Genomic DNA, 57,671 nt, shown 5'->3' on the forward strand with positions numbered 1-57,671 from the left:
GAACCTTGCAATGCAGCCTCCAGTGACGGGTGGTGCGCGAAGGGCCTGCCGGGCCGAGTGCCTACAGAGGTATCGGCTCCCGGACGATCCGTCAATCATCGACCACAGCGGGGATTTCGCACGTCAGCGCAGGTCTGACGGAGTTTCGCGGCGGTGCTGCCCCGGCCTGCGGCGCGTCAGTGGAGTGAACCAATGAAGGTATACGGAGTGCTGCCCGGGGGCTGGGCGACGGCGGGACCGCGGCGGGTGCGTGGCCGGGACCGGCCCAGGTCGCCATGGCGGACAGCGGCCCGAACGCGCCGCGCGCCCCGTGTGATGGCACAGGGCGCGCGGCGCGGTTCTCTCTCCGCCCCAGGGGCGGACGGGCGGGCCGGACGATCCGACGGAGCCGGCCCGGGACGACGGACGGCGCGGCGGGTTTACGGACGGCCCGGCGGGCGGCGACGCGTCGGGTCACGCCTCGGGCGCGGCCGGGTGCGAGGCGGTGAGTGACTCAGCGGGTGCCGACCGCGGCGCGCACGGCCCGCCGCGCCATCGCGCAGTCGTCGTGCAGCCGCCGCAGCAGCAGCCGCTGCTCCTCGCCCGTGGCCGGTCCGCCCGGCGCGGACCCCGGCGCCGCCGCGGAGCCGGCCGAGGACGAGGGCGACGAGGCGGACGACGGCGACGGACCGGCGCCCGGCTCCGGCGCCTCACGCATCGCGCGCTGCACCGCCGTCTCGTACATCCGGATCTCCCGGGTCAGTACGAGCATCAGATTGACCAGGAACGCGTCCCGGTCCGCCGGCCCCCTGACCTGCGCGAGCTGACTGATGTGCCGCCGCGCGGCCGGTGCGTCGCCGAGCACCGCCCACAGCGTCGCCAGGTCGTACCCCGGCAGATACCAGCCCGCGTGCTCCCAGTCGACGAGCACAGGACCGGCCGACGACAGCAGGATGTTGGAGAGCAGGGCGTCGCCATGGCAGAACTGGCCCATGCCCTGCCGGCCGGCCGCCAGTCCGTGCAGCAGCTTCTGGAGATCGCCCAGATCCCGGTCCGTGAACAGGCCCAGCTCGTGGTAGCGGGCGATCCGTGCCGCGTAGTCGAGCGGCGCGTCGAAGAGCCCGGCCGGGGGCCGCCAGGTGTTGAGCCGGGCGATCGCGCCGAGTGCCGCCCGTACATCGCCCCGCGGCGGCGCCTCCACGGGATGACGGGTCAGCGCCGCCGCCCGGCCCGGCATCCGCTCCATCACCAGCGTGCAGTTGTCCGGGTCCGCCGCCACCAGCCGAGGCACCCGCACCGGTGGCCGGTGCCGGACGAACGAGCGATAAACCGCTATTTCGTGCCTGAACCTCTCGGTCCACACCGGCGAGTGGTCCAGCAGGCACTTGGCGACCGCGGTGGTGCGCCCGGTGGTTCCGACGAGCAGTACGGAACGGCCGCTGCGGCGCAGCACCTGCACCGGATTGAACTCCGGACAGATCCGGTGCACCGACGCGATGGCCATCCGCAACTGCGCGCCCTGAGGGCCGGACAAGTCGAGTCTCCCGCTGAGCGGTTGGGTGACGGCCCCCGTCCTGATCCGAGTCCGCCCGACATGGGTGGGGTCGAGATACGGTCCGCTTCCGGGCACGACCGTACGCTGCGACCGGGGCGGGGCGGACACGGAGGACGATGCTGTGTACATGGGCGATACAGATCCCTTCGTGTGCCGACGAGTTGCGTGCGCCACCCCGCCCGCCGGCCGTTCGGCACCCTGGGGAGTACGTCCTGCCGCCGGGGCGGGGTGGCGCTTTCCTACCCGACACCCGGGCGCGGGTGGCACACCATCTGGCGCACCCTGGCGAACCCTGGCGAATAGTCGCCACGCGGCCCCCGGGGGTAGTGTCAAGTCAGCCGAGAACCTGGGGGCTTGACGTGAGCGGAGAACCCAACACCCGTCTGTCGGATCTGTTCGGCCTGGCCGGCTGGTCCAAGGGCGAACTCGCACGGCTGGTGAACCGGCAGGCGGCGGCCATGGGCCACCCCCAACTGGCCACCGACACCTCGCGGGTGAGGCGCTGGATCGACATGGGGGAGACCCCGCGCGATCCCGTGCCGGGAGTGCTGGCAGCTCTGTTCACCGAGCGGCTCGGTCGTGTCGTGACCATTGAGGATCTCGGGTTCGTGCGGAGCGGACGCGCGGGGAAACGACGAGTCGCCGGGGACGCCGGGAAGAGCGGCAACCCCGACGGTCTCCCGTGGGCACCCGACCGGACGGCTGCGGTCCTCACCGAATTCACGGGAATGGACCTCATGCTCAACCGTCGCGGTTTGGTGGGCGCGGGTGCCGCGCTCACCGCAGGCTCCGCACTCACCAGTGCCATGCACGACTGGCTGCACTCCGACCCCGCACTGTCGCAGGACGCCCCCCGGATCGACGACCCCCTGCACACCGACCCCGCCGGGTTCGACCGTTACGAGGCCGCCCCCATCGGGTCGCAGGAGATCGACGCGCTGGAGCATTCCGTCGAGGTGTTCCGCGCCTGGGACGCCGCCCGTGGTGGCGGCCTCCAGCGCAAGGCGGTGGTGGGGCAGCTCAACGAGGTGGGCGGCATGCTCGCCTACCGGCACCCCGACCATCTGCAGCGGCGCCTCTGGGGCGTCGCCGCCAACCTCGCCGTACTCGCCGGGTGGATGTCCCACGACGTCGGCCTCGAACCCACCGCCCAGAAGTACTTCGTTATCGCCACCCATGCCGCGCGCGAGGGCGGCGACCGTCCCCGCGCGGGCGAGGCCCTGTCCAGAGCGGCCCGGCAGATGGTCCACCTCGGCCGGCCCGACGAGGCGCTCGATCTGATGAAGCTCGCCAAGTCCGGTTCTGGCGACGAGACTCTGCCCCGGACCCGCGCCATGCTGCGCACCATCGAGGCCTGGGCGCAGGCGTCCATGGGCCGTGGCCAGGCCATGCGCCGCACGCTCGGCGAGGCGGAGGAACTCTTCGTGTCGGACAAGGGCGATGTGCCGCCGCCCTGCTGGATGCAGATGTTCGACGAGGCCGACATGCACGGGATGCAGGCCCTGGCGTTCCGTACCCTCGCCGACCATGAACCGGCCGCGGCGACCGTGGCGCAGCGCCATGCCAAGAAGGCACTGGAACTGCGGGGCGGCGGCCGGCAGCGGTCCAAGATCTTCGACTACATCTCGATGGCGTCGGCCTGCTTCATCGCGGACGACCCGGAGCAGGCGGACCGGTACGCGCGCCTGGCGCTGGTGTCGATGGGGGAGACCTCCTCGCACCGCACCTGGGACCGGCTGCGCGAGATGTACCGGCTCACCGGGGAGTACGCGGGGTACGGGAAGATCGAGGACCTGCGCCACGAGATCCAGCTCGCACTGCCCAAGAAGGCGGCCAAGAGGACGGGCGGCGCCGACATCTAGCGCTCTCGCCGGAGGCTGCGGGAATCGGGTACGGCTGGTCTGTGCGTACGGCGGAGCTTGTGCGTACGACGGGGCGTGCGGGTACGGGGAGGGGCCCGCGGGTCCGGTCCCTCCGGGGGTCAGCCGCCGACCCTGGCCACCATCACACAGGCGTCGTCCGCGCGTTCGGTCCCTCCGAACTCCTCGACGACCGCCCCGGCGCACTCCTGTGCGCTGCGGGTCCCGGCGAGCCGGGGCGCCAGCGCCAGGAGCCGGTCCCGCTCGGTCCCCGGGCTGTCATCGGCGCTTGTCAGCCCGTCGGTGTGCAGTACGAGCAGATCTCCGGGCAGCAGCCGGACATCGGCCTGCTCATAGGCGGCCCCCGGGACCGCCCCGAGCAGGACACCGTCCGGCGGAGTCAGTACGCGCCCCGTCCCGCCGCGGAACAGCAGCGGGGCGGGGTGTCCCGCCTGCGCCCAGGAGAAGGTCCGGGTCGCCGGGCGGTAGCGGGAGCACAGCACACTGCCGAGCGCGGGCTGCTCCGAGGCGTCGACAAGCTGGTTGAGATGGCCCAGCAGCGCCCCGGGCTCGATGCCCGCCACGGCCATACCGCGCAGTGCCCCCAGGGTCATCGCCATGGACGAGGCGCCCGCCATGCCCTGGCCGGTGAGATCGCCCACGGTCAACAGGGTGTCGCCGTCCGGCAGTTCGAGCGCGTCGTACCAGTCACGGCCGCTCAGCGGGTCCGCCGCGGACGGCAGATGGCGCGCGGCCAGTTCGAGCGCGGCAGGGCCGCTCCGGGAAGTCCGTAACGCACCGCGCCAGGACGGCAGTACGGCCTCCTGCAACTCGGCCACGAGCCGCCGCTCGGTCTGCGTGATCCGCTGTTCGCGACGGAGCGAGTCACGCCTGTCCCGTACCGTCCGCTCGCTGCGCCGCAGTTCACTGATGTCGCGGAGAACCGCCCACATGGAGGCGGTGCAGCCGTCGGGGTCGAGGACCGGCTCGCCCCTCATGTGCAGCGTACGGACCCGCCCGTCGGGCCTGACGATACGGAACTCGCCGTCGATGGGGCGCCCGTCGATCAGACAGTCCGTCACCAGCGCGGTGAGCAGAGCCCGATCGTCGTCGAACACCAGCGAGGGCAGCTCGTCCAGCGTCATCGGGCCGCTCTCCGGCGCCCGTCCGAGGATCTCGTACAGCTCGTCCGACCAGCTCACCTCGTCCGTGAGGAGGTCCCACTCGGCGCTGCCGACCCGGCCGGGCGCCGGGCCCGCGGTCCCGCGGAGATCCTCCGGGGCAGCGGGGTCGTCCGGCGGTCCGTCCCTGAGCTGGTCCAAGTGCGCGCCCAGATCGTCCAGTTGATGGACCGCCAGATCGCAGAGCGCCCGCTGCCAGCGCACCCGGGTGCCACCGTCGTCGACCGCGGTGGTGTCCCGGCGTACGGCGTCCATCTCGCCGCGCAGCCGACGGGTCTGGGTGATGAGCGCGTCCACCGTCCCCGGCTCGGGAGGCTGTTGAGCAGGACGGTCCGCGAAGAGGGGGGACGGCATCTCGTACTCCGATACGCGCGCGGCGCTGTCACGTCCGACTGATGGACTGTTATGAACTCTCGCACAGGCACCCCGGGGCCGTAAGGCGTTTGGCAACACTCGATCCGGCGATGCTCGTGGCATATGTCACGGGCCGCGCGGAGCAGGGTGTACGGGCGGTACCCGTCGACAGCCCCGGTCGGCGGCCCCGGTGGCGTGCCCGGTGCCGGCCCCGGCGGTGCCCAGGTGACTCCCGGCCGAAGTTCCGGTCTCAGGGCCTGCCCTGATGGCGGTGCAGTGCCACCAGCAGCCGCCAGATCCGGGCCGCGATGCCCTCCGGAGTGTCCTCGATCAGGCCGTGCAGCCAGTCCGCCAGCACCCCGGTGAAGGCCGCGGCCACCGCGGAGGCGATCAGCTCGGGGGCGGGCACCCCGGCCAGGGCCTGTTCGGCGCGGCTGCGTTCGCGCAGTTCGCGGTGGAGCAGCTCGCCCAGCGGTCCGCCGCCGCCCGGGCGCAGCAGGGCCCGGTGGAGCGCCGCGTGCGGGACGAGACCGGTGAAGAAGACGGTCAGGGGCGGCGGCGGGACACGCGGATCCGGGACGCCCCGCCAGGCGTGCAGCGCGTCCACCGCGTCCCGTACCACCTCCGCGCAGGCGTCCACGGCCAGTGCCTGGAGGTCCGGGTAGTGGAGATAGAAGGTGGCCCGGCCGGTCCCGGCCCGGCGCACCAGGGCCGCGACACCGACCTCTTCGAACGGCCGCTCGGCGCACTCGTCGAGCAGCGCCTGCCGCAGTCTGGCCCGGGTCCTGGCCGTACGGGGATCGCCCGCCGGGCCGGCGGAAGGACGGCCCGGCGGACCGCCGGGCGGGGGCCCGGGGGGTGTCCCGGGGAACGTCCCGCTCATCCCGCCGCGAGGACGGCGGCCAGGGTGACCGCGCCCGGCAGCGCCTGGACGAGCAGGATGCGCCGGTTCGCGGTGATCCCGCCGTACACCCCGGCGACGACCACACAGATCAGGAAGAAGATCTGCGCGCGGTAGCCGGTCGGGTCGCCGGCGATCAGCCCCCAGAACAGCCCGGCGGCCAGAAACCCGTTGTAGAGGCCCTGGTTGGCGGCGAGCGGCGCGGTCGCCCGTGCCATCTCGGCGTCGAACCCGGAGAGCCCGCGGCCCGGTGCGCGCTCCCACAGGAACATCTCCAGAACCATGATGTAGACGTGGAAGGCGGCCACCAGGCCGACGAGTATGTGCGCGGCTGTCCCCATGACGTGGGTCCCCCCGAACTCGGCAGAAACAACTGGACATGTGCTCAGGAAGTATAGACACATGTCCAGGAGTGCTCGGCGCCGACCGCCGACCGCCGCAGCTTCCGCGCAAGCCGGAGCCCCCGGGGGAAGCGCGTCCCCGGGGGCTCCGGCCAGCATTCCCCGGTGGGGGCGCTTGGAGTTAACGCGGCACAGTCTGGCACCGGGCCCGGTCAGGCACGGGCATGCCGCGCCGCGCTCACCAGATGGCCTCGACCCATTCGGGGTGGTCGATGAACGGGTTGCGGTTGTGCTGGTACTGGCTGTAGATGACCTCGTTGCGGCGCTTCTCGAAGGCGTCCGGCGGGTCCTGGTCGCTCCACCGCTTCAGTACGGACAGCTTGCCCATCGCGGGCGTGGAGCCGTTGTTGACCCGCTCGTTGGGTTCGAGGTCGGGCCAGGAGTCGCCGCCCTCGTACCGTACGGCCATATAGAGGATCATCCGCGCGACATCGCCCTTGACCGCGTTGCGCGGCTCGAAGGAGTCGGAGTCGGTGTAGTTGCCCGGGGCACCGGAGACCGCGCTGCCGCCGGTGTCGAAGTCCTTGTTCCCGCGTATGCCGTTGACGCCGACGTCCTCGGGGCGCAGATGGTGGAGGTCGGTGCCGGGGCCGGCCGAGGTGCCGAAGCCGCCGTGGGACTGGGCCCAGACGTGCTCGCGGTTCCACTGGCCCGAGTTGCCGCCGTTGCTCGACTTGGATTGCGACCGGCCGGAGTACAGCAGGATCACGTTCGAGCTGTTCGCGGGGTCCTGGTCGGTGCTCTTGAGCGCGTCCCAGACCTGTGCGTACGAGATCTTCGTCTGGTTCCTGATGATCGTGTGCAGGGCCGACTTGAGCGCGGGGCCGGTCTTGCCGAGCGCGCCCTGGTAGTACGTGTCGTCGAGCGCGGCGAGGGTACGGGCCGTGCCCGGGGCGGGGGCCGGGGCCTGGGGCGGCGTGGCGGCCGGTGCCGCGGCAGCGGTGGTGGCGAGCACCGCGGTGGCGGCACCGAGCACCAGCAACGCGCGTAGAGTGGGGAGTTGACGACGGGACATGGGTGACTGTCCTCTCCGGCGGGGGGAGCCTTCCACCGGGCCTGTGGGCCCGTGGGGCTGTGCGAAAACACACACTGCCGGTCATGTGCAGGTCAAGTCAATCGTGGATCGGCTCCCGGACCGCCCGGTTCCGGAGGGTCTGCGTTCATATGGATGAGCAATGACCAAGGAGCTGGCCAACTTTGGTCCATACCAGCTCCTTGACGGCCCCTCGCGCCCTCCCTTAAATCAAGTACTGAAATAAGCGCCCGAGGTGTTCCTCCGGACAGTCCCCCCTCGGTGCTATGTCATGCGCATGACCCCCCACTTGAAGCGAAGTGATGACCTGTGCGAATCCCCCTGGGACGCCGAATCGCGCTTTCCGCGCTCGCCCTGCTCTGCTGTACCAGCGTGCTGGCGGCGGTCCCCGCCTCCGCGGCCTCCGCGCCCGAACCCCGCGCCGAGGCGGCCGCCGCGATCGCGGCGGTGACCTTCTCCGACGACTTCAACGGGCCCGCCGGATCCGGCGTCGACGGCAGCAAGTGGCAGATAGAGACCGGCGACAACGTCAACAACCACGAGCGGCAGTACTACACCGCCGGCAACAACAACGCCGCCCTCGACGGCCAGGGCAACCTGGTCATCACCGCGCGCAAGGACAACCCCGGCAACTACCAGTGCTGGTACGGCCGGTGCGAGTACACCTCCGCCCGGCTGAACACCGCCGGCAAGTTCACCGCGCAGTACGGACGGGTCGAGACCCGGATGAAGGTCCCGCGCGGCCAGGGCATGTGGCCCGCCTTCTGGATGCTCGGCAGCACCGGCGGCGGCTGGCCCGACCAGGGTGAGATCGACATCATGGAGAACGTCGGCTTCGAGCCCGGCACCGTCCATGGCACCCTGCACGGCCCCGGCTACTCCGGCTCGGGCGGCATCGGCGCCGGCTACACCCTGCCCGGCGGCCAGGCGTTCGCGGACGCCTTCCACACCTTCGCCATCGACTGGGCGCCCGACTCCATCACCTGGAGCGTCGACGGCAATGTCTACCAGCGCCGCACCCCCGCCGATCTCGGCGGCCGGGCCTGGGTGTTCAACAGGCCGTTCTTCATGATTCTGAACCTGGCGGTCGGCGGCTACTGGCCCGGCGACCCCAACAGCAGCACCCCGTTCCCCTCGCAGCTCGTCGTCGACTACGTACGCGTCACCACGAACGACAACGGCCCTGGCGGAGGCGGCGGTGCGATCACCGGCCTCGGCGGCAAGTGCGTGGACGTGGCCGGGGCCAACCCGGCCAACGGCACCCCCGTACAGCTCTACGACTGCAACGGCTCGGCCGCCCAGCAGTGGTCGGTCGGTTCCGACGGTTCGCTCCGCGCGCTCGGCAAGTGCCTGGACGTGAAGGACAACAGCACCGCCGACGGCGCCCAGCTCCAGATCTGGGACTGCGCGGGCACCGGCAATCAGCAGTGGGCCCTGCCGGCCGCCCGTGATGTCGTGAACATCCAGGCGAACAAGTGCATGGACGCCACGGGCAACAGCTCGGCGAACGGCACCCGGCTCCAGATCTGGACCTGCACCGGCACCGCGAACCAGAAGTGGACGGTGAACCGCTGATGTCCGCCGCGGGCAGTATCCGCAAGACCCTCAGATCCCTGGCCCTGCTCATCGCCCTGCCGCTCGCGGCCGGCGCCGCGCTGGTCACCGCGCCCGCCCCGGCCACCGCCGCCGTCGCTGCGGTCGGTACGATCACCGGCCTCGGCGGCAAGTGCGTGGACGTGGCGGGCGCCAACCCGGCCAACGGCACGGCCGTCCAGCTCTACGACTGCAACGGCTCCGCCGCCCAGCAGTGGGACGTCGCCTCCGACGGCTCGATCCGCGCCCTCGGCAAGTGCCTCGACGTCAAGGACAACAGCACCGCCAACGGTGCCCAGCTCCAGATCTGGGACTGCGCCGGCACGCCCAACCAGAAGTGGACCGTCTCCGCCGCGCGCGACATCGTCAACACCCAGGCGGACAAGTGCATGGACGTCACGGGCAACACTTCCGCGAACGGTACCCGGCTCCAGATCTGGACCTGCACGGGCGCCGCGAACCAGAAGTGGACCGCGCCCTCGGGCGGCGGCAACCCGCCCGCGAGCGGCCCCATGGCGGTCGCCCCGTACATCTACAACGGCTGGGGCAGCCCGCCGAACCCGGTCACCGTCATGAACGCGACCGGCGTGAAGTGGTTCACCCTGGCCTTCGTGCTCAGCAACGGCTACTGCAACCCGCAGTGGGACGGCGGGCGCCCGCTGACCGGCGGCGTGGACCAGCAGACCATCAACACCGTGCGCGGCGCGGGCGGCGACATCATCCCCTCCTTCGGCGGGTGGAGCGGCAACAAGCTGGAGAGCTCCTGCTCCAGCGCCGGTGAGCTGGCCGCCGCGTACCAGAAGGTCATCAACGCGTACGGCCTCAAGGCGATCGACATCGACATCGAGGCCGCGGCGTACGACAGCCCCACCGTCCAGCAGCGGACCGTGGACGCGCTGAAGACCATCAAGGCCAACAACCCCGGCATCAAGGTGTACATCACCTTCGGCACCGGCCAGAACGGCCCCGACACCAGCCTGATCAACCGCGCCGCCGCCGCCGGTCTGACCGTCGACAGCTGGACGATCATGCCGTTCAACTTCGGCGGCACGGGCCAGAACATGGGCACGCTCACCACCCGGGCGGCCGAGGGCCTGAAGACCGCGGTCAAGAACGCGTACGGGTACAGCGACGACCAGACGTACCGCCGCATCGGCATCTCGTCGATGAACGGCATCACCGACAACAACGAGACGGTGACCGTCGCGGACTTCCGCACCATCCTCGCCTACGCGCAGCAGCACCATCTCGCCCGGCTGACCTTCTGGTCGGTCAACCGCGACCGGCCCTGCACCGGCGGCGGAGCCGACACCTGCTCGGGCATCGGCCAGCAGGCGTGGGACTTCACCCGCGTCTTCGCGCAGTACGCCGGCTGACCGGCGGGGAGAACACATGAACACGCTCTCGTACGGTGGCGGCGCCACGCCGGGCCGCCACCGGTACCACCGGCTGTCCCCGCTCACGCTGCTGCTGACCGTAGTGGCTCTCTGCATGTCGTCGGCCGCCCTGCCCCAGCAGGAGGCCGCGGCGGGGACCGCCGTGGAGGGCGGTGTCACGGTGGGCGGTGCCGCTGCTGCGGCGCCGCCCACCGGGTGGACCACCGTCGTCAACAAGGCGAGCGGCAAGTGCGTGGACGCCCGCGCCGCCGCCACCGGCAACGGCACCGCCGTACAGCAGTACACCTGCAACGGCAGCCTCGCCCAGCACTGGAGCCTCGCCGCCACCAGCGGCGGCTTCGTCAGGGCCGGCAACCGCAACGCCGAGAACCAGGTCTGGGACGTCACCGACGTCTCGGCCGCCGACGGCGCGCCGATCCAGCTCTGGACGTACGGCGACGGCGCCAACCAGCAGTGGCAGCCGGTGGCCGAGGCCGACGGCGCGTACCACTTCGTGAACCGCGGCAGCGGCAAGTGCCTCGATGTGCCCGCCGCCTCCACCGCGGACAGCGTCCAGCTCCAGCAGTACACCTGCAACGGATCGAGCGCGCAGTCCTTCCGGGTGCAGGCCGCCGATCCGCCGGTGCCCCCGGGCACGCCCGACCTCGGACCCAATGTGGTCGTCTTCGATCCGTCGATGTCGGCCGGCACCATCCAGAGCCGGGTGGACGCCACCTTCCGCCAGCAGGAGACCAATCAGTTCGGCACCCAGCGGGCCGCCTTCCTGTTCAAGCCCGGCACCTACGACGCCAATGTGAACGTCGGCTTCTACACCCAGGTCGCCGGTCTCGGTCTGTCGCCCGACGAGGTGAACATCCGGGGCTCGGTCCATGTCGAGGCCGACTGGTTCCCGCCGCAGAACGCCACCCAGAACTTCTGGCGCAGCGCCGAGAACCTCTCCGTCACCCCCACCTCGGGCACCGACCGCTGGGCCGTCTCGCAGGCCGCGCCGTACCGCCGTATGCATGTCCGCGGCAATCTGGCACTGGACGACGGCGGCTGGTCGAGCGGTGGCTTCATGGCCGACTCCAAGGTCGACGGGCAGGTCAGGTCCGGCTCGCAGCAGCAGTGGCTCTCCCGCAACACCGAATGGGGGAGCTGGACGGGATCCAACTGGAACATGGTGTTCGTCGGCGCCCAGAACGCGCCCGCGAACAGCTTCCCCAGCCCGCCCTACACCACGGTCGACCAGACCCCGCAGGTCCGTGAGAAGCCGTTCCTGTACGTCGACCAGGCCGGCGCCTACAAGGTGTTCGTCCCGGCGCTGCGGAACAACTCCAGGGGTACGACCTGGTCGGCCGGGGCTCCGGCCGGTACGTCGATCCCGCTGGACCAGTTCTACATCGCGAAGCCCGGGGCGACCGCGGCGGATCTCAACGCCGCACTGGCACAGGGCAAGAACCTGCTGGTCACCCCCGGGGTCTACCACCTCAACCAGACCCTGAGGATCACCAGGCCGGACACCGTCGTCCTCGGGCTCGGCCTCGCCACCTTCATCCCGGACAACGGGATCACCGCGGTGTCGGTCGCCGATGTGGACGGAGTGAAGGTCGCGGGTCTGCTCATCGACGCGGGGCCCGTCAACTCCCAGCGCCTGATGGAGGTCGGCGCCGACGGCTCCACCGCGAGCCACGCGGCCAACCCGACCTCGCTGCACGACGTGTTCTTCCGCGTCGGCGGCGCGGGCGTCGGCAAGGCGACCACCAGCCTGGTCGTCAACAGCCGCAATGTGATCGGCGACCACATGTGGATCTGGCGCGCCGACCACGGCAGCGGGGTGGGCTGGAACACCAACACCGCGGACACCGGGCTGGTCGTCAACGGCGCCGATGTCACCATGTACGGCCTGTTCGTCGAGCACTACCAGAAGCACCAGACGATCTGGAACGGCAACGGCGGGAAGACGTACTTCTACCAGAATGAGATGCCGTACGACCCGCCCAACCAGGCGGCCTGGATGAACGGCGGGACCCAGGGATACGCCGCGTACAAGGTGGCCGACTCCGTGACCAGCCACCAGGCGTACGGTCTGGGCAGCTACTGCTTCTTCAACGTCAACAACAGCGTGACGGCGGAGCATGCCTTCGAGGTGCCCAACAACGTCAATGTGCGGTTCCGCAACATGGTGACGGTGTCCCTGGGCGGCACCGGGACCATCCGGCATGTGATCAACGACCGGGGAGGCCCGTCGAACTCGGCCACGAATGTGGCGAACCTCGTCGCCTACCCCTGACAGGTCCCTTCCCGAGGCCTGGGAGACGGCCGTGAGAGCGGTCCGCGGACGGAGATCCCGTCGGCGGGCCGCTCCGTCCGTTCCGGCGTGCGGCGCGGCCGCCCGTCGAGCAGGATGGCGGGGGACGGACAGCGGCCCGGGAGCAGCGGAGGCGGGACATGCCGGTCAGCACGGTTTTCGTCACGGGCGGTTCCGGCTATATCGGCCGCCGCGCCATCGCCGCCCTGCGCGACCACGGGATCGGTGTCACCGCGCTGGTCCGCAGCGACCGGTCAGCCGGGACCGTGTCCCGGCTGGGCGCCGAGCCCGTACGGGGCAGCCTCACCGATACGGATGTGCTGCGCGAGGCCGCGTCCCGGGCGGACGGTGTGATCCATCTCGGCGCCGAGGCCTCGGCCGACGCGGCCACCGTGGACCGCGGGGCCGCCGACGCCCTGCAGGACGGCGTGGGCGCCGGACCGTACGTCCATACCGGCGGGGTCTGGGTGTACGGGAACACGGGGGTCGTCGTCGATGAGGACGCGCCCAGGAACCCGCCGCCGATCACCGCGTGGCGGCTCGCCAACGAGGAGCGCGTCCTTGCCCGCGCGGCCACCGGGGGACACCCGGTCGTCGTCATGCCCGGTGTCGTCCACGGCGGGGGCGGCGGGCTCATCGAGACGTTCCTCGCCGGTCCGGCACGGGAGTCCGGGGCGGTGCCCCTGATCGGCGACGGCTCCAACCACTGGACGGTGGTCCATGTCGAGGACATCGCGGAGCTGTACGTCCTGGCGCTGGGCGCGCCCGCCGGATCGGTCTTCGCCGGGGTGACCGAGGAACACCCCACGCTGGCCGAGATCGCCGGAGCGGTCGGGCGCGCCGCAGGCTGCCCAGGCCGTACGGAACGGCTGACGCTCGCTCAGGCGGTCGACCGGATGGGGCCGGTCGCCGAGGCGTTCGCGCTCGACCAGCGGCTCACGGGGGCACGGGCCCGGTCCGTACTGGGCTGGAAACCCCGCCACACGGAAGTGCTGCGCGAGCTGGCGGAGCCCGGCTGAGCCGGTCGGTCAGGTGAGCCGGTCGGTCAGGCGATTGAGGACGGACCGGTGCGGCGGCTCAGGGGAGCGGCTCAGAAGAGCTGCTCAGGGGAGCGGCTCCACCTCCAGGAAGCGGTGGCGGCGCGGCCCCCTGTAGAGCAGCGCCTCCCAGCCCAGCCGTTCCAGCACCGCCGCGCACTCCGCCAGCGCGCGCTTCTCCTGCTGCGCGACCCCGCCCCCGGGCGGGCCCAGCCACTCCACCCGTACGCTCGCGGGCCGCTCCCCGGCGAGCACACGGAACCCGGTCACGGTCCGCCGTCCCTCTCCGTCCACCGCCGACGGCGCCAGCCCGGCCGCCTCCAGCGCCAGGGCCACCGCCCGCACCGGCCGCTGCCGCTCCCAGGGCGCCGGCACGGATGCCGGATCACCGGCGCCCGTGGACGTCAGCCGCCGGATCTGGAGCAGCCCCTCGAAGGCGACCCGGACCTCGGCCGCCCGCGCCCGCGGCTCCGCGTCGGGCGCCGGTCCGTCGCCCGTGGCCGCCTCGAAACCACCGCGCTCCGCCGCCTCGCCCGGGCCCGCCATCGTCGCCTCACCGCAGCCGCCCGGAGTCCGCGCCCGGGATGAGAGAGGCCCCGACCGGACGGGGGATTCCAGTCGGGGCCGTACAGGGGGAAGGTGTGGAACCGGGGACTCCGGCCCGCACCCTCTCACTCTTCCTCAACGGCGGACCGTCTCGGAAAGTTCCCCGCTCTCAGGATCCGTTTCAGGAAGGCAGGACCCAGATGGGGTTGGAGTAGAACCACAGGTCCTTCCACGGGTCGGCGTCACCGACGACGTCGAGCGCCGGGCCGAACGGGTCGACCGCCGCGCCGTGGACGCCCACCGCGCTGCGGTTGCCGTCGGTGCCGCGCAGCCGGACGTACAGCGGGGTGGACACCCGGCCCAGCTTGTACGTGAGGCTGACGGTGCCCGTCGACTTGTTGACCTCGAAGGACTTGACGACCTTGGCGGTCGGCGCGGTGAAGGTGTCCTTGTCGCGCACCGGGCCCGTGACATCGCCCTGGATGATGTCGACACGGGCCAGCTTCGGCACGAACTGCGCCCAGTTGGCGCCGTTCGCCAGCGAGATGTCGATGGTCAGCTCGACATTGTCGCCGCGCTTGGTGTGCAGCGCGCCACCGAGCGTCGTCCAGCGGCTGCTGCCCTTGATCCGGACGTCGAGACCGCTGATCAGCGCGCCGTGGTCGACCCAGATACGGCCCGCGCGCATGCCGTCCATGACCGCCGCGTACGAGAACCGGTCCGCGCCGACGTGCGTACGGCTGTAGTGGCCCGGCCAGTAGTCGCCCTCGGTGAGGTTGAGGCCGTCGTTGCCGTAGACGGGGTCGGAGTGCCGGCCGTTGCCCGTGAAGTTGTCGTCGGGGCCGTAGACGGAGGGGTCGGCGTAGACCCGGTGCGAGTCGGAGTTGGCGGTGATCCACCACGGCTTGCCCTCGGCCAGCAGGCTGTCCCAGAGACCGCCGACGGTGGAGGTCATCCAGTCGAAGCCGCCCCAGGTGCGGTAGCTGTCCGCCGGGTAGCCCGGGAAGGAGTTGGCGTTGGGGTTGTTGCCGTAGAAGCCACGGGCCTGGCCGCCGCCCTTGGGCTTGGGCAGACCGGCGGCCTGGTGGCCGGGGGCGCCCTCCATGCCGATGGCGATCGGGTGGTCCGCCGAGGTGGCGTCGCGCCAGTTGCGGATCTCGTGCGGCGAGTCGATGCCGTTGCGGGCCGGGTGGTTGGCCAGCATCACGGCGTCGTCGACCTTGCGGCGGCGGACCTGCTCGGCCAGGAACTGGAGGCCGGAGATGGCCAGCGCCTCGTTGACGCCGTTGTCGCTGCTCGGGTGCAGGCTGCCGTCGTAGTCGTTCTCGAACTTCTTCAGCACCTCCACCTCGTTGCGGCCCGGGTGGACGAAGACCGTGGCGTGCTCGGCGCCCGGGATGTTCCACTCGAGGCCCTGGAAGACGAGCTGGTCCTTGAACTTCTCGCGGGCTTCCTGGATGTCCGGGTTGACCTTGTCCACGCCGATCTTGGCGTGCGTCTGGCTGCCGTGGTCGGTGATGACCATCCAGTCCAGGCCGTGCGCCGTGCCCTGGCGGACCTGGTCGATGACGCGGTACTTGCCGTCGTCGCTGTACTGCGTGTGGATGTGGTGGTCGCCCGCCAGCCACAGGAAGCCGTTGCTCTTGGAACGGTCGCCCAGGGGGAGCCGCTGGAGTCGGCGGCGGCGGTCGCGGCACCGCCCAGCACGCCCGCACCGGCCAGACCGGCTCCGAGCAGACCCGCGCGGCGCAGCATCGAGCGGCGGGAGAGCTGGCTCGGGGACAGCTCGCTGTCCGGCACACCGGCGTCGAGCGCGGCGGGCAGCGGGCCGTTCTCGGCCGGGTTGTCGTGCGTGTGGTCGTGCCCGTGGTTGTGCGGGTGGTGGTGGCCGTGGCCCATCTCTGCTCCTCGCCGATACCTGTGATGCTCAGCGAGTCAGATGTTCGAGCGGCCATGTGAAGACCGGGTGACGGCAGCTCGTACGCCATATGTTGAAAGTCGTACGGAATCTGTCATCCCGTTTCCGGGGGGCCGGGAGGCGGGTATCACCCGCCTCCCGGCCGCCCGGGTCAGGACGGGAACTCGTCCGCGGGGACCTCGCTGGTGGTGGCGTTGCCGCCGATCGTCTTCGCGAGCGAGAAGGTCAGCACCGTGTACTGGGTGCCCCCGGACACCTCGACCGTGCGGAAGTCCGCCTTGTCGTCGAACTTCTCGAAGGAGCAGTCGCGGGTGAAGGACTTCTTCGACGCGTTCCAGTCCGTGCCCGACGTGAAGTAGACCGTGTACGAACCGTCCTTGACGCGCCGTACGGTCGTCTTGGAGTCCTTGCGCACATACACCGTGAAGACGGTCCGCTTGCCGCGGGTCAGCGAGATCACCGCGTCGGAGCTGGTGCCGTTCCTGATCGTGAGCTGCCCGAGGCCGCCGCGTCCGCTGTCCTTCACGAAGGAGCCGTTGCCGAGCCGCCGGTGCTTGGGCTTCTCGGTCCTCGGCAGCTTCAGATGGACGGGATAGCCGAGCTCCGAGAGGGCGGCGCCGGCGTCCCGTACGGGCTGGAGACCGTCCGCCGCGTTCAGCTCGACGCGTGGCGAGGTGGCGCAGCGCCCGCCGTCGGCCCGTGCGTCCTCCAGATCCTGGCTGAGCCCGCGCAGCGAGGCGGCGAGCGCGGCATTGCCGCTGACGGCGTCCTCGGGGGTCTCGGCGGTGTCCAGTGAGGAGGCGGCGGTGTTCGCCGCGCCGGCGGCCGTGCCGAGCGCCTTGCTCAGCGCGGCACCCTCCCGCGCCCGGTCCACCGCGCGCAGGGCCTTGTCGAGCGGGCCGAGGGTGGTGGTGAGCGCCCGACGGTACGCGGCGGGCTCGACGGTGGGCGTGGGACTCGGAGCGGGTGTGCTGACCGACGGGGCCGCCGCGCCGCCGCTGTCACCGGCCGAGTCGCAACCGGCCAGCGGGACCGCGAGCGCCAGCACCGCGCTCGCCGCCGTGGCCTTCCCCGAGAGCCCCATCCGTATACGCGCGCGCGTCTGTGTCACTCCACTACCCCCCGTACCCCGTTCGGCCCCGGCCGAGCGCCGGGTGATAAGAGTTCTCCGATGTCAGAGACGTGTCAAGTTGCTTCAGGGCGGGTACCGGCGTTCCGCTCCCGGGTCCCGCCGAGGGCTCCGCTCCCCGGGCGGTCGCGCTCTGCTGGCGGTCACGGGGGACCGGTCGTACGGTGAAGAGGCGACTGACTCGACGGGACCGGTGCGGTCGGACGGGCGGCGGCATGATGGACGAGGAAGAAGAGCGGATCGGCGGGATGATCTGCAGTCATCTCGCGGATGTGGGGCCGGTGGACCCGGATAGCCTGGACGCCTGCCCGGAGTGCGTGGCGCTCGGCGACACCTGGGTGCATCTGCGCGAGTGTCAGACCTGCGGGCACATCGGCTGCTGCGACTCCTCCAAGAACAAGCACGCGACCGGGCACTACGAGGCGACCGGCCACCCCCTCATCCGCTCCTTCGAGCCCGGCGAGGGCTGGTGGTGGTGCTACGAGGACGAGGTCGTCTTCGAGGTCGAGGGCGTTCCCCCGGAACGGCCCGCCTGACCCGGAAGGGACCCGGCGCCCCGAGGCGGCGGGGGCCCCGGGACGCCCGGACGCGCGCCGAACCGATGCCGGCCGCGCGCCCGTTCGTCCGCCCGAGGGCCGGGCCGTCAGCCCGTCGCCTCCGATGTCACCGTGAACAGCGCGCCGTCCGGATCCCGCAGCGTCGCCTCGCTCAGCTCCGGCGACGGCGCCTCGGGCGACAGCAGCGCGCCCCCGCTCTTCAGCGCCGCGTCGACCGCGCCCGGCACCTCCGGCACCCGGAAGTACACATGCCACCGCGGCCTGATCCGGGGATCCGGTACGGCCCGCACACCGCCGTCCCGGATCTTGGCCACCACGTGCTCGTCCTGCCGCAGCACCGCGTGACCGTCCTCCCGTACGAGGGTGAAACCACCCTCGGTCTCCGGCGCCCAGCCGAGGACCTGGCTGTAGAAGCGGGCCGCGTCCGTGGTGTCGCGGGTGCGCAGCTCCAGCCAGGCCGGCGCGCTCCCGCGCCCCACCGTCCAGTCCGACCGCACCGCGCCCTCCCAGATCCCGAAGGCCGCGCCGTCGGGATCCGTGGCGAGGGCCGCCCGGCCCGAGTGGAAGGCCAGCGGACCCACCGCCACGGTCGCGCCGCGCTCCCTGATCCGGGCCGCCGCCGCGTCCACATCGGCCACCGCGAAGTACGGCGTCCAGGAGACGGCGACCTGGAGGGACGAGGCCAGCGCGCCGATGCCGGCGACCGGCATCCCGTCGGCGAGGGCGACGCAGAAGTCGTCCCCGAGCCCCGCCGGCCGGTACGACCAGCCCAGCACATCACCGTAGAAGGCCTGGGCCGCGGGCAGTTCACGCGAGAGGAGTGTCACCCAGCAGGGCGCCCCCGCGACCGTCTGCGACTCCGTCTTGTTCCGGTTGTCCTGCTCCACACCGCTCACTCCGCCCTCGTCCGTCACGCCTGCCGCACCCCACTGTCCGTACGTCCCATCCGGCCCCTCTACTCTGCCAGGCGCCCGACGGGCCGGGGTCCGCCGGGCATACGGACCCCGGCGGGACGTCAGCGGACCGTGGCGGCGAGGGCCGCGTCCGCCGCGGCGCGGGTGGGCTGCCACAGCGTGGTGACCGGCTCCCAGACGAGGATGCCGCCGGGGGATCCCACCGAAGCCGCGTCGAACGACCTGCCGTAGTGCGACGGGTCGGCCGCCACCGTCAGATACGCGACCGTACGGGTTTCCGTGGCGGCCGGGTCGAGGGTGCGCACGGCGGCGTACGCGGAGCCCTTGGCGGCGAGCCGGTACGGAGCGCTCTCCACCGGGGGCACGGGCAGGGCCGCGCCGTCCAGGTCCCCGAAGGTGACGGTGGGGATGCGGTTGACGACGCAGGCGCGCCCGCTCCGGTTGGTCACGCCGATCCGGACGGCATGGGCCGTGGCACCGGGCGCGGCGCTCACCGAGACCGCGGACTCGCGGCAGGTGGGGAGGGCCGCCGGGCCGGCGGCGACGGCGGCCGGGGTACCGGTTCCGGCCAGCAGGAGAAGGGCGAAGGCGGCTGCCGCGGGTGCGGCGAGGACAGGACGGATACGCATGGAGGTTTCCCCGTTTCGGTCGATCGGTCGAGGGCGGCACGGCGCCGGACGCGTCCACGCCCGGCACGGGTCATGTTCCGCGCCGCTCGACTGAGATGACACGCGAATGGGCCGGGTGGTTGTCCCCGCCGCCCCTGTTCGACCGCTGTTCGCCGCCGTACGGGTGACGGCGGATCAGCTCCCCGCCCTGGGGTAGCTCTCCAGCACTTTGCCCGAGATGTCGGCGGCCAGATAAGCACCGCCGTAGTCGTCCGACACATAGACGAGCAGCGTGGGCTTGTCGTCGGCGAAGGTCCAGGCGCCTTCGACGACGACATAGCGGAAGGTCGGCTTGTCGACACCGAGATCCTTCTCGGCCTTGCTGAGCAGAGCGGGCAGGGCGTCCCAGTTGATCGACGTCAGGTCGACCGTGCCGTCGTCGTCGGAGAGCGTGCCGCCCGCCCTCTTGGTCGTCCGGCCGCCCCGGTAGTCATAGGTGTCGTACAGCTTCTTGTTCCCCGCGACCGGGGCGTCCGCCGACGCGTACTCGCTGTAGAGCTTGAACCCGGTCACCTCCGTGCCGCCCATGACCGGCTTGAGCTTCTGGATCACCTCTCTGGCGGCGGAGGGCGTGAGCAGCGAGTCCGTGGACCGCTGGTACGGGGTGCCCTGATCGGAGGTCTGAGCGCCGGGATCGACGGGGGCGCCGCTCACGGTCCGGTCCGTGCCGGGGGAGTTGTCGTCGACGGTGCGGTCCGGGATCAGGTTCCAGACCAGTACGCCGGTGAGACCGACCCCGACGACGGCGGTCGCGATCAGGACGACCGGGTTCCTGCGGGCGCGTACCGGGCGCGACGGGGCGGTGGTGACGGGCGCGGGCCCGCGCGGGGCGGGCGAGGCGGGCGCCGAGAAGGGCGCCGTCGGCGACCGGAAGCCGGGTGAGGGGGCGGGGTGCTGCCCGTAAACGGGCGGCGGGGTCGGCCGGTACCCGTAAGCGGGCGGCGGGGACGTCACCAGGGTCGGCGGCAGGGGCGCCGGTGCGGTGTCCGGCGCGGCCGGCCCGAAACCGGGGTTCTGCGGGATCGCGGCGAGCAGCCGGTCCAGCTCGGCCGCCTCGGGCCGCGCGTCCGGGTTCCGGTCCAGCAGCGCCATCACCACGGGCCCGAGCGGCCCGGACCGTACGGGCTGCGGTATCTCCTCGTCGAGCACGGCGGCCAGCGTGGCGAGCGGCGTGGTCCTGCGCAGCGGATGCGTGCCCTCGACCGACACGTACAGCAGCATGCCCAGCGACCACAGGTCCGAGGCGGTACGGCCCTCGTCGCCGCGGATCCGCTCGGGGGCGATGTACTCGGGGGAGCCGATGAGTTCACCGGTGGCCGTCAGACCGCTCGTTCCCTGGAGCGCCGCGATACCGAAGTCCGTGAGCACCGGCCTGCCGTCCGGGCGCAGCAGGACATTGGCGGGCTTCACATCCCGGTGGTGGATCCCGGCCGCGTGCGCCGCGCGCAGCGCCGCCAGCACTCCGCGGCCGAGCGCGGCGGCCTCGCCGGGAGTCAGCAGGCCCTCCGCGAGCCGCTCCTGGAGCGACTGGCCCTGCACCAGCTCCATGACGATCCAGGGATGCGCGATGTCCGCCGCGTCCACGATGTGATGGATCGTCACCACTCCCGGGTGATCGATCCTGGCCAGTGCCCTGGCCTCCCGCAGCACCCGTTCGCGGAGCGTCCTGGCCGCCGTCGGATCCGCGGCGAGCAGCGCGGGATCGGGCGGCCGTACCTCCTTGAGCGCCACCTCGCGGTGGAGCGCCAGATCACGGGCGCGCCACACCATTCCCATACCGCCCGCGCCGAGCCGGCCCAGCAGCTCGAACCGGCCGTCGATCACGCGTTTTTCCTGGCCCCCTGCGTTCATGGCGCTCAGGGTAGAGCCATGCGTACGGACCGGTCATACCGCGCCCGCATCCTGGTCCCGGCCAGTGCTTCCGTCCGGCGGGGCGGAGGCGGACCCGTGGCCGCCGGGGTGGCGTTCGCGCCAGATCAGGAAGACGGCCGTCGACACCAGTGCCCAGCACGCCAGGACGACAAAGGGGAACGCGTGCTGCGCGTTGCCGAAGTAGACGGCGGTGTGCTGGGCGTTGATCGAGGCGCCCGGCGGCAGCCAGCGTCCGATGTGGCCCAGCAGCGAGGGCAGCAGCGGCCAGGAGACGGCTCCGCCGGAGGAGGGGTTGCCGAGCACCACCATCAGCCCCCAGGTGGGGACCAGCGCCCACCGCCCGACAAGGGTGTTGAACATGGTGAAGACCATGCCGGTGGTGAACATCGTGAACGCCAGGATCAGCCAGGACTCGACGAACGGGAACCGGATCGCGCCCAGCCACCAGTCCACCACCGCCGCGATGGAGAATCCGCCGAGCAGCGAGTGGGCTGCGGTGCAGGCGATACGCGCCCCGGGGGTGAGCGCGCCGGCGTGGACATTGAGCTGAGTGGCGCCGACGAAGCCGATGATGACGGCCGCGATCGAGATGTAGAAGAGCGCGAGTCCGCGCGGATCGCCCTTCTGGAGGGGCTTGACATCGGTGATCCGCACCGGCACACCGAGGGACCTGCCCACCGCGGGAGCGGTCTCCGTGAGCACCTGGGCCACGGAGGCCCCGGCGGCACTCGCCACCGCGAAGTCGACGTGGTGCGGCAGAAAGGTCAGGATCGCGAACACCTGCTGCTCCTCGACTCCGTGGCGCGCGGCGGCGCCGGTGGCGTAGGGATGCAGTTCGAGCGAGGCGTTGAGCTGCTTCTCCATGCCCTCCACGAAGGCGGTGGCGGTCGCGGTGTGCGTGGGGCCGACCACCGCGGCGGGGATCCCGTGCGGTGTCGGGTTCGCCATGTTGTACGTGTACGAGCCCGCGAAGAGCCCGGCGGCCGTGGCGGCGATGACCATGATCACGACAGCGGGCAGAAAGGGCGAGGCGGCGAACGCGGCCCACCACCCGGCGACGGTCCGGAGCGCGGCGCGCGTACGGCCGGAGCGGGCACGGCCTTCATGATCGTCACGCATGAAGGCACCGTAAACCACGTGGAGCAGCGGTCAGCGGAGCAGCAACTGGAGCCCGCCGAGCACGGTCGCCGCGATCACCAGCCGCTCGAAGAGCCGCTGATCGATCCGGTCCGCGCACACCTTGCCGATATAGGCGCCCGGGAACACGAAGAGCACCAGCGCCGCGTCCAGCAGGAGCGAGCGGGCGTCGATCAGGCCGAGCCCCACACTGAACGGCACCTTGGTGAGGTTGACGATCAGGAAGAACCACGCCGAGGTGCCGAGGAAGCCGAGCTTCCGGAAGCCCGCGGAGAGCAGATACATCGACATGACCGGGCCGCCCGCGTTGGCGACCATCGTCGTGAACCCGCTGAGCACACCGTACGAACGGGCCTTGAGGCGACCGCCCGAAGGACCCGGGCCGTCCGTGGCACCGGAGTCCCGGCCGGTGCCGTCGCCCGTCTCCGGTTCGGTGCCGCCCGTCCCCTTCGCGGCGTCCGCCGCGGCGCGCCGCCGCCAGACCGTGACTCCGGCCATCAGCAGCAGGATCGCCCCGATCGAGGTACGGACGGCCTCGTCGTCGGCCCAGAGGAGGAAGACCGTCCCCACCACGACACCCGCGGCGACCGCCGGAAACAGCCGCCACAGGGTCGGCCAGTGCGCATGGCGCCGGTAGGTGAGCACCGCGAGCACATCGCCCATGATCAGCAGGGGCAGCAGCACACCGGTCGAATCCCGGGCGGGCAGCACGGCCGCGAACACGGCCAGACTGACCGTGTTCGCGCCGCTCACCGCGGTCTTCGAGAAGCCGACGAGCGCCGCGGCCGCGGCGAGCGCGGCGAATCCCCACCAAGTGATGTCCATGCCAACGTCTGATGGTATGCCCGATGGACCGGGTGTCCGGTGCGCGGACCGGGAGTGCAGCGGAGATCACACGGCCCGTCCCGGGGTTCGGCGTACGGGCGGGGCGCCCCGAAAACCCGGAGGACACCGGCGCCGGGGATTCCGTAGCCTCCTCCGTGCCCCGCGAGGACCGCGCGGCACCGACCAGACCAGGCATATGCAGGGAGTACGTCATGGGGGCTGTGGGCCGGCCGATCACCGAGGCGCTGTCGCGATACCGGACGGAGGACCCGGCCGAGGCCGCCGATGTCGGCCGCGTCCGCGCGCTGGCGGAGAGCGCCGCCGATCCCTGGCTGCGCTCGACCCCGCTGCATGTCACGGCGTCCGCGCTGATCGTCCACCCCGCGAGCGCGCGGGTGCTGCTGCGCTGGCACGGACGGCTGGAGTCCTGGCTCCAGGTGGGCGGCCACGGCGACCCGGGCGAGACCGAACCGCTCGATGTGGCGCTGCGGGAGGCCGTCGAGGAGACCGGGCTCGACGATCTGGTCCCGTATCCCCATCCCGACGGCGCCGGTCCCTCACTCGTCCAGGTGGTGATCGTCCCGGTGCCCGCGGGCGGTGGCGAACCTGCCCATGAGCACGCCGACCTGCGCTTCGTCCTGTCCACGGACCGGCCCGAGGCGGCGCGCCCGGAGCGCCCCGACGCGCCGCTGCGCTGGATGTCCGTGCCCGAGGCGATGGAGGCCACGGCCGAGGCCAATGTCCGCGAGGCACTGCGGCGGGTGGGGGCACTGCTCGGCTGACGGGCACTGCTCGGCTGATCGAGGCCGAAGCCGAAACGTGACCGGGCCACGGGGCCCCGGGCCGTCGGTCACCGGGCGGGGGCCCGGCCCGCCGGTTGCCCGTTCCGAGGACACGCATGTCAGAGTCCTGGAAGGAAGATTTCGGCAGGAAGAAACGGAACAGGGAGAACGCCGTGCCCCACGCGCCCGAAAGCCCCGCCGCCCCCGGCGAATCAGGTCAGCCCGGTGAGTCCGGTGAGGCCGCCATACCGCCGGCGGTGACGAACTGGGCGGGGAACATCACCTTCAACGCGGCCCGCACGCACACCCCTTCGTCCGAGGAGCGCCTGCGGGAGATCGTCGCCGGGAGCGGTTCGGTGCGCGTGCTGGGCAGCGGTCATTCGTTCAACACGCTCGCGGACACCCATGGCGATCTGGTCTCCGTGGCCGGGCTGCCGAAGACCGTGGACATCGACGAGAAGGCCCGTACGGTCACGGTCGGCGCGGGCCTGCGGTTCGCCGAGTTCACCGGCGCCGTGCACCGCGCGGGCCTGGCGCTGCACAACCTCGGCTCGCTCCCGCACATCTCCGTCGCGGGCGCCTGCGCCACCGGAACGCATGGCTCCGGCTCCGGCAACGGCAATCTGGCCTCCGCGGTCCGCGCCCTGGAACTCGTCACCGCCGACGGCGGAACTCTCACCCTGACCAGGGGCGACGAGGACTTCGCGGGCGCCGTCGTCGCGCTGGGCGCGGTCGGAGTCGTCACCCGGATGACGCTGGACCTCGTACCGGCGTACGACATCCGGCAGTGGGTGTACGAGGGCCTCCCGTACGAGCGGCTGCGCGAGCGGTTCGACGAGGTGCTCTGCGCCGCCTACAGCGTGAGCCTCTTCACCACCTGGCGGACCGGCCGGATCGACCAGGTCTGGCTGAAGCAGCGGACCGGCGACGGGCGTCAGGACCCCGCGCCGGACACCTGGCTGGGCGCGGTGCTCGCCGACGGACCCCGCCATCCGGTGCCGGGCATGGACGCGGGGACCTGCACCGTACAGGGCGGCGTGCCCGGGCCCTGGCACGAGCGGCTGCCGCACTTCCGGCCCGAGTTCACTCCGAGCAACGGCGATGAGCTCCAGAGCGAGTACTTCGTCGCGCGCGAGGACGGTCCCGCGGCCTTCGACGCGCTGACGGCGATCGGCGGGCGGATCGCGCCGGCCCTCCAGATCGGTGAGATCAGGACGGTCGCGGCGGACGATCTCTGGCTGAGCCCGGCGTACGGTCGCGACTCGGTCGCCTTCCACTTCACCTGGCACCCGGACATGGCGGCGGTGGTACCGGTGCTGGACGCCATCGAGGAAGCGCTGGAACCGTTCGCCGCCCGGCCGCACTGGGGAAAGGTCTTCACCATGGGCCCGGAGCGGGTCAGGGAACGGTACGAGCGGTACGCGGACTTCGAGGCGCTCATCGCGAAGCTCGACCCGCGCGGGGTGTTCCGCAATGAGCTGATCGGCCGGTATTTCCGCGAAAGCTAGCCAGGTCCGCGATATCAGACGATTCGTCCGTCAGTATCGGTCTCGGGAATTTTTGTCACCAACCTATTACCTGGAACATATCCACATCACAGAATCTGTTTCTAACCTCACGCCATGGCCCGGCACAGAATCGCTCCGAACCCCGTCACCGCCCTCCTGGTCACCGGATGGGTCGCGGCCGGCGGTCTCCTGCTGACCACCGGCGGCGACGCTCCGGTCCCGGCGCGTGCTGCCGTCGCGCCCGTCCCGCCCGGATCCGGCGCGGCTCCGCTGCCGGGGCTCCGGGCGGTGGGCGCGGTACGGGCCGGGGAGGCCGGCCGGGGCTCCGGGACCGATGGCAAACCCTCGCCGAAGCCGGACAAGCCCTCGGCAGAGCCGGACAAGCCCGCGGTGGATCCGGACGAGGCGCTGGCCACCTCGCTCGCACCGGTCGTGAAGTCCGACTCGGCCTCCCTCTCGGTGGCGGTGCTGGACACGGAGGACGGGGACACGGCGTCGTACGGGTCCGGGAAGACCTATGACACGGCGAGCATCGTCAAGGTCGACATCCTGGTGGCCCTGCTGCTGCAGGCACAGGACCAGGACCGCCATCTGACGGCGGAGGAGAAGGACTACGCGACCTCCATGATCCGCCTCAGCGACAACGCCTCGGCGGACGCGCTGTGGATTGCGATCGGCGGGTCGTCCGGCCTGGACGAGGCGAACCGAAGACTCGGGCTGAAGGCGACGACCGCCGGAGTGAACGGCCACTGGGGGCTGACCCAGACCACGGCCGCCGATCAACTGGTCCTGCTCTCCGCCGTGTTCGGCGACGACTCCGAGTCCGACCTCAGCGAGGCCTCACAGACCTTCATAAGAGGGCTGATGGGTACGGTGTCGACGGAGCAGGACTGGGGCGTGTCCGCGGCGGGGAAGCTCACCGGGCTGAAGAACGGCTGGCTGCCGCGGACAGCGACCGGCCTGTGGGACATCAACAGCATCGGGCGCGTGACGGTGGACGGGCACGGCTATCTGCTGACCGTGCTCTCGCGGGGCAGCGCCAGCAAGGAGGCGGGCGTCGCCATGGTCGAGAGGGCTTCGAAGGCGGCGGTGCGCGCCCTCAGCGCGCAGGCATGACAGTGCGGGCCACGGGCCGTCCACTGCTGCCTGATCAGGCTTGGGCCGCGAACCGGGTCAGTACGGTCATGGTGGGCCGGAGATTCCGTACGACGGGCACCCGCCGCAGCACCGGCTGGACCACGCCGTAGTACGGACCGTGTCCCCGCGGCGGCGGAACTTCGCGTACGGCCGTGATGTACGGATGCGCCCCGAACACCTTCCGCAGCTCACCCCCGTCCATGCCCCAGGGCATCGGCGGTACGGCGTAGCCCCGGCGGGTCCGCATCGCGCCACGCCTCGTACAGGCGCTGAACCACCTCGGGACGGCATCGAAGACCAGCGCCCCGCCCGCGAAGCGCCCGGCGCAGGTCGCGATCACCTCCCGTACTTCCGGCGGCCGCAGATACATGAGCAGCCCCTGTGCCGTGACGAGCACCCCGTGGGCCGTGCCGACCTGGTCGGGCCAGGCCGGGTCCAGCACGGAGCACGGGTAGGTACGGCGCCGGTCGCCGTCGGGGAGCAGCCGCCGCCGGACGGCCGCGGTCTCGGGCAGCTCCACGGTCAGCCAGCTCATCCGGCCGTTGTCCACCCGCCAGAACTGGGTCTCCAGTCCTTCGCCCAGCGCGACGACCGTGCCGTAGGGGCGCTCGGTGAGGAAGTGCCGTACGACGGTGTCGAAGGTACGGACCCGCAGGCAGTGGCCCTGTGCCAGGAACGGGTTCGGCGGGCCGAAGGTCTCGGCGAAGGGGTAGTCGATGGCGTCGACCAGCTCGACCGCCTTGGGGTCATGGAACTTCCAGGACGGCTGCCGCGCGGCGCACGCCCGTTGGTACAGATTCCACAGCAGGGTCTCGGGGACACCCGTGAGCGCGACGGTCTCCTTGCCGCTGCGCTGCCTGCCGTGGTCCTCGCCCGGGGGCCGCTGGTTCCGGTCCATGGCGGATCGCTTCCCGTGCCGCTCGACTGCCCTGTGCCTCGCGCCTGTGCCTGCTGCCCATGCCCTCCGCACTCCCCATTCAACCCCTCCTGCCTGCGGTTATCACGTCCAACGGTGGCGAATTCGTGTGACGGAAAGATGGCCGGATTTACACCGGATGATCCTTGTATCCGTGACGCGCGAACCGCGTTCATACGGCACTCTGCTCGTATGAGCGCGAACTCGGACGACACGGCGGACGGTGTATTCGACGATGCGGCCGCCCGGCGGCTGCTGGAGCTGGGGCAGCGTGAGGAGGCACTGAGACGGGCGTTCCCGGTGGACGGTCCCGATACGGACCGGATGTCAGTCGCGCATTACACGGGCTACTCCGCGATGCTTCACGAGGACCGTGGATGGCGGCAGCTCTTCCCCGCCGTTCAGGCCGAGGAGGAGGCGCGGGCGGATCTGCGCGATGTGCTGCGGCTGCGGGCCGCGAGCGCGGGCGAGCTGGCTCCGCGTTTCACCCGGGCCGCCGAGGCCGTGGCCCGGGGCGAGGACCAGGTGATCATCGGCGAGGACGTCTACCGCGTGGTGCGGATCGAGCAGACCGTCATCATGACCGCGCACGGCCCGCAGACGCCCCGGCCGCACGACCGGGAGTTCCCCGAGGTGTTCGACGAGCGGCCGGGACCGCGCGGCCCCGGCCGTCCCCTGGAGGACTGACCCGGCTGCCGGCTCAGGCGGTGCGCGCCACCACCAGCGCGCACCGGGGGCTGCCGTCGGGCCGGAGACCGAGGCCGGAGAGGGGAAGCACGGAGGTGGTGAAGCCCGCCCCGGCCAGCTCGTCCAGTACGTCCGGGAGCCGGAAGGTGCGGTAGTACATGACGAACGGCGGGCGCCACACCAGATTGCGCAGCCGCATCGCCGTGTCGAACCCCCAGAGCGCCCAGTAGAGCTTCGAGCCCACTCGGGGCGGCGCCGGGACGGGGAAGACGAACAGGCCGCCCGGCCGGAGCGCGGCCCGTGCCTGTGCGAACAGGGCAGGCCGCTCGGCCGGCAGGAAATGCCCGAACGCCCCGAAACTCACGGCCAGATCGAAGACGGGCGCCAGCGGCAGGGCGCGGGCGTCGGCCCGTACCCAGTGCACGGCCGGAGCGCCCTGAGCGCCCTGGGCGCCCGGAGCGTCCGACGCGTCATCCGGTACCTGATCCGGTACGGCGGACCCGGTGGCGTCCCTGGCGGCGGCCAGCATGCCCGCGCTGAAGTCGACCCCGACGACCCGCTCGTCACAGAGCCGCCGCAGCACCCCCACCCCGGCCCCGGTCCCGCAGCAGATGTCGAGCCCCGTACCGAAAGGGCCGAGCGGCGCGGCGGCATGTACGACCGCGTCCAACAGAGTGTCGGGCGTACGGAAAGGAGTCCGGTCGAACTTCGGGGCGAGCAGGTCGTAGCCGCGCTCGACGGACGACAGCGCCTGGACGGCGAGTTCGCGCAGGGTCGGACCTTCCGGAGTGAACATCGCCCATCAGCCTAACGAGTTCCCCGGCCCCGGCGCTCAGAGGTGCTGGTTGCGGTGGAGCCGCCACACCGTCAGCGCGAGCTGGAGACGCAGCCGGCCGTGCGGCTCCTGCACCGGCCAGCCGAGCCAGTGCTCGGCCTGCGCCAGACGGTCCTGGAGCGTCGAGTGGTGCAGCGTCAGCTCCGCCGCCGCGGCCCGCAGACTGGTGGCGAAGGCGACCTTCTGGAGTGTGACGGCGGCCCAGGGGGCGGCGGCGATCGCGCGGTCCAGCGCGCGGACATCCGGCACCGGCTCCGTGCCGGGACCGACCGCGTCGGCCAGCAGCACGAGACCGCCCAGATCGTCCGCGTACACGATCCGCGGCCCGGGATCCTGCTCACTGCCCTCCGCCGTGAACCGCAGCGCGGTCCGCGCGGCTGCCGCCGAAGCGGGCAGGTCGGGTACGGGCACCGCCGGGCCGATCCCGGCGCGCCGAGCGCCGGCGGACGGCGTACGCGCGCCCGGGGAGGGCATCGTCTCGACCACCACGGGCCCTCCCGCGGGCGCCACCGCGCGGGCGAGCGCCGCGTCCCGCAGACCGAGGCGTACGGCCGCCTGCCGCCGGGCGTGCTCCGGCGCCGAGGCGTCCAGCAGCACCTCCACCGAGGCCGGATCCGCCGCCGGGCCCTCCACCGGCGCCCGGCCCCGGGTCCGGTCGAGGACATCGCGGGCCGCCGCCGCGGCCCGCTCCAGCACCATCGCGTGCACACCGCCGGGCGGTCCGGTCCGCTCCAGCCACACCGCCGCGCCACCGCCCGGCACCAGCGCGGCCGACATCCAGCCGGGATCGACGGGGCCGCCGCCGTCCTGCCGCACCCCGTCGGCGCCCACCCGGATCCGTACCCCGCGCGCCTCGTCCACCAGCCGGGCGGCGCAGCCCGACAGCACGGCCGCGCCGCGCACCAGGGACTCCAGGCCCGCGCGGCCCTCGACCAGCCGGTCGAAGTACGCGATCACCTGGAGCGCCGCGCCCGCGTCGGGGTCGAGTGCCGCGAGCCTGCCCGCCAGCTCTTTCACCGCTTCATCCTGCGCCGTCCAACGGGCGGTGCCAACGGTCGGTTCCCGCCCGGTCAGTCCGCGAGCAGCCGGCGCAGCCAGGAGAGCTGGGCGGCCCTGGCCGCCTGGGACACCGCGGCCTGCGGCGCCAGACCGTCGAAGCCATGGAAGCCGCCCGGCCACACATGCAGTTCGGCCTGGCCGCCCGCCTGCCAGAGCCGGGTGGCGTAGATCACGTCCTCGTCCCGGAAGGTCTCCGCCGAACCGACATCGATGAACGCCGGCGGCAGCCCCGAAAGATCCTCGGCCCTGGCCGGAGCGGCATACGGGGAGACATCCGGGCCACCGCGCCGCTCGCCCAGCAGGGCGGTCCACCCGGTGTGGTTCGCCTCGTGGTCCCAGACTCCCAGGCCGGCCATCTGATGGCTGGAGGGCGTGTCGTTGCGGTCGTCCAGCATCGGGCACATCAGCATCTGCCCGGCCAGCGCCGGGCCCCCGCGGTCCCGAGCCAGCAGGGCGACCGCCGCCGAGAGCCCGCCCCCGGCACTGCCGCCCCCGACCACGATCCGCGCCGGGTCGATCCCCAGCTCGGCGGCGTGCTCGGCCGTCCAGACCAGCCCCGCGTAGGCGTCCTCCACCGGGGCGGGATGCGGGTGCTCGGGGGCCAGCCGGTACTCCACGGACACGATGACCAGGCTCAGCTCCTGCGCCCAGTCGAGCAGACGGTCGATGCCGGTCCGGTTGTCCCCGAGGACCATGCCGCCGCCATGGATGTTGTAGACGGCGGGCAGCCCCGTACCCGCGCCGGCCGGGCGGCAGATGAGCAGGGAGATGTCCGGCTCGCCGGCCGGCCCCGGCACCGTACGCTCCTCGACCTCGATGGCACCGTCCCGCCGCAGGTCCTCCTCCGGCAGCCGCGCCAGAGTCCCGGCCTGCCGTATCGCCGGAAGATCGTTCAGCTTCAGGGTGTCCCCGAGCTGCTCCCTGATCACATCGAGGGCCGCCGCCAGCTCGGGATCGAAGGGCGGCGGGGGACCGGTCCGTCCCTCGGCGGGCGGAACGTACGAGGACGAAGTGACGGTCATCGGCTCTCTCCCTCTGTGCGCGGTCACCTCTCTGTGACCCGTCCCGCCATCCTGCCTCCGGTCCGGCGCGTCCCGGCAGCGCCAAGCGGCGGAGATCACCCGCCGTCCGGCGGGTGCCGTCCCATCCGGCGCGGTGCGGCGATCCCGGCCCGGCCCGGTGTTCCACCGTGCTCAAACCTCCCGGCCCCTCCCACCGGCGGATTTCATACGATCGCAATCCTGTGATCTCGACAGACACCCCCATACGGTGTCACTCTCCCGCCATGCACCTCACCGCCCGAAGCTTCCTCCCCGCTGTTCTCGTCCTCGCCGTCGCCGCCGCCGCAGGCTGCGCTCCGCAGGATTCGCCCTCGTCGCCGGAGTCGTCGGACGCGTCCGCCGGTGGCGCCGCGCCGTCCGCCGCGGCCTCCTGCGAGGCGGGCGCGCTGGCCACGGAGACCAAGGGGAAGCTGACCGTCGGAACGGACAAGCCGGCCTACGCGCCCTGGTTCCAGGACGACGACCCCGCGAACGGCAAGGGCTTCGAGTCCGCCGTCGCGTACTCCGTCGCCACGGCACTCGGCTTCACCAAGGACCAGGTCGTCTGGCAGACCGTCCCGTTCAACAACTCCTTCTCGCCGGGCGAGAAGAACTTCGACTTCGACATCAACCAGGTCTCCATCAGCGACGAGCGCAGGCAGGCCGTCGACTTCTCCTCCGGCTACTACGACGTGCGCCAGGCCGTCGTCGCGCTCAAGAAGTCCCCGTACGCCGGAGCGACCAGCGCCGCCGCCCTCAAGGGGGCCAAGCTCGGCGCCCAGGTCGGCACCACCAGCCTGGACACCATCAACGAGATCATCAAGCCGTCGCAGCAGCCCGCCGTCTTCCAGAAGAACGACTTCGCCAAGTCCGCGCTGCGCAACGGTCAGGTCGACGCCATCGTCGTCGATCTGCCCACCGCCTTCTACATCACCTCGGCGGAGGTGCCGGACGCCGAGGTCGTCGGCCAGTTCGCCGACTCGGCGGGTACGGCGGAGCAGTTCGGGCTCGTCCTCGACAAGGGCAGCGCGCTCACCGCCTGCGTCACCCGGGCCGTCGACGGACTGCGCGAGGACGGCACGCTCGCCGCGCTGGAGAAGCAGTGGCTGTCCGACGCCGTGGACGCGCCGGTGCTCAAGTGACCTTCGGAACCACACCCCTGGCGAAGGACGGGGGGACGGGCGGGGGCGCGCGCAAGGACGACGGCGACGACGGGTACACACCGTCCGCGCGCCGGCTCGAACGCGAGCGGTACAAGCGCGCCCGCGCCCGCCGCGCCACCGCCGTCGCGGCGCTCTCCACCCTGGTGACCGGCGCCGTGCTCTATCTCGTCATCACCGGCTCGCCCGGCTGGCAGCGCACCCGCGAGACCTTCTTCAGCGCCGAGTACGCCCGGATGGCACTGCCCAAGGTGCTCGACGGACTGCTGCTCAATCTGCGGCTGCTGGCGGTCTGCGGCGTCTGCGTCCTTGTGCTGGGGCTGCTGCTGGCCGTCGCCCGCACCCTGCGCGGGCCGGTCTTCTTCCCCGTCCGGGCGCTGGCCACCGCGTACACCGACTTCTTCCGCGGACTCCCGCTGATCATCTGTCTGCTGATGGTCGTCTTCGGGGTGCCCGCGCTGCGGCTCCAGGGCGTCACCAACGACCCCGTCCTGCTCGGCGGCACCGCGCTCGTCCTGACCTACTCCGCCTATGTCGCCGAGGTCTTCCGGGCGGGCATCGAGTCTGTCCACCCCTCGCAGCGCGCAGCGGCCCGCTCACTGGGCCTGTCCAACGCCAAGACCCTGCGGTACGTGGTGCTTCCGCAGGCCGTACGGCGGGTCGTACCGCCCCTCCTCAACGATCTGGTGTCGCTCCAGAAGGACACCGGACTCGTCTCGATCGCCGGTGCCGTCGACGCCGTCTACGCGGCCCAGATCATCGCCGGAAAGTACTTCAACTACACGCCCTATGTGGTCGCGGGCCTGGTCTTCGTCGCGCTGACGATCCCCATGACCCGCTTCACCGACTGGGTCACCGCCCGGATGGACCGCCGACGCGCGCAGGGAGGAACCGTATGACGGCCGGCGACACGCCCGTGCTGCGCCTGGAGTCCGTACGCAAGACCTTCGGCCGGGACCGGGTCGTGCTGCGGGACGTCAGCCTCGATGTCGCGCCGCACACTGTGACCGCGCTGATCGGCGCGTCGGGCTCCGGCAAGTCGACCCTGCTGCGGTGCGCCAATCTGCTGGAGGAGATCGACGACGGCGCGATCTTCCTGGACGGCGAGGAGATCACCGACCCCCGGGCCGACGCGGACGCGGTACGCCGCCGGATCGGCGTCGTCTTCCAGTCGTACAACCTCTTCCCGCACATGACGGTCCTCCAGAACATCACCCTGGCGCCCCGCCGGGTCCTCGGCGTCCCGCGCGAGGAAGCGGCGGAGCGGGCCGGGGAACTGCTGGCCAGGCTCGGTCTCGGCGACAAGGCCGGGGAGTACCCGGACCGGCTCAGCGGCGGCCAGCAGCAGCGCGCCGCGATCGTCCGTGCCCTGGCCGTGCGCCCGCGGCTGCTGCTCCTCGACGAGATCACCGCGGCGCTCGACCCGGAGCTGGTCGGCGAGGTGCTCTCGGTCGTACGGGACCTCAAGGACGAGGGAATGACGATGGTGCTCGCCACCCATGAGATGGGCTTCGCCCGGGAGGTCGCGGACCAGGTCTGCTTCCTGGACGGCGGGGTCGTCCTGGAGCGCGGCACCCCGGCGGAGGTCTTCGGGGCGCCGCGCCGGGACCGTACGAAGCGGTTCCTGCGGCGGATCGTGGAGGCGGGCCGGCTCTGACACCCACGGGCCCGGCCGCACGGCGCGTCACCCCTGCCCGGGCCGGCGCGGCGCGGCGGTGAACTCCACCGGCAGCGAGACCGGTACCCGTGTCCAGGGCGAGGGCTGCCAGCTCACCTCCTCGGCCCGGATGGCCAGCCTCATGTCCGGCAGCAGATGCAGGGCGGTGTTCACCGCGGTACGGGTGATCAGCCGCGCGGGCACCTGCGCCGGGCACACATGCGGACCGGCCGAGAACGCGAGATGCGCGCGGTTGCCCGGCTCGCCCGCCTCGTCGGGACGGATCGCGGGGTCGTCGTTGGCGGCGGCGATCCCCAGGATCAGCACATCGCCGCGCCGGATCCGGCGGCCCCCCAGCTCGGTGTCGCGCAGCGCGTACCGGGCGGGCATGTTGTTCATCGGCGGATCGCGCCACAGCGCCTCGTCCAGGGCGTCGTCCACCCCGAGCCGGCCGCCGTGCAGCCGGGCGGCGAACCGGGGGTCGGTGAGCATCAGCCGCAGGGCGTGCGAGATCCAGGCGTTGACCCCCTCCGTCCCCGAGGAGATCATCACCACCATCGACTGGAGCCGCTCCGCGTCGGTGCGCAGATTCGGGTGATGGATGATCGCGGTCGTCAGATCGTCGGCCGGGTTGACCTGCCGCTCGCACAGGGTGTCGACCAGGATCTCCTGGAAGTGGCGGTTGCCGTCCTGCGAGTCGTCGGCGCTGCCGAACAGCGCGACCAGCGCCCGCCGCAGCTCCTGCCCCTCGCTCCTGTCCAGCCCGAACAGCGAGGCGATGGAGAGCAGCGGCACGATCGCCGCGTACTCGCTCACCAGATCGGCGCGGCCGTGCGGGGAGAACTCCGCGATCAGCTCCGTGCACACCTTCTCGACCTGGCGGCGCGCCTTGCGCTGGTCGATACGGGCGACTCCGTCGTCCAGGGGCTGGCGCAGCCGGCGGTGCTCGGGGCCGTCCGCACCGATGACATTGGCGCGCCACGCCATCATCGGCAGGAGTCCCGAACGAGGGGACACCGCGCCCTCGTTGAGGTCGCGCCAGTTGCGGGCGTCGCGCGAGAAGACCTGCTCCTGGCGGGTGACCGCCAGCAGTTCCCGGTAGCCCATCACCAGCCAGGCGGGGACGCCCGGCTCCAGCTCGACCCGGGCGACGGTGCCCCACTCCTCGCGCAGCGTGCGGTAGACCTCGCGGGGTTCGGCCGCGCCGGTCGCGGAGGTGAGCGGAAGCGGATCCGTACCGCCACCGCCCGTGTGTGCGGGACAGCCGGGCGGCGGTGCGGCGGGAGAACCCGGAGAAGAAGGGGCGGAGGGAGCAGAAGGAGCGGAGGGTGCGGAGGGGGCGGTCTGGGTCATGAGACGGTCTCCTTGGCGGGCACCGTACCGGCGGCGGACACATACTCGACCAGGCTGATCAGCGCGTCCACCGAGGGAGCCCGCTCGCGCGCGTCGCACATCACCACCGGTGTGTCCGGCAACAGGTCGAGCGCGCGCCGCAGTTCCCCGGTGGCGTACTCCTCGCTGTCCGGGAACTGGTTGACCGCGACCGCGAACGGCAGTCCGCGCAGCTCCAGTTGCTCCAGGACGTCGAAGCTGTCCTCCAGCCTGCGGGTGTCGACCAGGACGAGCACCCCGAGGGCGCCCTCCGCCAGCCCCTCCCACAGATCCCAGAACCGCCGCTGCCCCGGAGTGCCGAACAGATAGAGCACCAGCCGGGAGTTGAGCGTGACCCGCCCGAAGTCCATGGCGACCGTGGTGGTGGTCTTGGTGGACATCCCGGCCAGATCGTCCACGCCCACACTCGCCTCGGTCATCACCTCCTCGGTGCGCAGCGGCTCGATCTCGCTGACCGAGCCGACCAGTGTGGTCTTCCCGACGCCGAACGCGCCCACGATCAGGATCTTCACAGCCTGCTGGACAGTGTCGGGCAAATAGCGGTCAGCGGAGCCGACGGAGACCATCCAGTACCTCCTGAAGCAGTTGCGGGTCGGGCTGCACGGCCTGGGGGACGCCGGAGCGCGCGGACAGATGGCCGCTGTCGACGAGATCGGAGGCCAGCACCTTCACCAGACTCACCGGCAGTTCGAGATGGGCGGACGCCTCCACCAGGGAGAGCAGCCGCTCGCACATCCGGACGAGGGCGCGCTCCTCCCGGGTCGCGGAGACCGGCAGTTCGCAGGGCGGATCGGCCGCGATCAGCAGGGTCTCCACCCCCACGGTGTTGCGCGAGGGCCGGGACCGTCCCCTGGTGATCACGTACGGGCGTAACGCGCCGGACCCGTACTCGCCCTCGTTCCCCGGACCGGTCACCGAGCCGATTCCTGTCGCGGCGGACTGCTCAGATTCCCGGCGCCGATCTTCAGCACCTGCGCCTGCATCTGCCGGGCGACCAGCTTCGGGTCCACCACGGGTCCGGTCACCACGGCGAGATGGGCTCCGTTGGCGCTGCGCATGAAGAGAAAGCCTCCGTTGAACTCCACCATCTGCTGATGCACGGCCCCGCCGTCCTCGCCGAACTCCCGGCCCAGGCTGCGGGCGAGGGACTGGAGGCCGGAACAGTTCGCCGACAAACGGTCGGCGGAGTTCCGGTCCATGCCCTCGGAGCTGGCCAGCAGCAATCCGTCGGCGCTGAAGACGATGACTTCTCTGACCCCGGGCACCACGGCGACATCGGCGATCATCCAGCCGCGTTGCTCCGGGTTCTCCACGTAGCTCATGCTCAGTTCAGTCCTTCCGTTCGGATGTGGGGGAGGACGGGCCGTCATGGCCCTCGATCGGGAGGGAGCCGGACGCCGGCGCGGGCCGGCCGCCCTCGAAGAACTGCTCCATCCAGTTGCCGGCCTGTTCCGGTGTGCCCGGCGGCGGTGTGGCGGCGGGTGCCGCCTCGGCCGCCGGAGCGTATTCGCCGCGTCGTGAGCGGCGCTGGGGCAGTCGCCCCGATCCCCGCCGGGGGGCGGCGGGCGTCCCCTGGGCGGGGGTTTCGGAGGCCGTGGGGCCGGGTGTCACCGGGTCGGGGTTCACAGGGCTGGAAGTCACCGGGGCAGGAATCGCAGGGACAGGGGTCATGGGGGCGGGGCGCTTGGGCAGCGGGGCGATGGCGGAGACGGACGTCCGGTCCGCCGCGGGCGTGCGCACGGCAGGCGGCTCCGCCGGCGGGGTGCCGGGCACCGGGCTGTCGGCCGTCTCCGACGGAAGCGCGGGCCGGGGTACGTTCCTGACGGACCGGCGGGGCGGTGTCGTACCGGCAGGGGCGAGGGTCTCCAGCACCTCCGAGGGCACCAGCACCACCGCGCGGACACCGCCGTACGGGGACGGCCCCAGGTCGACATGGAAGCCGTGCCGGTCGGCGAACCGCCCCACCACCGCGAAACCGGTCTGCGGGATCTCGCCGACCTCGCCGACCCCGAGGAGCCTGCGTCCGGAGACGATCTCGCGCGCCTCGGCGAGCCGGTACTCGTCCAGGCCGAGCCCGCCGTCGTCCACCTCGATGACCGCGCCGCGCTGCACCGTACGCACCGTCACCGGCACATTCGTCCGCGGCGGCGAGTACTCCGTGGCATTGGCGAGCAACTCGGCCAGCAGATGCACCAGCGGCTCGACGACCGCGGGCCGCACCCCGATGTCCGGGTCGCCGGTGACCTCGATACGGCGGTACGCGACGATACGGCCGGACGCGGCCCTGACCACGTCCACCAGCGCGAGCGGCTTCTGCCACTGCTGTCCCGGCCACTCGCCGCACAGCACCTTCAGGCTCTGGGCGTGCCGGGCCTGCTGGGTGGCCGCGTGGTCGACCCGCATCGTGGTCTCCAGCAGATCGGCGTCGCCGGGATAGCGGTCGGCCAGCCCCGTCACCGCGGCCTGGATCCGGTGCGCCGAGGTCTGGACCCGGCTCGCCAGCTCCACCAGCGCGAGGCGCTGCGACTCCTCGCGGTGCTCGACCGAGTCGGCGACCTCGGCCAGCAGCCGGTCGAACCACCCGGCCACCGTGTCGCCCAGCCGTCCGCCGCCGGTACGCGGCGGCACCGGGATCTCCGTCCGGCTGAGCGCGGCGGGCAGCCGTTCCTCGACGAGGTGCTCGGCCTCCCGCCGTACCAGCTCGGCCTGTTGCTCCAGCCGGGAGCGCCAGTCGGCCTCGCGGCGTGCCGCGGCCTCCTCGGCGCGTCGGTGGAGGCCGCGCAGGTTCACCAGCGAGACGAGCACCAGCAGGGTGACCACGCCATAGGCCACGGCCGCGCCGGCGTGGACACGCGCGAGGGAGACCACCGCGGCGGCGAACGCGGTGCCGGTCATGACGAGAGTCACCGGCCAGGGCCACGGCGAGGTACGGAAAAGACGTGAGGGCGCGGGGGAACGTGCCATGGAAAACCTTCGAGTTGGCTGAAAAACGTGGTCCGGCTCGGGTCCTGTCCGCCGGACAGGACCTCATTCACCCGGCGGAAGTCACGGGCGGCGAAGGCAGCGGGAAGCCGGTATGAGCGCCGGACGGGCGGGCGTGGGGCGCTGGGCCCCTGCGGCCTCGGCACGGACATACGGCTTGATCATGGGTAGAACTACCTCTTCACCGGACGCTGTTGGGGGATCGTACAACCCCCGCCCTCACGCGTAGTCACATCCCGGCCACATGGGGTCACGGTGAGAGGGCAGCCAGGACCTGGCCGTTCACGGTGACGGCCAGGCGGAAGACCCCGCGCGCTCAGCGCTTCATACGGTCGATCTGGCGGATCTTGTTCGTCACGTCCAGGGCGGCGACCTTGTACGACTCGGCCAGCGTCGGGTAGTTGAACACTGCGTCCACCAGATAGTCGACGGTACCGCCGCACCCCATCACGGCCTGTCCGATATGGATCAGCTCGGTCGCCCCGGAGCCGAAGCAGTGCACACCGAGCAGCTTGCGGTCCTCGGGCGACACCAGCAGCTTCAGCATTCCGTGCGCGTCCCCGATGATCTGGCCGCGGGCCAGTTCCCGGTACCGCGCGACCCCGACCTCGAACGGCACCCGCTCATCGGTGAGCTGGTCCTCGGTCCGGCCGATGAAGCTGATCTCCGGAATGGTGTAGATACCGATCGGCTGAAGGTGGTGCATTGCGTTCACCGGCTCGCCGCACGCGTGGTACGCCGCCACCCGGCCCTGTTCCATCGACGTCGCGGCCAGCGCCGGGAAGCCGATGACATCGCCGACCGCGTAGATGTGCGGAACCTCGGTGCGGTAGTGCTCGTCCACCGTGATCCGGCCGCGCCGGTCGGCCGAGAGCCCCGCCTTGTCGAGGTCGAGTTCCTCGGTCATGCCCTGCCGCCCTGCGGAGTACATGACCGCGTCGGCGGCTATCTTCTTGCCGCTCTCCAGGATGGTGAGCGCGCCCTCTTCGTGCCGCTCGACCGCCGCGACCGTCTCCCCGAAGCGGAAGGTCACCGCCAGATCGCGCAGCCGGTACTTGAGCGCCTCGACCACCTCGACATCGCAGAAGCCGAGCATGCCCTCGCGCTGCTCGACCACGGTGATCTTGCTGCCGAGGGCCGCGAACATGCTCGCGTATTCCATCCCGATCACACCCGCGCCGACGATGACCATGGACCGGGGCACCCGCTCCATGCTCAGCACGCTGTCCGAGTCCAGGACCGTACGGTCGTCGAACTCCACGCTCGCCGGGCGGGCCGGGCGGGTTCCGGTGGCGATGACGATGTGCCCGGCGGTGAAGACCCGCTCCTGGCCCGACGCGTCCCGTACAGCCACGGTGTGGTCGTCCACGAACCGGCCGGTGCCCGAGAGCAGCGTCACCTGGTTCCTGGCGAGCTGGTTCCGTACGACATCGACCTCGAGGCCCATCACATGCTCGGTGCGGGCGGTGAGATCCGCGACGGTGATCTCTTCCTTGAGCCGGTAGCTCTGGCCGTACAGATCCCGCTGGGTGAGCCCTGTGAGATAGAGCACCGCCTCGCGCAGTGTCTTGGAAGGGACGGTTCCGGTATGGATGGAGACGCCGCCGACCATATTGGGCCGGTCGACGACGGCGACCCGCCGGCCGAGCTTGGCCGCCGCTATGGCGGCCTTCTGGCCGCCCGGTCCTGATCCGATGACAAGCATGTCGAAGTCGGGCACGGGAGGAGTCTGTCAGCCGCGGGTGTTTCCCGGAAGGGCGGACCAGGAGGTGATTCGCCCGCCCGGGACCTGCCGTGTTCACTTGCGGTGCGGGCCTTACGGTGAGATCTGTCCGGTCCGCCGCTGAGGCGCGCCGTATCCAGGGAGGATGACAAGTCAGTGGTTCTGAAGACGTTCAGGTGGGCTTTTCTCGTCACCGCCGCCGGCCTCGCGGCCGGGGCGCTCTACGACGGGTGGGCCGCCCTGGGGATCGTCGCGATCCTGGCCGTCCTGGAGGTCTCGCTGTCGTTCGACAACGCGGTGATCAACGCCGGGATCCTGAAGCGGATGAGCGCCTTCTGGCAGACGGTCTTCCTCACGGTGGGCGTGCTGATCGCGGTCTTCGGGATGCGGCTGGTCTTCCCCGTGGTGATCGTCGCGGTCACCGCGAAGATCGGGCCGGTCGAGGCGGTGAACCTGGCGCTGAACGACAAGGACCGCTACCAGCAGCTCGTGACCGACGCGCATCCGGCGATCGCCGCCTTCGGCGGGATCTTCCTGCTGATGATCTTCCTCAACTTCATCTTCGAGGAGCGGGACATCAAGTGGCAGGCATGGCTCGAACGGCCGCTGGCCAGGCTCGGGAAGATCGAGATGCTCTCGGTCTGCATCGCGCTGATCGCACTGGTCGTCGCCGCCATGACCGTTGCCACGCATGCCCATCAGCACGGCGGCGGGCACGCCGACAAGGCGGCGACGGTGCTGACCGCCGGGGTCGCCGGACTCATCACGTATCTGGTGGTGGCCGGGCTGTCCGGCTTCTTCGAGAACCGCATCGAGGAGGAGGAAGCGGAGGAGGAGGCCGAGGAGGAGGCGCGCGAGGAACGCGTGAAACGCGGCCTCGGGAACGGGGCGGTGGCCGCGCTCACCGGCCGGGCCGCGTTCTTCACCTTCCTCTATCTGGAGGTCATCGACGCCTCGTTCTCCTTCGACGGGGTCATCGGCGCCTTCGCCATCACGAACGACATCGTGCTGATGGCACTCGGCCTCGGGATCGGCGCGATGTACGTACGGTCGCTCACCGTCTATCTGGTCCGGCAGGGCACCCTCGACGACTACGTCTATCTGGAGCACGGCGCGCACTACGCGATCGGCGCGCTCGCCGTGATCCTGCTCGTGACGATCCAGTACCAGGTCAGCGAGATAATCACGGGTCTTGTCGGGGTGATCCTGATCGCCTGGTCCTTCTGGTCCTCGGTCCGCCGCAATGCCCGGCTCGCGCGGCTGGCCCGGCTTGCCGAGGGGACGGAGAACACCGACGCGGCCCGCGCCGAGTGAGTCAGCCGTCCACGACGCTGAAGAGCCCGCCGTCCGGGTCGCGGAGGGTGGCCTGCCGGCCGGAGTCCGCCGCGGCCGGCGGGGTGACGACGATGCCTCCGGCGGCGGACACGGCCCGGGCCGCGGCATCCGTGTCGGCCACCCGGAAGAACACATGCCAGCGCGGCCGGATCTGCGGATCGGGGGCACTCCCGATGGCTCCGCCGCGCAGCGCCGCCACCGTGTGCGTACCGTCGCGGACCAGGACCTCGTGGTTCTCGTACTGCACCTCGCAGCTCTCCCGCTCGTCCGAACCCCAGACCAGAACCTGTCCGTAGAAGATCGCGGCTGCGAACGCGTCCCGTGTCCGCAGCTCCAGCCGGGCGGGCCCGCTGCCGCACCCTACCGACCAGCCCGGCAGGGTCCTGCCCTCCCAGAGGCCGAACACCGCGCCGTCCGGGTCGGCGGCCAGGGTCGCGCGGCCGGTGGGCATGGCGAGCGGGCCGATGGCGACGGTGGCGCTCCGCTCCCGGACCCGGGCGGCGGCCGTGTCGGCGTCGTCGACGAGGAAGTACGGGGTCCAGGCCACCGCCGTCCCCAGGCTCGGGGCGAGCGCTCCGATGCCCGCGACCGGGCCCCCGCCGGCGGACGGTCCGGCGAGCGCGACGCGGAACTCCGGGCCGAGGGCCGTGGGCCGGAAGGTCCAGCCGAGGACCGCGCCGTAGAAGTCCTGCGCGGACCTGAGATCGCCGGCCATCAGACTCACCCAGCAGGGCGCTCCCACCACCGCGTGTCGTGTCGTCGGCACGGCTCAGCGCCCCATCGCACGGTCGAGATTGATCGCCGAGCTGATCAGGGCGAGATGGGTGAACGCCTGCGGGAAGTTGCCCAGGTGCTCACCGGTGAGCCCGATCTGCTCGGCGTACAGGCCCACATGGTTGGCGTACGTGAACATCTTCTCCAGCGCCAGCCGTGCCTGCTCCACCTCACCGGCGCGGGCCAGCGCCTCCACCCACCAGAACGAGCAGATGGAGAAGGTGCCCTCGGTGCCGATCAGTCCGTCGGGGGACTGCTGCGGGTCGTACCGGAACACCAGACTGTCCGCCACCAGCCGCTCGCCGATCGCGCTGATGGTCGACAGGAAGCGCGGGTCGATGGGCGAGACGAACTTGACCATGGGCATCAGCAGCAGGGAGGCGTCCAGGATGTTCTCGGGCTCATGGCCGTCCTCGCCGGCGAGCCGCTGCACGAACGCGCGCTCGCGGGGGTTCCAGCCGCGCGCCATGATCTGCCGGTAGATGCTGTCCCGTACGGCGGTCCAGTGGACCAGATTGCCGGGCAGCCCGCGCTGGCGCGCCATCCTGATCATGCGCTCGACCGCGACCCAGCACATGAGCCGTGAGTAGGTGTGGTGCTGCTGGCCGGCCCGGGTCTCCCAGATGGACTCGTCGGTGATGTCCCAGTGGTCCATCAGCCACTCCAGGATGTCGCACAGATCCGTCCAACTGTCGTGCGAGATGCCCATGCCGTACTTGTTGAACAGATAGATCGAGTCGATCAGTTCGCCGTAGATGTCGAGCTGGCGCTGACCGCTGGCGTTGTTGCCGGTACGCACCGGGCGCGAGCCCCGGTAGCCGTCGAGGTGCCCGAGCTCCTCCTCCGGGAGATGGGCGTGTCCGTCGATCGAGTACACGACACGCAGCGGGCCCTCGGCGCCGTCGGGCTCCGCGCTGCGCAGCCGGTCGGTCAGCCAGTCCATGAATCCCTGCGCCTCCTGGGTGAAGCCCAGCCGCAGCAGGGCGTACAGGGAGAACGCGGCGTCCCGGATCCACACGTACCGGTAGTCCCAGTTCCGCGCGCCGCCCACCTGTTCGGGCAGCCCCATGGTGGGCGCGGCGATGATCGCTCCGGTGGGCTCATGGGTGAGCAGCTTGAGGGTCAGCGCCGAGCGGTGGACGGTCTCGCGCCAGCGTCCGGTGTACGTGGACTGGCTCAGCCAGCGGCGCCAGAAGGCCACGGTGGACTCGAAGAGCGCCTCGGCGGCGACCGCGTCGACCGCGCAGGGATCGGGCTCCGTCACCGAGCCGTCGGCCCCGCCGGCCGTCTCCAGATCGAACAGCGCGGTCTCGCCCGCGAAGAGCTCGAACTCCGCGTGGGCGTCCATGCCGTCGAAGGCCAGGGGTACGGAGGAGCGCAGCCAGAGGGTGAGGGACTCGCCGACGAACCGCACGCCGTCGGGCATCCGCTCCAGCCGGTGGGCGTCGCGGCCGTAGTTCAGCCTCGGCGCGATCCGTACGGCGAGCCGCATCCGGCCCCGGACATTGACCACCCGCCGGACCAGACGCTGGCGGTGCTTCGGGTCCCGTTCCCGTACGACCGGCATGAAGTCCTGGACCTCGACGATGCCGTCGCCGGTGAGGATGCGCGTGATCAGGATATTGGTGTCGGGGAAGTAGAACTGGTTGCGGGTGGCGCCGTCACACATCGGTGAGATGTCCCAGAAACCGCCGCGTTCGGTGTCGAGCAGGGACGCGAAGACACTGGGGGAGTCGAAGCGGGGGGCGCAGAACCAGTCGATGCGCCCGTCGGTGCCGACCAGCGCGGCGGTCCGCAGATCCCCGATCAGACCGTGTTCGGCGATCGGCAGATAGCCCTCGTCGGGCCGGCCGGGGGCAGGGGTGTCCTGATCGGTGTTCCGATCCGTGTCCTGATCGCGTTTCACCCCGCCAAGTCTCACGGACCGGGCACGGACCCGCATGTCGGTATACGTCCGGTCGGCCGAAGACGGACTTCTCGGCCCGGCCGGAAATACCGCTGTCCCGCGCAGTGGGCAGAAAACACCACTCGTCGGCACGGAGCCGGACATGACCGCCGAGTTCCGGAGCCGGGACGGGAAGGCCGGTACAAGAAGTCCGGGATACGGCGGAGAGAGGACCGTCACCCGGATTTTCCGTCCCGAACGTGCGGTTTTCTCCTGGGCGTTGGACCGCGGTCCGGTGGATTTCCCACCGGGGCATCCCGGGGCGGCGGTGCTCGGCGTACCGTTCCGGCCGGGACCGAGGCCGAAATCATTCCTTCGGTGCGCCTGTCCGGCGGACGCCGACGGTGCGCGGCCGTACTACGGACACGCGGCACCCCTTCCGCCGGCAGACCTCTCAAATCCCCTGCTCCGACGGCGACTTGGGCGGCGGCCACCGATGTCCTACCCATCGGTAGCCAAGTCGTAACGGCGCGGTCACTTCGCTCTCATGGAAATGCGGTAGGGGCAGCGCATTTCTCAACCGCGGTCATCCCGTTTCGCATATCCGATATACGAGTGTTCGATCTGCTTCGGTCGTGACGAAATGCCCGGCGCTCAAAGAGTTTTGCGCGTCCGAGGGGGTTACGTCACGCCCCGTAGGCGCTACCTTCGAGGGGGCGAATGGGGACCCGGGATGCTGTGACCTTCGGCACAGGCATCGCCCCGAATGCAGACTCTGCATTTCATTGGCATGACAGCGTGATATCGCGCATGTGAGCCCGGGATGGCGCCCTTGAAAAACGTCCCTTTGCTGTCGGCTCATCGAAAATCTTCCGCCACTCGGAGTGATTGCATATCTACCGAGGGTGATGGGTCGCTGAGTGTGACCGGTTGACCCCGGGGAAGCCGGGCCAGTTAACTACCCGCCGGTAAACCCCCCCACTGATTCGGGAGACTTCATGCGGATGCCGGAGCCCGGCGTGTCCATTGACTTCTCGCTGACACACTCGGTCATCGTCGTCAATCCGCTGCACCGGCCGTCGCCGCGGCTGACGGCCGTCGCCGCCCGATCGGGCGCGACCGGCGTGCTGGAACTGTCCGGTGATCCCCGGGACGTCGCCGACACGCTCGACCGCACCTGCCGCTGGTCGTCGCTGCCCTTCGGGGTCCGGATCCGGCCCGGCTGCCCCACCACCGACAGTGACCTGCCCGGACCGGTGGACACCGTGCTGCTGGCGGACCCCGCGCGGTCGCCCGCCGAATTCCCCGGCCGCCGGGTCCTGGTGGAGGTGACCGATCCGGCGGGCGCCGCCCGGGCCGCCGCCGCGGGGGCCTCCGGGCTGATCGTCCGCGGTGCCGAAAACGGGGGCCGGGCGGGCGAGTTGAGCACCTTCGTGCTGTTGCAGCGAATACTGGCCGACCCGTCGCTCACCCTGCCGGTCTGGGCCTGCGGCGGGATCGGACCCCACACGGCCGCCGCCGCGGTCGCCGGAGGCGCGGCGGGTGTCGTCCTCGACACCCAGCTCGCGCTCTTCGACGAGGCGGGGCTGCCCGCCGAGATCACCGCCGCGCTCACCGGGCTCGACGGCTCGGAGACCGTGCTCCACCACGGGACGCGCGTACTGCGCCGCCGGGGCCCCGGCGCCCCCGAACTCCCCGCGGATCCGGCCGAGTTCGCGGCCCGGGTCGGCAGCGACGATCTGCGCACCCAGTTCCTGCCGGTCGGCCAGGACGCCTTCCTCGCCGCCGCTTTCGCCCGGCGCTGGGGAAGCGTGGGCGAGGCGGTCCGCGGTGTCCGGGCGGCGATGACCGCCGCCGTCGAGGACGACCGGCCCGCCGCCGCGCTCGCCGCCGGATCGGCGGGCGCCCGGACCCTGGGCACCCGGCTCCCCGTCGCACAGGGGCCGATGACCCGGGTCAGCGACGAGCCCGCGTTCGCCGCCGCCGTCGCCGCCGGGGGCGGACTGCCGTTCCTGGCGCTGGCGCTGGCGAGCGCGGAACGTACCCGCTCGATGCTGGAGCGCACCCGCGAAGCCCTCGGCGACGCGCCCTGGGGAGTCGGCATCCTCGGATTCGCCGACGAGGAGATCAAGGCCGCGCAGCTCGACGTGGTACGCGAGCTGAAGCCCACCCACGCGATCATCGCGGGCGGCAGGCCCGCCCAGGCCGCCGCGCTGGAGGCGGAGGGCATCACCACCTTCCTGCATGTCCCCTCGCCGGGCCTGCTGCGGCAGTTCCTGGCCGCCGGGGCGCGCCGGTTCATCTTCGAGGGCGCCGAGTGCGGCGGGCATGTCGGACCGCGCAACAGCTTCCCGCTCTGGGAGGCCCAGACCGACATCCTGCTCGACTTCGTCGCCGAGGCCGGAGCGGAGGCGGCCGGCGAGCTGACGGTGCTCTTCGCCGGCGGTATCCACGACGAGCGCTCCGCCGCGATGGCCGCCGCCCTGGCCGCCCCGCTGACCCGCGCCGGAGTCGCCTTCGGAGTGCTCATGGGCACCGCGTACCTCTTCACCGAAGAGGCCGTCACGGCCGGCGCGATCCAGCCGCTGTTCCAGCGCCGTATCGTCGCCGCCGAGCGCACCGACCTGCTGGAGACCGCGCCCGGACACGCCACCCGCTGTGCCCACAGCGCCATCACCGAGGACTTCGCGGGCCTCAAGGACGAACTGCGCGAGCAGGGCGTGCCCGACCGGGAGATCTGGGAGCGGCTGGAGCGGTTCAACGTCGGCCGGCTGCGGCTGGCCAGCAAGGGGATCGAGCGGGTCGGCGACGAACTGCGCCCGGTCGACGAGGCACGCCAGGACAGCGAAGGCATGTTCATGGCGGGCGAGGTCTGTGTCCTGCGCTCCGCCACCACCACCGTCGCCGCGCTGCACCACTCCGTCGCCGACGGCGCCGCCGACTGGCTGCGCGCCCGCGCCGCCGCGCTGCGCCCCGTATCCGGCACCACCGGGACCGCCGAGGAGCCCGCGCCCGCGCCGCTGCGGATCGCGGTGGTGGGCATGGCGGGCATGTTCCCCGGCGCCCCCGACACCGCCGAGTTCTGGGCCAACATCCTGGCGGGCAAGGACTGCGTGACCGAGGTACCGGCCCACCGCTGGGACGCCGAGCGGTACTACGCGCCGGACGGCGACGGCGAGCGCACCCCGTCCCGCTGGGGCGGCTTCCTGCCGGAGATCCCCTTCGACCCGCTGCGGTACGGCATCCCGCCGGCGTCCCTGGCCAGCATCGAGCCCGTACAGCTCCTCGCGCTGGAAGCGGCACGGCGGGCGCTGGCCGACGCGGGATACGACGGCGCGGGCACCGACCACGCCCGTACCTCCGTGGTGTTCGGCGCGGAGGCGGGCAGCGATCTGTCCAACGCGACCACCCTGCGCACGGTGCTGCCCGGCTACGTCGGCACCATCCCCGCCGCGCTCGACGAGCAGTTGCCCCGGCTCACCGAGGACTCCTTCCCCGGGATGCTCGCCAATGTCATCGCCGGGCGGATCGCCAACCGGCTCGACCTCGGCGGCGCCAACTACACCGTCGACGCGGCCTGCGCCTCCTCCCTCACCGCCGTCGACGTGGCCTGCAAGGAACTCGTCACCGGCACCAGCGACCTGGTCCTGTGCGGTGGTGCCGACCTGCACAACGGCATCAACGACTATCTGCTCTTCTCCTCCGTGCACGCGCTCTCCCCGACCGGCCGCTCCGCCACCTTCGACGGCGCCGCCGACGGCATCGCGCTCGGCGAGGGCGTGGCCTGCGTGGTCCTCAAGCGGCTCGCCGACGCCGAGCGCGACGGCGACCGCGTCTACGCGGTGATCGACGGTGTCGGCAGCGCCAGCGACGGGCGCGCACTCGGACTGACCGCGCCCCGCCCGGCCGGCCAGCGCGCCGCGCTCACCCGCGCCTACCGCAACGCCGGGGTCTCACCCGCCGATGTCGGTCTGATCGAGGCCCACGGCACCGGTACGGTCGTCGGCGACCGCACCGAACTCGCCACACTCACCGAGGTGTTCACCGAAGCCGGCGCACGGCCCGCCAGTTGTGCCATCGGCTCGGTCAAGTCCCAGATCGGGCACACCAAGTGCGCCGCCGGACTCGCCGGGCTGATCAAGACCACCCTGGCACTCCACCACGGGGTGAAGCCGCCGACGCTGCATGTACGGGAGCCCAACGCGGCCTGGGACGGCGACACCAGCCCCTTCGTCTTCCACACCGCCGCCCGGCCCTGGGCCGCGGAACCGGCGGAGCGCATCGCGGGCGTCAGCGCCTTCGGCTTCGGCGGTACGAACTTCCATGTCGTTCTACGCGCGTACGATCAGCCGCCGGCCGCGCACACCCTGGACACCTGGCCGGCCGAACTCCTCACCTTCCGCGGCAGGGACGCCGAGGCGGCCCGCCGGTCCGCGCGCGCCCTGCTGGACCTCGTACGGCGCGGCGGGGCATGGCGGCTGCGCGACTACGCGCGCCATGCGGCGCACCGCAGCGACCAGGCGGCCGGGCGGGGCGAGCGCGTATGGATCGCCCTGGTCGCCGACAGCCTCGACGGACTCGCGGAGCTGCTGCGCCGGGCCGCCGAGGGGGAGCAGGACCCGAAGGCCGGGCTCCACACGGCGGAAGAGCCCACCGGCGCGAGCGAGGGCCCTGCCGGTGCGGCCGGTGAACTGGCCTTCCTCTTCCCCGGGCAGGGCAGCCAGCGCCCCGGCATGCTGGCCGAACTGTTCGTCGCCTTCCCCGAGTTGCAGCGCTACCTCCAGCTCGGCGCCCGCTGGGCCGACACGCTCTACCCGCCCGCCGCCTTCGACGAGGAGGGCAGGGCCGCCCAGCTCGCCCGTATCACCGACACCGCCGTCGCCCAGCCCGCGCTCGGCATCGTCGAACTGGCCGCCGCCGATCTGCTGGCCTCCCTCGGCGTACGCCCGGCCATGGCCGCGGGCCACAGCTACGGTGAACTCGTCGCGCTCGGTGTGGCGGGCGCGCTCGCGCCGCAGGATGTCCTCACTGCCAGCGCGGCCCGAGCCGAAGCCATCCTGGCCCAGGTCGAAGGGGGCGATCCCGGCACCATGGCGGCCGTCACCGCCTCGGCCGGACAGGTCGAGGAGGTGCTGCGGGCGGCCGGTCTGGCCGGGACCGTCGTCGCCGCCAACCACAACTCGCCCGAGCAGACCGTCATCTCGGGCCCGACCGGGCCCATGGGCGAGGCGGTCGCCCGGCTGCGGGACGCCGGATACTCCGCCAAGCCGCTCCAGGTCGCCTGTGCCTTCCACAGCCCGCTGCTGGCCGGCGCGGGCGACGCCTTCGCCGAGCGCCTTGCCTCGATGACCGTGTACGCGCCGGACTTTGACGTCTGGGCGAACCGTACGGCCGATCCGTACCCGGCCGTTCCGGAGGCGGTACGGGCCGGGCTCGCCGCGCAGATCGGCGCGCCCGTCCGGTTCACCGAGCAGATCGAGGCGATGTACGCGGCGGGTGCCCGTGTCTTCGTGGAGGTGGGCCCGGGCCGGGTACTGAGCCGGCTGGTCTCCGCAGTTCTGGGCGACCGTCCGCACCGCACCGTTCCGCTCGACGGCGGCCGGGCGCCCGGAGCGGGGCTGACCGGCTTCCTCACCGCCCTGGCGCAGCTCGCCGTCGGCGGGGCGGATCTCCGTACCGGCCGGCTCTTCCAGGGCCGGGACGCGGTCGACCCCGAGACCGCCACCGCGGACCGGCCCGCGGGCTGGACCGTGGACGGCCAGCTCGTCCGCCGCGCCGACGGCACCATCCCCGCCAACGCCCTCCACCCCGCCAGAGCTGTTACGGAGCTGATCGTGCCGGAGAACCACGCCCCCCACGGCGCCGCCGCGTCCGGGCCGGACGCCCTTGTCGCCGAGTTCCTGCGCACCAGCCGGGATCTGGTGGCGGCGCAGCGTGATGTGATGCTGAGCTATCTGGGCGGGCCGGCGGCTCTGCCGTCCGCCGAGCCCGTCGGCCGGCCGCTCGCCTACGCGGCGGCGGCCCCCGCGCTCACCGCCCCCACCGCACTGCCTCCCGCGCCTCTTCCACAAGCGGCCGTCGCCGCGTCCGTGATGGTCGCACCGCCTGCCATGGACCGGGAGGCCGTCCTCGGCTCGGTACTGGCCGTCGTGGCCGAGCGGACCGGCTACCCCGTGGAGATGATCGAGCCCGAACTCGATCTTGAGGCGGATCTGAGTGTGGATTCGATCAAGCGGGCTGAGATCGCCGGTGAGTTGGCGGTCCGGTTGGGTCTTCCGGCCGGTTCGGGTGCCGATCTGGACGGTCTGAGCGCTGCACGTACCGCCGCCGGAATCGCCGCGCTGCTGGTGGGCGCGTTCGGCGAGGGGGCGTCGCCCGCCGCCGTCGCGACGGCTCCCGCGGTCGTGGGCTCGCCGCCCGCGATGGATCGTGAGGCTGTGCTGGGTTCGGTGTTGGCGGTGGTGGCCGAGCGTACGGGTTATCCGGTGGAGATGATCGAGCCGGAGCTTGATCTTGAGGCGGATCTGAGTGTGGATTCGATCAAGCGGGCTGAGATCGCCGGTGAGTTGGCGGTCCGGTTGGGTCTCCCGGCCGGTTCCGGCGCCGATCTCGACGGCCTGAGCGCCGCTCGTACCGCCGCGGGGATCGCCGGACTTCTCGTCACACTGCTCGCCGGTCCGGACGAGACGGCTGCCGCTCCCGCCACACCGACCGCCCCCGCCCCGCCCGCAGAACAGGCCACCGTGGAGGCCGAGATCCTGGCCCCGCAGCGGCTGGAGTTCACCGAGGCCGAGCTGCCCGAGGTGACCGGCTCCATCCCGGACGGCAGTACGGTCCTGCTGCTGGGCGGCGGTGAGCTGGCCCCGGTCGTGGCCGAGCGGCTTCGCGCCGCCGGAGCCGTACCCATGCTCGTACCCGCCGGAGAGCTGCCCGGGACCACCGCCGACGCCGTGATCCATCTGGACGCCCTGGTCTCGGCCGACGCGCCATTGCCCGAGGCATTCCCCCTCTTCCGGGCCGTGCTCGCCGACGCCCCGCGGCGGCTGCTCTCCGTCGAGCACAGGACCGAGGGCGCGGCCAGCGGGCTGCGCGGCTTCTTCCGCAGCGTCGCCCGCGAATATCCCGAGCTCACCGCGACCCTGGTCGAAGTGGCGCCCGACGCCGGTCACGCGGCGGTCGCCGAGGCCCTCGCCACCGAACTCGCCGCCACCGACCGCGAACCGGTCGTCCTCACCGACGGCAGCACCCGGCGCGCCCTGCGGCTCACCCCCACCGACCTGGGCGCGCTCGCCGCGACCGGCGCGGGCCCGGCCGGTGACGGTGTCGCCGAGGCCGAGGCCGCCGGGCTCGACCGGGACGCGGTCGTCCTGCTCGTCGGCGGCGCCCGCGGGATCACGGCCAGGTTCGCCCGTACGATCGCCGCCGCCGGCCGGTGCCGGATCGAATTGATGGGCCGTACGCCCGTACCGGCGGAGACCGAGGACCCGGCGACCGCCGGGGCCGCGGACCGCGACGCGCTGCGCGCCGCCTTCCTCCGCTCCGGGATGACCTCGCCCGCCGAGGTCGAGCGCCGTGTCTCCGCCGTACTCGCCGCGCGCGAGGTGCGGAGGACGGTCGCGGACCTGCGGGCGCTCGGCAGCCGGGTCCGCTACCACTGCGTCGACGTCCTCGACACCGAGGCGGTCCGCGCCGCGGTCAAGGACATCCACACCGAGCACGGCAGGCTGGACGGAGTCGTCTACGCGGCCGGCGTCATCGAGGACAAACTGATCGCCGAGAAGCCGGTCGAGTCGTTCCGCCGGGTCTTCACCACCAAGGTGGCCGGTGCCCGCGCGGTCCTCGACGCCGTGGACACCCTGCCCGAAGGCCCCCGCTTCGCGGTCCTCTTCGGCAGCATCGCGGGCGCCCTGGGCAACCGTGGCCAGTCCGACTACGCCGCCGCCAACGACGCCCTGGAAGAGCTGGGTCGCCGCTGGTCCACCCGGGACCGGCGCGGTCTGACCGTCCACTGGGGTCCCTGGGCGGCCTCGGAGACCAACGGTGGCATGGTCACCGCCGAGCTGATGCGCTCGTACGCGGCCCGCGGGATCAAGCTGATCGACCCCGAGGAAGGGCCGCTGAGCCTGTTGCGCGAACTGGCCTGGGGCGCGCCCGGGGTGCACGCCACGGTCTACACCGCGTCGGGCTGGTGACCGCCGTGCCCTCCCGTACCCAGTCCGGGCCGTCCCGCACAGCGGCCGCGCCGGACCGCACACGGGCCGCCGCGCCCGTCGCGATCGTCGGCATGGCCGCGTTCTTCCCGGGCGCCGGTGACCTGGACCGCTACTGGCACAACATCGTCAACGGGGTCGACTCGATCACGGACGTGCCCGCCGACCGGTGGGACGCGGAGTTCTACGCCCCCGGCGGGCCGCGGCGCAGCGACCGGGTGTACTGCGGGCGCGGCGGATTCGTCGACCAGGACACCGAGTTCGACGTCGCCCGGTTCGGCATCATGCCCGCCTCCGTGGCCGGCACGGAGCCCGACCAGCTCATCGCGCTGGAGGTCGCCCACCGGTCCATCGAGGACGCGGGCGGCGAGCCCGTACTCCCCGCCGACCGGCAGCGCGCCGGGATCGTACTGGGCCGGGGCGGCTATCTGACGCCCGGTCTGGTCCGGCTCGACCAGCGGGTACGGACGGCGGGCCAGCTTGTCCGTACGCTCCGCGAGCTGGCGCCCGAACTCGGCGAGGACCGCATCGAGCAGGTGAGGGCGGCCTTCGCCGGGCAACTCGGGCCCGAACAGCCCGAGTCGGCGATCGGTCTGGTGCCCAATCTGGCCGCCTCGCGCGTCGCCAACCGGCTCGATCTGCGCGGCCCCGCCTACACCGTCGACGCGGCCTGCGCCTCCTCGCTGGTCGCGGTCGACCACGCGGTACGTGAACTGGCCTCCGGGCGCTGCGACGTGATGCTGGCGGGCGGGGTGCACCACTGCCACGACATCACGCTGTGGAGTGTGTTCAACCAGCTCGGGGCGCTCTCCCCGAGCGAGCGGATCCGTCCGCTGCACCGCGACGCGGACGGGGTCCTCATCGGCGAGGGCACCGGAGTTGTGGTGCTCAAGCGGCTCGTGGACGCGGAGCGCGACGGCGACCGGGTGTACGCGGTGATCTCCGGGACCGGCGTGGCCAGCGACGGCCGCTCCGCCAGCCTCCTCAACCCCGACCCCGGCGGCCAGGTCCGCGCGGTCCGGCAGGCCTGGGACGCGGCGGGACTCGACCCACGGGCCGCCGACGCCATCGGGCTGCTGGAGGCGCACGGCACCGCCACCGTCGCCGGAGACCGGGCCGAACTGACCACACTCACCGAGGTGTTCGGCCCGGCGACGGGCGAACGCGCCGCCATCGGCTCGGTGAAGTCGATGATCGGGCACACCATGCCCGCCGCCGGGATCGCCGGACTGATCAAGGCCGCGCTCGCCGTCCACCACGGCGTGCTGCCGCCGACCCTGCACTGCGACGAGCCCAACCCCGCGCTGGAGGCCACCCGGTTCGAGCCGCTGGCGCGGGCCAGGAAGTGGGAGGACTCTCCCACCGGCACACCGCGCAGGGCGGGCGTCAACGCCTTCGGCTTCGGCGGCATCAACGCCCATGTCGTCCTGGAGCAGCCGGCCGCTTCGGCCGCCCGTACGGTCCGCTCGCCGCGTACGACGGTCAGCGAGCCCGAGCGGGTGCTGCGGCTCGCCGCGCGGAACCCGGCGGAGCTGGCCGCGCTGCTCGACACCGACGACTCCGCGGTCCTGGCGGCCGGGCTCGACGAGCGCGCCCCGGGGCGGGCCCGGTCAGGCTCGGCATCGTCGACCCGACCGCGCGCCGGCTGAAGCTGGCCAGGAAGGCGGTCGCCAAGGGCACTCCCTGGCGTGGACGCAGCGATGTGTGGTTCAGCCCGAGCCCGCTGCTGGGCCCGGCCGGCGGGCGGACGGCGTTCGTCTTCCCCGGTCTGGAGGCCGAGTTCGAGGCCCAGGTGGACGAACTGGCCGACCGGTTCGGCCTCGACTGGCGCCCGGGGCGGGACACCCGCGTCGGCGATGTCGGACGGCACGGCGCTGCCGTCTTCCAGCTCGGCCGGATGCTGGACACCGCGCTGCGCAGGCTCGCCGTCGTCCCCGACGCGGTCGCCGGGCACAGCGTGGGCGAGTGGACCGCGATGGCCTGCGGCGGTATCCACTCCGCCGCTGAGGTCGACGCCTTCCTCGCGGACTTCGACCCGGACGCGCTGCGCGTGCCCGGCGCGGTCTTCGGAGTCCTCGGGATGCCCGCCGACCAGGTCCTCGCCGAACTGGACGGGCGTACGGACGTGGTGCTCTCGCACGACAACGCGCCCAACCAGTCGATGATCTGCGGCCCCGAGGAGGCCGTGACCGCCCTGGTCCAGCTCTTCAGGACCAGAGGCGTGATCGGGCAGGTGCTGCCGTTCCGCTCGGGATTCCACACCCCGATGCTCGCGCCGTACCTCGGCCCGATCCGGCGCGCCGCCGAGACGTACACCCTGCATCCGCAGACCACCCCGGTCTGGTCGGCGACGACCGCGGCGCGCTTCCCGGACGAACCGGCCGCCGTACGGGAGCTGTTCGTACGGCATCTCCTCGAACCGGTACGGTTCCGGCAGCTCATCTCGGCCATGCACGACGCCGGATACCGCGCCTTCGTACAGCTCGGCGCGGGCCAGCTCGGCTCGCTGATCGACGACACCCTGGCGGGCAGGGACCGGCTGGTCGTCTCCGCGCACTCCACGGCCCGGGACAGTCTGGCGCAGCTCCGCCGGGTGGTGACCGCGCTCTGGGTGGACGGTGCGGCACCCGATGTCGCCCCCCTGCTGGAAACCGGCCGCGTGTCGGCCCCGGCGAAGGAGCGGCGCCCGTCCGGCAGTAGGGCCGGGGGAGTCCGACTGGATCTCGGCGGGGCCCTGGTGTCGCTGCCCGAGGAGGCCCGGGGGGTCCTCGGCGCGACGGCCACCCGTACCGCCGCCGTCGCGGACGGCGGCGCGCTGGAACTGCTGGGCCGGGCGGGCGCCCGCTTCCCGGTCGCCGTCGAACTGGCCGCGCTCCTCCAGGACACGGCCGCCACCGCCAGTGAACTGATCGGCGCGGGCGCCGCCCGCCGGAGCGCCCCGCCCGCCCGGGTCCGTCCCCCCGCCCCTCCGATGCCGCCCGCTCCGCCCGCCCGGCCGGCCCTGCCCGCCGCCCGGCCGCCGTCCGTCCCCGCCGTACTGCGCGTGGACGTCGCCGAGATGCCGTACCTCCTCGATCACTGCTTCTTCCGGCAGCGTCCCGGCTGGCCCGACGACGCGGACCGCTGGCCGATCGTGCCCGCGACCACCGTGATCGGGCATCTCATGCGGATCGCCGAACAAGCCGTCCCCGACATGCGCGCGGTCGCCGTCCACGACGTACGGCTGCTGAAGTGGATCGAGGCCATACCCGCCGCCGATGTGCCGGTGCAGATACGGCGGCTCGCGCCCGACCGGGTCGAGGTGAGCCTCACCGGCTTCTCCCGCGCGGTGGTCGAGCTGGCGGACCGCCACCCGGCGCCCCCGCGGGCCTGGCCGGTCGACCCGGCCGCCGAACGGACCCCGGAGATGCGGGCCGAACAGCTCTACAGCGAGCGGTGGATGTTCCACGGCCCGCGCTTCCAGGGCGTCAGCGAGCTGACCGCCATCGGCGATCTGCACGTGCGGGGAGTCATCACCGCCCCGGAGGCGCCCGGCGCGCTGCTGGACAATGTCGGGCAGCTCCTCGGCTACTGGATCATGGCCACGCTCACCGAGCGCACCACGGTGTTCCCGGTGGCGATGGACCGTATCCGCTTCCACGGTCCCGACCCGCGCCCGGGCGAGCGGCTGGAGTGCGCGATCCGTATCACCGAGGTCGCCCCCCTCACCCTCACCGCGGACATGCAGCTCACCAGGGACGGGCGGGTCTGGGCCGAGTTCACCGGCTGGCAGGACCGCCGCTTCGACACCGACCCCAATATCCGCGCGGTGGACCGCTTCCCCGGCAGCAACACGCTCTCCACGACCGAACCCGGGGACTGGTCGCTGGTGTACGAGCGGTGGCCCGACCTGGCAACCCGCGAACTGATGATGCGGAATGTGCTCGGCGGCGCCGAGCGCGCCCGCTACGAGGCGCTGCCGCCCGTCCGCAGACGTCAGTGGCTGCTCGGGCGGATCGCCGCCAAGGACGCGGTGCGCGGACTGCTCTGGCAGGAGGGCGAGGGCGAGATCTACCCCGCCGAGATCGCCGTCGCCAACGACACCACCGGCCGCCCCCTCGTCCACGGCGTGCACGGGCGCGAGACCGGCGAGCTGACCGTGTCGATCGCGCACTGCCGCGAGAGCGGGGTGGCGATCGCCCGGCGCGGGCCCTGCGGGATCGACATCGAGGAGATCGCCGAACAGCCGAGGTCCACCGCGGAGACCGTGTGCGGCCCGGCCGAACTCGCCCTCCTCGACCGCCTGGTGGCCGGATCCGCGGAGAGCGGCGCGGAGTGGCTCACCCGGTTCTGGACGGCCAAGGAGGCCGTCGCCAAGGCGCGCGGCACGGGGCTGGGCGGGCGGCCGGCCGCGTTCCGCGTGGTCGCCGCGGAGCACGACCGGCTCCGCGTGGTGACCGAAGGCCAGTCGTACGAGGTGCGCGTACGGCACGTGACCAATCCACGGGGACTGCCCGAGCGGCGGTACGTCGTCGCCTGGACGACCGGTGACCCCACGACAACCGGTGACAACACGACAGGAGAGTTCTGATGAGCACTGAGGCGATCGGCTTCGCGACCGCGGAGCCGGGGGAGCGTACGCCATCCCGCACCGACGACGCCGCCGTACTGGCGGACATCGCGGACATGCTGCGCGACCTGCTGGCGGAGGACGGCCTCGACGACGCCGAGATCACCCGGGAGACCACCTTCCACGACGATCTCGAACTGGAGAGCATCGATCTCGTGACGCTCGCCGGGTCGCTGCGCGAGCACTACGGCGACCAGGTCAATGTCGCCCTCTTCATCGCCGATCTGGAACTCGACGAGATCATCGCGCTCACCGTCGGTGAGCTGGCCGACTATGTCGCGGCGTCCCTGCGCGCCGGTACGGAGGGCTGACCCATGGCCAAGATCAGCACCGGCGAGATCACCACGCATGTCCAGCGGCTGCCCGCGGCGGTCCGGCCCGCGGACGGGAGCGAGCCGCCCGTGGTCGTGTTCGTGCACGGCCTGCTCACCGACAGCCTCGCCAGCTACTACTTCACCCTCGGCCCGGACTTCGCCGCGGCGGGCCATGACGTGATCATGTACGACCTGCGGGGGCACGGCCGCAGCGACCGGCCCGCCACCGGCTACCGGCTGGAGTCCTTCGTGGCCGACCTCGTCGGACTGCTGGACGCGCTGGACGAGCGGCGCCGGGTGCATGTGGTCGGCAACTCCTTCGGCGGTACGGTCGCCGCCGCCCTCGCCGCGTGGCACCCCGACCGGGTCGCCACGGTCACCATGATCGAGTCCGAGCCGCCGGTCGAGGAGTGGACCCGGCACATGGCCGACGGCCTCGCGGACGCCAAGAACCGGCTGGCCCGCGAAGAGGTCATAAGCTGGATCTCGGCCAAGCACGGCGCGCACACCGCCCGGCTCT

The 57,671-nt window shown here is 72.0% G+C and carries 43 protein-coding genes and 1 pseudogene (1 of these 44 running past the window's edge); 19 read left to right on the top strand and 25 right to left on the bottom strand.

The window, feature by feature from the left end; all coding sequences use genetic code 11:
- Window positions 1–493: 493 nt before the first annotated feature.
- Complete coding sequence (locus KQY30_RS34330) at window positions 494–1,663, bottom strand: aminoglycoside phosphotransferase family protein (protein ID WP_217310403.1); 1,170 nt, start codon at window positions 1,661–1,663, stop codon at window positions 494–496.
- 230 nt (window positions 1,664–1,893) lie between these two features.
- On the opposite strand from KQY30_RS34330, the gene KQY30_RS34335 reads away from it, so the two are divergent.
- The gene (locus KQY30_RS34335) at window positions 1,894–3,396 is read left to right on the top strand and encodes a hypothetical protein (protein WP_217310404.1); all 1,503 of its coding nucleotides are present in this window, start codon (window positions 1,894–1,896) and stop codon (window positions 3,394–3,396) included.
- A 119-nt stretch (window positions 3,397–3,515) separates the two neighbouring features.
- On the opposite strand, the gene KQY30_RS34340 is transcribed toward KQY30_RS34335, so the two are convergent.
- The 4 genes from KQY30_RS34340 to KQY30_RS34355 all read right to left on the bottom strand — a co-directional run bounded on the left by KQY30_RS34340 (window position 3,516) and on the right by KQY30_RS34355 (window position 7,245).
- Window positions 3,516–4,928, bottom strand: coding sequence for a PP2C family protein-serine/threonine phosphatase (locus KQY30_RS34340; RefSeq protein ID WP_217310405.1), 1,413 nt, complete (start codon window positions 4,926–4,928; stop codon window positions 3,516–3,518).
- 250 nt (window positions 4,929–5,178) lie between these two features.
- A complete protein-coding gene (locus KQY30_RS34345; protein ID WP_217310406.1) occupies window positions 5,179–5,811 on the bottom strand; it encodes a TetR/AcrR family transcriptional regulator in 633 nt (210 codons plus the stop codon).
- Window positions 5,808–6,170 (bottom strand): DUF1304 domain-containing protein, encoded by a 363-nt coding sequence (locus KQY30_RS34350; RefSeq protein ID WP_217310407.1) that lies wholly within the window; start codon window positions 6,168–6,170, stop codon window positions 5,808–5,810. The genes KQY30_RS34345 and KQY30_RS34350 overlap by 4 nt, the downstream gene beginning before the upstream one ends.
- A gap of 238 nt (window positions 6,171–6,408) precedes the next feature.
- Window positions 6,409–7,245, bottom strand: a complete 837-nt coding sequence (locus KQY30_RS34355; protein ID WP_217310408.1) for an endonuclease I family protein — start codon at window positions 7,243–7,245, stop codon at window positions 6,409–6,411.
- A gap of 390 nt (window positions 7,246–7,635) precedes the next feature.
- On the opposite strand from KQY30_RS34355, the gene KQY30_RS34360 reads away from it, so the two are divergent.
- The 4 genes from KQY30_RS34360 to KQY30_RS34375 all read left to right on the top strand — a co-directional run bounded on the left by KQY30_RS34360 (window position 7,636) and on the right by KQY30_RS34375 (window position 13,562).
- Window positions 7,636–8,838 carry a family 16 glycosylhydrolase gene (locus KQY30_RS34360; protein WP_254407735.1) on the top strand — a complete coding sequence of 401 codons (1,203 nt, stop codon included), beginning with the start codon at window positions 7,636–7,638 and terminating at the stop codon, window positions 8,836–8,838.
- Complete coding sequence (locus KQY30_RS34365) at window positions 8,838–10,232, top strand: ricin-type beta-trefoil lectin domain protein (protein WP_217311487.1); 1,395 nt, start codon at window positions 8,838–8,840, stop codon at window positions 10,230–10,232. Before KQY30_RS34360 ends, KQY30_RS34365 begins: the two co-directional genes overlap by 1 nt.
- Window positions 10,233–10,248: 16 nt before the next feature.
- Window positions 10,249–12,525 carry an RICIN domain-containing protein gene (locus tag KQY30_RS34370; RefSeq protein WP_254407460.1) on the top strand — a complete coding sequence of 759 codons (2,277 nt, stop codon included), beginning with the start codon at window positions 10,249–10,251 and terminating at the stop codon, window positions 12,523–12,525.
- Window positions 12,526–12,683: 158 nt separating this feature from the next.
- Complete coding sequence (locus KQY30_RS34375; protein ID WP_217310410.1) at window positions 12,684–13,562, top strand: NAD-dependent epimerase/dehydratase family protein; 879 nt, start codon at window positions 12,684–12,686, stop codon at window positions 13,560–13,562.
- Window positions 13,563–13,646: 84 nt separating this feature from the next.
- On the opposite strand, the gene KQY30_RS34380 is transcribed toward KQY30_RS34375, so the two are convergent.
- From KQY30_RS34380 to KQY30_RS34390, 3 genes and pseudogenes are all read right to left on the bottom strand, one after another.
- Window positions 13,647–14,126, bottom strand: coding sequence for a hypothetical protein (locus KQY30_RS34380; RefSeq protein WP_217310411.1), 480 nt, complete (start codon window positions 14,124–14,126; stop codon window positions 13,647–13,649).
- Window positions 14,127–14,307: 181 nt separating this feature from the next.
- Window positions 14,308–16,025, bottom strand: a pseudogene (locus KQY30_RS34385) (PHP domain-containing protein).
- A 170-nt stretch (window positions 16,026–16,195) separates the two neighbouring features.
- Window positions 16,196–17,155 carry a hypothetical protein gene (locus KQY30_RS34390; protein WP_254407461.1) on the bottom strand — a complete coding sequence of 320 codons (960 nt, stop codon included), beginning with the start codon at window positions 17,153–17,155 and terminating at the stop codon, window positions 16,196–16,198.
- A 233-nt stretch (window positions 17,156–17,388) separates the two neighbouring features.
- Here KQY30_RS34390 and KQY30_RS34395 point away from each other — a divergent pair, with 233 nt between their 5' ends.
- Entirely contained in the window at window positions 17,389–17,709 is a 321-nt protein-coding gene (locus KQY30_RS34395; protein ID WP_254407462.1) for a UBP-type zinc finger domain-containing protein, read from the top strand.
- Between the two features lie 107 nt (window positions 17,710–17,816).
- On the opposite strand, the gene KQY30_RS34400 is transcribed toward KQY30_RS34395, so the two are convergent.
- The 5 genes from KQY30_RS34400 to KQY30_RS34420 form a co-directional block, all read right to left on the bottom strand.
- The gene (locus tag KQY30_RS34400) at window positions 17,817–18,557 is read right to left on the bottom strand and encodes a VOC family protein (protein ID WP_254407736.1); all 741 of its coding nucleotides are present in this window, start codon (window positions 18,555–18,557) and stop codon (window positions 17,817–17,819) included.
- 188 nt (window positions 18,558–18,745) lie between these two features.
- Window positions 18,746–19,273 carry a DUF4232 domain-containing protein gene (locus KQY30_RS34405; protein WP_217310412.1) on the bottom strand — a complete coding sequence of 176 codons (528 nt, stop codon included), beginning with the start codon at window positions 19,271–19,273 and terminating at the stop codon, window positions 18,746–18,748.
- 174 nt (window positions 19,274–19,447) lie between these two features.
- Window positions 19,448–21,163 carry a protein kinase gene (locus KQY30_RS34410; RefSeq protein ID WP_217310413.1) on the bottom strand — a complete coding sequence of 572 codons (1,716 nt, stop codon included), beginning with the start codon at window positions 21,161–21,163 and terminating at the stop codon, window positions 19,448–19,450.
- Between the two features lie 33 nt (window positions 21,164–21,196).
- Window positions 21,197–22,303, bottom strand: a complete 1,107-nt coding sequence (locus KQY30_RS34415; protein WP_254407463.1) for an ABC transporter permease — start codon at window positions 22,301–22,303, stop codon at window positions 21,197–21,199.
- 30 nt (window positions 22,304–22,333) lie between these two features.
- Window positions 22,334–23,146 carry a sulfite exporter TauE/SafE family protein gene (locus KQY30_RS34420; protein ID WP_217310414.1) on the bottom strand — a complete coding sequence of 271 codons (813 nt, stop codon included), beginning with the start codon at window positions 23,144–23,146 and terminating at the stop codon, window positions 22,334–22,336.
- A 212-nt stretch (window positions 23,147–23,358) separates the two neighbouring features.
- Between KQY30_RS34420 and KQY30_RS34425 the strand changes: the two genes are divergently transcribed.
- The 3 genes from KQY30_RS34425 to KQY30_RS34435 all read left to right on the top strand — a co-directional run bounded on the left by KQY30_RS34425 (window position 23,359) and on the right by KQY30_RS34435 (window position 26,552).
- Window positions 23,359–23,928 (top strand): NUDIX hydrolase, encoded by a 570-nt coding sequence (locus tag KQY30_RS34425; RefSeq protein WP_217310415.1) that lies wholly within the window; start codon window positions 23,359–23,361, stop codon window positions 23,926–23,928.
- Window positions 23,929–24,173: 245 nt separating this feature from the next.
- The gene (locus KQY30_RS34430) at window positions 24,174–25,436 is read left to right on the top strand and encodes a D-arabinono-1,4-lactone oxidase (protein ID WP_254407737.1); all 1,263 of its coding nucleotides are present in this window, start codon (window positions 24,174–24,176) and stop codon (window positions 25,434–25,436) included.
- 114 nt (window positions 25,437–25,550) lie between these two features.
- Window positions 25,551–26,552, top strand: a complete 1,002-nt coding sequence (locus KQY30_RS34435) for a class A beta-lactamase-related serine hydrolase (protein WP_217310417.1) — start codon at window positions 25,551–25,553, stop codon at window positions 26,550–26,552.
- A gap of 34 nt (window positions 26,553–26,586) precedes the next feature.
- Here the strand turns inward: KQY30_RS34435 and KQY30_RS34440 are convergent, their stop codons facing one another.
- Window positions 26,587–27,471 carry a class I SAM-dependent methyltransferase gene (locus tag KQY30_RS34440; RefSeq protein ID WP_217310418.1) on the bottom strand — a complete coding sequence of 295 codons (885 nt, stop codon included), beginning with the start codon at window positions 27,469–27,471 and terminating at the stop codon, window positions 26,587–26,589.
- Window positions 27,472–27,681: 210 nt separating this feature from the next.
- On the opposite strand from KQY30_RS34440, the gene KQY30_RS34445 reads away from it, so the two are divergent.
- Window positions 27,682–28,176, top strand: coding sequence for a DUF5954 family protein (locus KQY30_RS34445; protein WP_046496774.1), 495 nt, complete (start codon window positions 27,682–27,684; stop codon window positions 28,174–28,176).
- A 13-nt stretch (window positions 28,177–28,189) separates the two neighbouring features.
- Here the strand turns inward: KQY30_RS34445 and KQY30_RS34450 are convergent, their stop codons facing one another.
- From KQY30_RS34450 to KQY30_RS34460, 3 genes are read right to left on the bottom strand one after another with little or no spacing between them, the layout of a single operon-like run.
- Window positions 28,190–28,972, bottom strand: a complete 783-nt coding sequence (locus tag KQY30_RS34450) for a class I SAM-dependent methyltransferase (RefSeq protein WP_217310419.1) — start codon at window positions 28,970–28,972, stop codon at window positions 28,190–28,192.
- Window positions 28,973–29,008: 36 nt separating this feature from the next.
- Entirely contained in the window at window positions 29,009–30,028 is a 1,020-nt protein-coding gene (locus KQY30_RS34455; RefSeq protein ID WP_217310420.1) for a helix-turn-helix domain-containing protein, read from the bottom strand.
- 53 nt (window positions 30,029–30,081) lie between these two features.
- Window positions 30,082–31,092, bottom strand: a complete 1,011-nt coding sequence (locus tag KQY30_RS34460) for an alpha/beta hydrolase (RefSeq protein ID WP_217310421.1) — start codon at window positions 31,090–31,092, stop codon at window positions 30,082–30,084.
- A 263-nt stretch (window positions 31,093–31,355) separates the two neighbouring features.
- On the opposite strand from KQY30_RS34460, the gene KQY30_RS34465 reads away from it, so the two are divergent.
- From KQY30_RS34465 to KQY30_RS34475, 3 genes are read left to right on the top strand one after another with little or no spacing between them, the layout of a single operon-like run.
- Window positions 31,356–32,252 carry an ABC transporter substrate-binding protein gene (locus KQY30_RS34465; RefSeq protein WP_217310422.1) on the top strand — a complete coding sequence of 299 codons (897 nt, stop codon included), beginning with the start codon at window positions 31,356–31,358 and terminating at the stop codon, window positions 32,250–32,252.
- A 17-nt stretch (window positions 32,253–32,269) separates the two neighbouring features.
- The gene (locus tag KQY30_RS34470) at window positions 32,270–33,169 is read left to right on the top strand and encodes an amino acid ABC transporter permease (RefSeq protein WP_217311492.1); all 900 of its coding nucleotides are present in this window, start codon (window positions 32,270–32,272) and stop codon (window positions 33,167–33,169) included.
- Window positions 33,166–33,927, top strand: a complete 762-nt coding sequence (locus KQY30_RS34475; protein ID WP_046496761.1) for an amino acid ABC transporter ATP-binding protein — start codon at window positions 33,166–33,168, stop codon at window positions 33,925–33,927. The genes KQY30_RS34470 and KQY30_RS34475 overlap by 4 nt, the downstream gene beginning before the upstream one ends.
- A gap of 27 nt (window positions 33,928–33,954) precedes the next feature.
- On the opposite strand, the gene KQY30_RS34480 is transcribed toward KQY30_RS34475, so the two are convergent.
- The 6 genes from KQY30_RS34480 to sthA form a co-directional block, all read right to left on the bottom strand.
- Window positions 33,955–35,280 (bottom strand): cytochrome P450, encoded by a 1,326-nt coding sequence (locus tag KQY30_RS34480; RefSeq protein ID WP_254407464.1) that lies wholly within the window; start codon window positions 35,278–35,280, stop codon window positions 33,955–33,957.
- The gene (locus tag KQY30_RS34485) at window positions 35,277–35,885 is read right to left on the bottom strand and encodes an ATP/GTP-binding protein (RefSeq protein WP_217310423.1); all 609 of its coding nucleotides are present in this window, start codon (window positions 35,883–35,885) and stop codon (window positions 35,277–35,279) included. The genes KQY30_RS34480 and KQY30_RS34485 overlap by 4 nt, the downstream gene beginning before the upstream one ends.
- Complete coding sequence (locus KQY30_RS34490; RefSeq protein ID WP_046508797.1) at window positions 35,863–36,234, bottom strand: DUF742 domain-containing protein; 372 nt, start codon at window positions 36,232–36,234, stop codon at window positions 35,863–35,865. Before KQY30_RS34490 ends, KQY30_RS34485 begins: the two co-directional genes overlap by 23 nt.
- Window positions 36,231–36,641 carry a roadblock/LC7 domain-containing protein gene (locus KQY30_RS34495; protein ID WP_217310424.1) on the bottom strand — a complete coding sequence of 137 codons (411 nt, stop codon included), beginning with the start codon at window positions 36,639–36,641 and terminating at the stop codon, window positions 36,231–36,233. The genes KQY30_RS34490 and KQY30_RS34495 overlap by 4 nt, the downstream gene beginning before the upstream one ends.
- Window positions 36,642–36,648: 7 nt before the next feature.
- Window positions 36,649–38,214, bottom strand: coding sequence for an ATP-binding protein (locus tag KQY30_RS36905; protein ID WP_254407465.1), 1,566 nt, complete (start codon window positions 38,212–38,214; stop codon window positions 36,649–36,651).
- Window positions 38,215–38,617: 403 nt separating this feature from the next.
- Entirely contained in the window at window positions 38,618–40,021 is a 1,404-nt protein-coding gene (gene sthA, locus KQY30_RS34505; protein ID WP_217310425.1) for a Si-specific NAD(P)(+) transhydrogenase, read from the bottom strand.
- A gap of 159 nt (window positions 40,022–40,180) precedes the next feature.
- Between sthA and KQY30_RS34510 the strand changes: the two genes are divergently transcribed.
- Entirely contained in the window at window positions 40,181–41,338 is a 1,158-nt protein-coding gene (locus KQY30_RS34510) for a DUF475 domain-containing protein (protein ID WP_217310426.1), read from the top strand.
- A 1-nt stretch (window position 41,339) separates the two neighbouring features.
- Here the strand turns inward: KQY30_RS34510 and KQY30_RS34515 are convergent, their stop codons facing one another.
- Window positions 41,340–42,125, bottom strand: a complete 786-nt coding sequence (locus tag KQY30_RS34515; RefSeq protein ID WP_367997465.1) for a VOC family protein — start codon at window positions 42,123–42,125, stop codon at window positions 41,340–41,342.
- A 3-nt stretch (window positions 42,126–42,128) separates the two neighbouring features.
- Entirely contained in the window at window positions 42,129–43,964 is a 1,836-nt protein-coding gene (locus KQY30_RS34520; RefSeq protein ID WP_254407738.1) for a glycoside hydrolase family 15 protein, read from the bottom strand.
- A 1,073-nt stretch (window positions 43,965–45,037) separates the two neighbouring features.
- Here KQY30_RS34520 and KQY30_RS34525 point away from each other — a divergent pair.
- From KQY30_RS34525 to KQY30_RS34540, 5 genes are all read left to right on the top strand, one after another.
- A complete protein-coding gene (locus tag KQY30_RS34525; RefSeq protein ID WP_254407466.1) occupies window positions 45,038–52,210 on the top strand; it encodes a type I polyketide synthase in 7,173 nt (2,390 codons plus the stop codon).
- The gene (locus tag KQY30_RS37575; RefSeq protein WP_367997466.1) at window positions 52,207–53,877 is read left to right on the top strand and encodes a polyketide synthase; all 1,671 of its coding nucleotides are present in this window, start codon (window positions 52,207–52,209) and stop codon (window positions 53,875–53,877) included. Before KQY30_RS34525 ends, KQY30_RS37575 begins: the two co-directional genes overlap by 4 nt.
- 53 nt (window positions 53,878–53,930) lie before the next feature.
- Window positions 53,931–56,798, top strand: coding sequence for a 4'-phosphopantetheinyl transferase superfamily protein (locus KQY30_RS37580; protein ID WP_367997467.1), 2,868 nt, complete (start codon window positions 53,931–53,933; stop codon window positions 56,796–56,798).
- Window positions 56,799–56,893: 95 nt separating this feature from the next.
- Window positions 56,894–57,148 (top strand): acyl carrier protein, encoded by a 255-nt coding sequence (locus KQY30_RS34535; protein WP_254407739.1) that lies wholly within the window; start codon window positions 56,894–56,896, stop codon window positions 57,146–57,148.
- Window positions 57,149–57,151: 3 nt separating this feature from the next.
- A protein-coding gene (locus tag KQY30_RS34540) for an alpha/beta fold hydrolase (RefSeq protein ID WP_217310429.1) crosses the window boundary here: on the top strand, window positions 57,152–57,671 show its 5' portion. 290 nt of this gene lie beyond the right edge of the window; 520 of the gene's 810 nt are visible here — the first part of the coding sequence; its start codon is at window positions 57,152–57,154; the stop codon falls past the right edge of the window.

Origin of the sequence: Streptomyces sp. GMY02 (genome assembly GCF_019056675.1) — a bacterium.
GTDB classification, from domain to species: Bacteria; Actinomycetota; Actinomycetes; order Streptomycetales; family Streptomycetaceae; genus Streptomyces; species Streptomyces odonnellii.

Bases quoted from the DNA above. Each gene is read 5' to 3' on its own strand.
- KQY30_RS34330 (WP_217310403.1), bottom strand. From the start codon at position 1,663: ATGTACACAGCATCGTCCTCCGTGTCCGCCCCGCCCCGGTCGCAGCGT.
- KQY30_RS34340 (WP_217310405.1), bottom strand. From the start codon at position 4,928: ATGCCGTCCCCCCTCTTCGCGGACCGTCCTGCTCAACAGCCTCCCGAG.
- KQY30_RS34345 (WP_217310406.1), bottom strand. From the start codon at position 5,811: ATGAGCGGGACGTTCCCCGGGACACCCCCCGGGCCCCCGCCCGGCGGT.
- KQY30_RS34350 (WP_217310407.1), bottom strand. From the start codon at position 6,170: ATGGGGACAGCCGCGCACATACTCGTCGGCCTGGTGGCCGCCTTCCAC.
- KQY30_RS34355 (WP_217310408.1), bottom strand. From the start codon at position 7,245: ATGTCCCGTCGTCAACTCCCCACTCTACGCGCGTTGCTGGTGCTCGGT.
- KQY30_RS34365 (WP_217311487.1), top strand. From the start codon at position 8,838: ATGTCCGCCGCGGGCAGTATCCGCAAGACCCTCAGATCCCTGGCCCTG.
- KQY30_RS34370 (WP_254407460.1), top strand. From the start codon at position 10,249: ATGAACACGCTCTCGTACGGTGGCGGCGCCACGCCGGGCCGCCACCGG.
- KQY30_RS34375 (WP_217310410.1), top strand. From the start codon at position 12,684: ATGCCGGTCAGCACGGTTTTCGTCACGGGCGGTTCCGGCTATATCGGC.
- KQY30_RS34380 (WP_217310411.1), bottom strand. From the start codon at position 14,126: ATGGCGGGCCCGGGCGAGGCGGCGGAGCGCGGTGGTTTCGAGGCGGCC.
- KQY30_RS34395 (WP_254407462.1), top strand. From the start codon at position 17,389: ATGATGGACGAGGAAGAAGAGCGGATCGGCGGGATGATCTGCAGTCAT.
- KQY30_RS34405 (WP_217310412.1), bottom strand. From the start codon at position 19,273: ATGCGTATCCGTCCTGTCCTCGCCGCACCCGCGGCAGCCGCCTTCGCC.
- KQY30_RS34410 (WP_217310413.1), bottom strand. From the start codon at position 21,163: ATGAACGCAGGGGGCCAGGAAAAACGCGTGATCGACGGCCGGTTCGAG.
- KQY30_RS34415 (WP_254407463.1), bottom strand. From the start codon at position 22,303: ATGCGTGACGATCATGAAGGCCGTGCCCGCTCCGGCCGTACGCGCGCC.
- KQY30_RS34420 (WP_217310414.1), bottom strand. From the start codon at position 23,146: ATGGACATCACTTGGTGGGGATTCGCCGCGCTCGCCGCGGCCGCGGCG.
- KQY30_RS34425 (WP_217310415.1), top strand. From the start codon at position 23,359: ATGGGGGCTGTGGGCCGGCCGATCACCGAGGCGCTGTCGCGATACCGG.
- KQY30_RS34435 (WP_217310417.1), top strand. From the start codon at position 25,551: ATGGCCCGGCACAGAATCGCTCCGAACCCCGTCACCGCCCTCCTGGTC.
- KQY30_RS34440 (WP_217310418.1), bottom strand. From the start codon at position 27,471: ATGGACCGGAACCAGCGGCCCCCGGGCGAGGACCACGGCAGGCAGCGC.
- KQY30_RS34445 (WP_046496774.1), top strand. From the start codon at position 27,682: ATGAGCGCGAACTCGGACGACACGGCGGACGGTGTATTCGACGATGCG.
- KQY30_RS34450 (WP_217310419.1), bottom strand. From the start codon at position 28,972: ATGTTCACTCCGGAAGGTCCGACCCTGCGCGAACTCGCCGTCCAGGCG.
- KQY30_RS34460 (WP_217310421.1), bottom strand. From the start codon at position 31,092: ATGACCGTCACTTCGTCCTCGTACGTTCCGCCCGCCGAGGGACGGACC.
- KQY30_RS34465 (WP_217310422.1), top strand. From the start codon at position 31,356: ATGCACCTCACCGCCCGAAGCTTCCTCCCCGCTGTTCTCGTCCTCGCC.
- KQY30_RS34475 (WP_046496761.1), top strand. From the start codon at position 33,166: ATGACGGCCGGCGACACGCCCGTGCTGCGCCTGGAGTCCGTACGCAAG.
- KQY30_RS34480 (WP_254407464.1), bottom strand. From the start codon at position 35,280: ATGACCCAGACCGCCCCCTCCGCACCCTCCGCTCCTTCTGCTCCCTCC.
- KQY30_RS34485 (WP_217310423.1), bottom strand. From the start codon at position 35,885: ATGGTCTCCGTCGGCTCCGCTGACCGCTATTTGCCCGACACTGTCCAG.
- KQY30_RS34495 (WP_217310424.1), bottom strand. From the start codon at position 36,641: ATGAGCTACGTGGAGAACCCGGAGCAACGCGGCTGGATGATCGCCGAT.
- KQY30_RS36905 (WP_254407465.1), bottom strand. From the start codon at position 38,214: ATGACCGGCACCGCGTTCGCCGCCGCGGTGGTCTCCCTCGCGCGTGTC.
- KQY30_RS34535 (WP_254407739.1), top strand. From the start codon at position 56,894: ATGCTGCGCGACCTGCTGGCGGAGGACGGCCTCGACGACGCCGAGATC.